Source organism: Methylobacterium haplocladii (assembly GCF_007992175.1).
Taxonomy (GTDB): Bacteria; Pseudomonadota; Alphaproteobacteria; order Rhizobiales; family Beijerinckiaceae; genus Methylobacterium; species Methylobacterium haplocladii.
Genome location: NZ_BJZT01000002.1, coordinates 1 through 56,376, shown reverse-complemented (window position 1 = coordinate 56,376; position 56,376 = coordinate 1). Strand labels below are relative to the sequence as shown.

The 56,376-nt window shown below is 67.5% G+C and carries 55 protein-coding genes and 1 tRNA gene (1 of these 56 only partly in view); 25 read left to right on the top strand and 31 right to left on the bottom strand.

Features of this window, described 5'->3' with window-relative positions; translation table 11 throughout:
- Together MHA02_RS00760 and MHA02_RS00755 are read left to right on the top strand one after the other, a co-directional pair.
- Positions 1–146, top strand: the 3' portion of a protein-coding gene (locus MHA02_RS00760) for a cisplatin damage response ATP-dependent DNA ligase (protein ID WP_147076063.1). 1,699 nt of this gene lie to the left of the window's left edge; 146 of the gene's 1,845 nt are visible here — the last part of the coding sequence; its start codon lies beyond the left edge, outside the window; its stop codon occupies positions 144–146.
- On the top strand, positions 143–613 hold the full coding sequence (locus tag MHA02_RS00755; protein ID WP_147076062.1) for a secondary thiamine-phosphate synthase enzyme YjbQ: 471 nt from the start codon (positions 143–145) through the stop codon (positions 611–613). The genes MHA02_RS00760 and MHA02_RS00755 overlap by 4 nt, the downstream gene beginning before the upstream one ends.
- 112 nt (positions 614–725) lie before the next feature.
- Here the strand turns inward: MHA02_RS00755 and queC are convergent, their stop codons facing one another.
- From queC to MHA02_RS00735, 4 genes are all read right to left on the bottom strand, one after another.
- On the bottom strand, positions 726–1,448 hold the full coding sequence (gene queC, locus MHA02_RS00750; protein WP_147076061.1) for a 7-cyano-7-deazaguanine synthase QueC: 723 nt from the start codon (positions 1,446–1,448) through the stop codon (positions 726–728).
- A complete protein-coding gene (gene queD / locus MHA02_RS00745; protein ID WP_147076143.1) occupies positions 1,435–1,791 on the bottom strand; it encodes a 6-carboxytetrahydropterin synthase QueD in 357 nt (118 codons plus the stop codon). Before queD ends, queC begins: the two co-directional genes overlap by 14 nt.
- Positions 1,792–1,870: 79 nt before the next feature.
- Positions 1,871–1,946 (bottom strand) — tRNA-Ala (locus MHA02_RS00740).
- A 170-nt stretch (positions 1,947–2,116) separates the two neighbouring features.
- Positions 2,117–2,494 (bottom strand): TIGR02300 family protein, encoded by a 378-nt coding sequence (locus MHA02_RS00735; RefSeq protein ID WP_147076060.1) that lies wholly within the window; start codon positions 2,492–2,494, stop codon positions 2,117–2,119.
- Between the two features lie 224 nt (positions 2,495–2,718).
- Between MHA02_RS00735 and aroA the strand changes: the two genes are divergently transcribed.
- The 3 genes from aroA to MHA02_RS22910 all read left to right on the top strand — a co-directional run bounded on the left by aroA (position 2,719) and on the right by MHA02_RS22910 (position 5,149).
- On the top strand, positions 2,719–4,068 hold the full coding sequence (gene aroA, locus MHA02_RS00730; RefSeq protein WP_147076059.1) for a 3-phosphoshikimate 1-carboxyvinyltransferase: 1,350 nt from the start codon (positions 2,719–2,721) through the stop codon (positions 4,066–4,068).
- A 4-nt stretch (positions 4,069–4,072) separates the two neighbouring features.
- Complete coding sequence (cmk, locus tag MHA02_RS00725; RefSeq protein WP_147076058.1) at positions 4,073–4,705, top strand: (d)CMP kinase; 633 nt, start codon at positions 4,073–4,075, stop codon at positions 4,703–4,705.
- Between the two features lie 213 nt (positions 4,706–4,918).
- Positions 4,919–5,149, top strand: a complete 231-nt coding sequence (locus MHA02_RS22910) for a DUF6894 family protein (protein ID WP_147076057.1) — start codon at positions 4,919–4,921, stop codon at positions 5,147–5,149.
- A 486-nt stretch (positions 5,150–5,635) separates the two neighbouring features.
- On the opposite strand, the gene MHA02_RS00715 is transcribed toward MHA02_RS22910, so the two are convergent.
- The 4 genes from MHA02_RS00715 to hrpB all read right to left on the bottom strand — a co-directional run bounded on the left by MHA02_RS00715 (position 5,636) and on the right by hrpB (position 10,201).
- A complete protein-coding gene (locus tag MHA02_RS00715) occupies positions 5,636–6,343 on the bottom strand; it encodes a Crp/Fnr family transcriptional regulator (protein ID WP_244612387.1) in 708 nt (235 codons plus the stop codon).
- A gap of 208 nt (positions 6,344–6,551) precedes the next feature.
- Positions 6,552–6,788: a hypothetical protein gene (locus tag MHA02_RS21940; RefSeq protein ID WP_170248950.1), complete on the bottom strand. Its 237-nt coding sequence runs from the start codon at positions 6,786–6,788 to the stop codon at positions 6,552–6,554.
- Positions 6,789–7,262: 474 nt separating this feature from the next.
- Positions 7,263–7,703 (bottom strand): DUF805 domain-containing protein, encoded by a 441-nt coding sequence (locus tag MHA02_RS00710; RefSeq protein ID WP_210245042.1) that lies wholly within the window; start codon positions 7,701–7,703, stop codon positions 7,263–7,265.
- Positions 7,704–7,705: 2 nt separating this feature from the next.
- Positions 7,706–10,201, bottom strand: coding sequence for an ATP-dependent helicase HrpB (hrpB, locus tag MHA02_RS00705; RefSeq protein WP_147076142.1), 2,496 nt, complete (start codon positions 10,199–10,201; stop codon positions 7,706–7,708).
- A 201-nt stretch (positions 10,202–10,402) separates the two neighbouring features.
- Here hrpB and MHA02_RS00700 point away from each other — a divergent pair, with 201 nt between their 5' ends.
- Positions 10,403–10,711 carry a hypothetical protein gene (locus tag MHA02_RS00700; RefSeq protein ID WP_147076054.1) on the top strand — a complete coding sequence of 103 codons (309 nt, stop codon included), beginning with the start codon at positions 10,403–10,405 and terminating at the stop codon, positions 10,709–10,711.
- Between the two features lie 80 nt (positions 10,712–10,791).
- On the opposite strand, the gene MHA02_RS00695 is transcribed toward MHA02_RS00700, so the two are convergent.
- Positions 10,792–13,086 carry an NADP-dependent malic enzyme gene (locus MHA02_RS00695; protein WP_147076053.1) on the bottom strand — a complete coding sequence of 765 codons (2,295 nt, stop codon included), beginning with the start codon at positions 13,084–13,086 and terminating at the stop codon, positions 10,792–10,794.
- A 167-nt stretch (positions 13,087–13,253) separates the two neighbouring features.
- Here MHA02_RS00695 and mutS point away from each other — a divergent pair, with 167 nt between their 5' ends.
- A complete protein-coding gene (mutS, locus tag MHA02_RS00690) occupies positions 13,254–16,013 on the top strand; it encodes a DNA mismatch repair protein MutS (RefSeq protein ID WP_147076052.1) in 2,760 nt (919 codons plus the stop codon).
- A gap of 10 nt (positions 16,014–16,023) precedes the next feature.
- Here mutS and MHA02_RS00685 read toward each other — a convergent pair whose 3' ends face one another.
- Positions 16,024–17,472, bottom strand: a complete 1,449-nt coding sequence (locus MHA02_RS00685; RefSeq protein WP_147076051.1) for a TAXI family TRAP transporter solute-binding subunit — start codon at positions 17,470–17,472, stop codon at positions 16,024–16,026.
- A 210-nt stretch (positions 17,473–17,682) separates the two neighbouring features.
- On the opposite strand from MHA02_RS00685, the gene MHA02_RS00680 reads away from it, so the two are divergent.
- Positions 17,683–19,110: an AmpG family muropeptide MFS transporter gene (locus MHA02_RS00680; RefSeq protein WP_147076050.1), complete on the top strand. Its 1,428-nt coding sequence runs from the start codon at positions 17,683–17,685 to the stop codon at positions 19,108–19,110.
- Positions 19,107–20,027 (top strand): EcsC family protein, encoded by a 921-nt coding sequence (locus tag MHA02_RS00675; protein ID WP_147076049.1) that lies wholly within the window; start codon positions 19,107–19,109, stop codon positions 20,025–20,027. Before MHA02_RS00680 ends, MHA02_RS00675 begins: the two co-directional genes overlap by 4 nt.
- A gap of 7 nt (positions 20,028–20,034) precedes the next feature.
- On the opposite strand, the gene MHA02_RS00670 is transcribed toward MHA02_RS00675, so the two are convergent.
- Positions 20,035–21,429, bottom strand: a complete 1,395-nt coding sequence (locus MHA02_RS00670; protein ID WP_147076048.1) for a leucyl aminopeptidase family protein — start codon at positions 21,427–21,429, stop codon at positions 20,035–20,037.
- A 125-nt stretch (positions 21,430–21,554) separates the two neighbouring features.
- Between MHA02_RS00670 and MHA02_RS00665 the strand changes: the two genes are divergently transcribed.
- Positions 21,555–22,352 carry a tetratricopeptide repeat protein gene (locus MHA02_RS00665; RefSeq protein WP_238180311.1) on the top strand — a complete coding sequence of 266 codons (798 nt, stop codon included), beginning with the start codon at positions 21,555–21,557 and terminating at the stop codon, positions 22,350–22,352.
- A gap of 13 nt (positions 22,353–22,365) precedes the next feature.
- On the opposite strand, the gene MHA02_RS00660 is transcribed toward MHA02_RS00665, so the two are convergent.
- From MHA02_RS00660 to MHA02_RS00620, 9 genes are all read right to left on the bottom strand, one after another.
- Entirely contained in the window at positions 22,366–23,334 is a 969-nt protein-coding gene (locus MHA02_RS00660; RefSeq protein ID WP_147076047.1) for a type II secretion system F family protein, read from the bottom strand.
- An 87-nt stretch (positions 23,335–23,421) separates the two neighbouring features.
- Complete coding sequence (locus MHA02_RS00655; RefSeq protein WP_147076046.1) at positions 23,422–24,390, bottom strand: type II secretion system F family protein; 969 nt, start codon at positions 24,388–24,390, stop codon at positions 23,422–23,424.
- Positions 24,387–25,841 (bottom strand): TadA family conjugal transfer-associated ATPase, encoded by a 1,455-nt coding sequence (locus MHA02_RS00650; protein WP_147076045.1) that lies wholly within the window; start codon positions 25,839–25,841, stop codon positions 24,387–24,389. The genes MHA02_RS00655 and MHA02_RS00650 overlap by 4 nt, the downstream gene beginning before the upstream one ends.
- A 186-nt stretch (positions 25,842–26,027) precedes the next feature.
- A complete protein-coding gene (locus tag MHA02_RS00645; RefSeq protein ID WP_147076044.1) occupies positions 26,028–27,281 on the bottom strand; it encodes a CpaE/TadZ family protein in 1,254 nt (417 codons plus the stop codon).
- Between the two features lie 139 nt (positions 27,282–27,420).
- Positions 27,421–28,167, bottom strand: coding sequence for a CpaD family pilus assembly protein (locus MHA02_RS00640; RefSeq protein ID WP_147076043.1), 747 nt, complete (start codon positions 28,165–28,167; stop codon positions 27,421–27,423).
- Between the two features lie 63 nt (positions 28,168–28,230).
- Positions 28,231–29,706, bottom strand: a complete 1,476-nt coding sequence (locus tag MHA02_RS00635; protein ID WP_147076042.1) for a type II and III secretion system protein family protein — start codon at positions 29,704–29,706, stop codon at positions 28,231–28,233.
- Between the two features lie 8 nt (positions 29,707–29,714).
- Entirely contained in the window at positions 29,715–30,506 is a 792-nt protein-coding gene (cpaB, locus tag MHA02_RS00630) for a Flp pilus assembly protein CpaB (protein WP_147076041.1), read from the bottom strand.
- A 265-nt stretch (positions 30,507–30,771) separates the two neighbouring features.
- Positions 30,772–31,278: an A24 family peptidase gene (locus tag MHA02_RS00625; protein WP_147076040.1), complete on the bottom strand. Its 507-nt coding sequence runs from the start codon at positions 31,276–31,278 to the stop codon at positions 30,772–30,774.
- 146 nt (positions 31,279–31,424) lie between these two features.
- The gene (locus MHA02_RS00620; RefSeq protein WP_147076039.1) at positions 31,425–31,595 is read right to left on the bottom strand and encodes a Flp family type IVb pilin; all 171 of its coding nucleotides are present in this window, start codon (positions 31,593–31,595) and stop codon (positions 31,425–31,427) included.
- Positions 31,596–32,037: 442 nt separating this feature from the next.
- Here MHA02_RS00620 and MHA02_RS00615 point away from each other — a divergent pair, with 442 nt between their 5' ends.
- A complete protein-coding gene (locus MHA02_RS00615; RefSeq protein ID WP_147076038.1) occupies positions 32,038–32,469 on the top strand; it encodes an Hsp20 family protein in 432 nt (143 codons plus the stop codon).
- Between the two features lie 104 nt (positions 32,470–32,573).
- Entirely contained in the window at positions 32,574–32,843 is a 270-nt protein-coding gene (locus tag MHA02_RS00610; protein ID WP_147076037.1) for a BQ00720 family protein, read from the top strand.
- Between the two features lie 42 nt (positions 32,844–32,885).
- Here the strand turns inward: MHA02_RS00610 and MHA02_RS00605 are convergent, their stop codons facing one another.
- Complete coding sequence (locus tag MHA02_RS00605) at positions 32,886–33,680, bottom strand: alpha/beta hydrolase (RefSeq protein WP_147076036.1); 795 nt, start codon at positions 33,678–33,680, stop codon at positions 32,886–32,888.
- 200 nt (positions 33,681–33,880) lie between these two features.
- On the opposite strand from MHA02_RS00605, the gene MHA02_RS00600 reads away from it, so the two are divergent.
- The 3 genes from MHA02_RS00600 to MHA02_RS00590 all read left to right on the top strand — a co-directional run bounded on the left by MHA02_RS00600 (position 33,881) and on the right by MHA02_RS00590 (position 36,762).
- Positions 33,881–35,101 carry a glycosyltransferase family 4 protein gene (locus tag MHA02_RS00600; RefSeq protein ID WP_147076035.1) on the top strand — a complete coding sequence of 407 codons (1,221 nt, stop codon included), beginning with the start codon at positions 33,881–33,883 and terminating at the stop codon, positions 35,099–35,101.
- Positions 35,102–35,306: 205 nt separating this feature from the next.
- A complete protein-coding gene (gene infC, locus MHA02_RS00595; RefSeq protein WP_238180310.1) occupies positions 35,307–35,828 on the top strand; it encodes a translation initiation factor IF-3 in 522 nt (173 codons plus the stop codon).
- A gap of 85 nt (positions 35,829–35,913) precedes the next feature.
- Positions 35,914–36,762, top strand: coding sequence for an FkbM family methyltransferase (locus MHA02_RS00590; RefSeq protein ID WP_147076033.1), 849 nt, complete (start codon positions 35,914–35,916; stop codon positions 36,760–36,762).
- 3 nt (positions 36,763–36,765) lie between these two features.
- Here the strand turns inward: MHA02_RS00590 and MHA02_RS00585 are convergent, their stop codons facing one another.
- A complete protein-coding gene (locus tag MHA02_RS00585; RefSeq protein ID WP_147076032.1) occupies positions 36,766–39,105 on the bottom strand; it encodes an amylo-alpha-1,6-glucosidase in 2,340 nt (779 codons plus the stop codon).
- 157 nt (positions 39,106–39,262) lie between these two features.
- On the bottom strand, positions 39,263–40,396 hold the full coding sequence (locus MHA02_RS00580; protein WP_147076140.1) for a glycosyltransferase family 4 protein: 1,134 nt from the start codon (positions 40,394–40,396) through the stop codon (positions 39,263–39,265).
- 455 nt (positions 40,397–40,851) lie between these two features.
- Between MHA02_RS00580 and rpmI the strand changes: the two genes are divergently transcribed.
- The 6 genes from rpmI (at position 40,852) to MHA02_RS00550 (ending at position 46,459) form a co-directional block, all read left to right on the top strand.
- On the top strand, positions 40,852–41,055 hold the full coding sequence (gene rpmI / locus MHA02_RS00575) for a 50S ribosomal protein L35 (protein ID WP_018044555.1): 204 nt from the start codon (positions 40,852–40,854) through the stop codon (positions 41,053–41,055).
- Between the two features lie 50 nt (positions 41,056–41,105).
- On the top strand, positions 41,106–41,483 hold the full coding sequence (rplT, locus tag MHA02_RS00570; protein WP_147076031.1) for a 50S ribosomal protein L20: 378 nt from the start codon (positions 41,106–41,108) through the stop codon (positions 41,481–41,483).
- 131 nt (positions 41,484–41,614) lie between these two features.
- Positions 41,615–42,697, top strand: a complete 1,083-nt coding sequence (gene pheS, locus MHA02_RS00565; RefSeq protein ID WP_147076030.1) for a phenylalanine--tRNA ligase subunit alpha — start codon at positions 41,615–41,617, stop codon at positions 42,695–42,697.
- 8 nt (positions 42,698–42,705) lie between these two features.
- Positions 42,706–43,155, top strand: a complete 450-nt coding sequence (locus MHA02_RS00560) for a hypothetical protein (protein ID WP_147076029.1) — start codon at positions 42,706–42,708, stop codon at positions 43,153–43,155.
- A complete protein-coding gene (pheT, locus tag MHA02_RS00555) occupies positions 43,152–45,572 on the top strand; it encodes a phenylalanine--tRNA ligase subunit beta (protein WP_147076028.1) in 2,421 nt (806 codons plus the stop codon). The genes MHA02_RS00560 and pheT overlap by 4 nt, the downstream gene beginning before the upstream one ends.
- Positions 45,573–45,583: 11 nt before the next feature.
- On the top strand, positions 45,584–46,459 hold the full coding sequence (locus MHA02_RS00550; protein WP_147076027.1) for a DUF1186 domain-containing protein: 876 nt from the start codon (positions 45,584–45,586) through the stop codon (positions 46,457–46,459).
- On the opposite strand, the gene MHA02_RS00545 is transcribed toward MHA02_RS00550, so the two are convergent.
- A complete protein-coding gene (locus tag MHA02_RS00545; protein ID WP_147076026.1) occupies positions 46,422–47,216 on the bottom strand; it encodes a HesA/MoeB/ThiF family protein in 795 nt (264 codons plus the stop codon). The genes MHA02_RS00550 and MHA02_RS00545 overlap by 38 nt on opposite strands.
- Before the next feature lie 134 nt (positions 47,217–47,350).
- Between MHA02_RS00545 and dapE the strand changes: the two genes are divergently transcribed.
- On the top strand, positions 47,351–48,526 hold the full coding sequence (dapE, locus tag MHA02_RS00540; protein ID WP_147076025.1) for a succinyl-diaminopimelate desuccinylase: 1,176 nt from the start codon (positions 47,351–47,353) through the stop codon (positions 48,524–48,526).
- Here the strand turns inward: dapE and truA are convergent.
- The 4 genes from truA to MHA02_RS00520 all read right to left on the bottom strand — a co-directional run bounded on the left by truA (position 48,502) and on the right by MHA02_RS00520 (position 51,196).
- Positions 48,502–49,269, bottom strand: coding sequence for a tRNA pseudouridine(38-40) synthase TruA (gene truA / locus MHA02_RS00535; RefSeq protein ID WP_147076024.1), 768 nt, complete (start codon positions 49,267–49,269; stop codon positions 48,502–48,504). The two genes, dapE and truA, sit on opposite strands and share 25 nt — an antisense overlap.
- Positions 49,269–50,198, bottom strand: coding sequence for a methionyl-tRNA formyltransferase (gene fmt, locus MHA02_RS00530; protein ID WP_147076023.1), 930 nt, complete (start codon positions 50,196–50,198; stop codon positions 49,269–49,271). Before fmt ends, truA begins: the two co-directional genes overlap by 1 nt.
- A 17-nt stretch (positions 50,199–50,215) precedes the next feature.
- Positions 50,216–50,731, bottom strand: coding sequence for a peptide deformylase (locus MHA02_RS00525; protein ID WP_147076022.1), 516 nt, complete (start codon positions 50,729–50,731; stop codon positions 50,216–50,218).
- A gap of 150 nt (positions 50,732–50,881) precedes the next feature.
- Positions 50,882–51,196, bottom strand: coding sequence for a hypothetical protein (locus tag MHA02_RS00520; RefSeq protein ID WP_238180309.1), 315 nt, complete (start codon positions 51,194–51,196; stop codon positions 50,882–50,884).
- Between the two features lie 187 nt (positions 51,197–51,383).
- Here MHA02_RS00520 and MHA02_RS00515 point away from each other — a divergent pair, with 187 nt between their 5' ends.
- Both MHA02_RS00515 and MHA02_RS00510 read left to right on the top strand, forming a co-directional pair.
- Entirely contained in the window at positions 51,384–52,466 is a 1,083-nt protein-coding gene (locus MHA02_RS00515; RefSeq protein WP_147076021.1) for an alpha/beta fold hydrolase, read from the top strand.
- A gap of 114 nt (positions 52,467–52,580) precedes the next feature.
- On the top strand, positions 52,581–52,850 hold the full coding sequence (locus tag MHA02_RS00510) for a hypothetical protein (RefSeq protein WP_147076020.1): 270 nt from the start codon (positions 52,581–52,583) through the stop codon (positions 52,848–52,850).
- Positions 52,851–52,892: 42 nt separating this feature from the next.
- Here the strand turns inward: MHA02_RS00510 and recR are convergent, their stop codons facing one another.
- A complete protein-coding gene (recR, locus tag MHA02_RS00505; RefSeq protein WP_147076019.1) occupies positions 52,893–53,498 on the bottom strand; it encodes a recombination mediator RecR in 606 nt (201 codons plus the stop codon).
- A gap of 334 nt (positions 53,499–53,832) precedes the next feature.
- Here recR and MHA02_RS00500 point away from each other — a divergent pair, with 334 nt between their 5' ends.
- Positions 53,833–55,449: a phosphoenolpyruvate carboxykinase gene (locus MHA02_RS00500; protein ID WP_147076018.1), complete on the top strand. Its 1,617-nt coding sequence runs from the start codon at positions 53,833–53,835 to the stop codon at positions 55,447–55,449.
- A 71-nt stretch (positions 55,450–55,520) separates the two neighbouring features.
- Here the strand turns inward: MHA02_RS00500 and MHA02_RS00495 are convergent, their stop codons facing one another.
- Complete coding sequence (locus MHA02_RS00495; RefSeq protein ID WP_147076017.1) at positions 55,521–55,754, bottom strand: hypothetical protein; 234 nt, start codon at positions 55,752–55,754, stop codon at positions 55,521–55,523.
- 96 nt (positions 55,755–55,850) lie between these two features.
- Positions 55,851–56,376, bottom strand: a 526-nt coding sequence (locus MHA02_RS22415; RefSeq protein WP_210245041.1) for a hypothetical protein, incomplete at its 5' end; no start/stop codon positions are given.

Sequence of the window (56,376 nt, the reverse complement as noted above, 5' to 3'; positions counted from 1 at the left end):
GCGTTGCCATGCGCTTCCCGCGGGTCAGCCGCATCCGCTGGGACAAGCCCCCCGCGGAGGCCGATCGGGTCGAGGCACTGGAGCGGATCCTGGAACGCGGCGAGCGCGGGATCGCGCCGGGCGCGACAGTGGAGACGGAGTCATGAGGCGGGCAGGCAGGATTGGCGCGGTCGAGGGCTTTGCGAGCGGCCCCGTGATCCGACAGGCGAGCGCCCGGCTGACCGTCTCTACGCCGGGTCAGGGTTTCACGGAGATCACCGGCGCGGTCGCCGCCTTCGTCCGCGAGAGCGGCCTGCAGTGCGGCCTCGTCACAGTGTTCTGCCGGCACACCTCAGCCTCGCTCACCATTCAGGAGAATGCCGACCCGGACGTTCAAACCGATCTACTTACGGCGCTCGACAGCCTCGCGCCACGCGACGCCGGATATGTCCATGGAATGGAAGGGCCGGACGATATGCCGGCACACATCCGGACGATGGTGACGGATTCCTGCTTGACCGTGCCGCTGATCGACGGGCGGCCTGCGCTCGGGACCTGGCAGGGGATCTATCTGATCGAGCACCGCGATCGAGCGCATCGGCGGGAGATCGTCTTGAGTGCAATCGGCGCGTGAGGCTCGATGGTCCTCGAGCGCAGCGAAGAAACAGAGGGATGCATCGTATCTGCAGAGATCGTTGGCCGAGGTGGCTTCGCTTTGCACACCAGGTCAGGCGAGAGAATTCGCTTCAGATGCCACTATGATTTGCATACCGCGCAAATCCCTTCGCCCGAAGCTCGCATGCCGGGCATGTCCCGCACCCATACCCCCAGTCGTGTCGCTCCCCGCGCTCGCCGAGGTAGCAGGTGTGGCTGCCCTCAACGACGAGATCGACCAACGCCTTGCCGCCCAGGTCTTCGGCAAGCGCCCAGGTCGCGGCCTTGTCGAGCCACATCAGGGGGGTGTGGAGGACGAAGCGGCGCTGCATGCCGAGGTTGAGTGCCACCTGCAGCGCCTTGATGGTGTCGTCGCGGCAATCCGGGTAGCCGGAATAGTCCGTCTCGCACATGCCGCCGACGATGTGGCGCAGGCCGCGGCGGTAGGCCAGGGCGGCGGCGAAGGTCAGGAAGACGAGGTTGCGGCCCGGCACGAAGGTGTTGGGCAGCCCGTCGGCCTCCATCGCGATTTCGGTCTCGCGTGTCAGCGCGGTGTCGGAGACTTCGCCGAGCGCTGCGAGGTCGATGGTGTGATCGCGGCCGAGCCGGCGCCACCAGGTCTGGTCGAGGCCAGTGAGCCCCTTGCGCAGCCGAGCCCGGCAATCGAGTTCGATGCGGTGGCGCTGTCCGTAATCGAAGCCGAGCGTCTCGACGCGGGGAAAGCGATCGAGCGCCCAGGCGAGGCAAGTGGTCGAATCCTGTCCGCCCGAGAACAGGACCAGCGCGCCGTCGTCGCCGTAGTCAGTCGCCGTCATACTCCGCCCACGATAGCGGCGTCTCCATCACTTTCACGGAGGAGAGGCCCGGCAACAATGGCTTCGTCCTATGCCAGATCCAGGCCGCGATGTGCTCGGCGGTCGGATTGTCCAGCCCTTCGATCTCGTTGAGGCAGTGATGGTCGAGCTGGTCGAGGATCGGCGCGAAGGCGCTCTCGACGTCGTAGAAGTCGATCACCCAGCCGCTCGTGTGGTCCACGGGACCCGAGACCTGCAGCTCGACGCGGTAGGAATGGCCGTGCATGCGGAAGCAGCGGTGCGTCTGCGGCACGTTCGGCAGGCGATGCGCCGCCTCGAAGGTGAAGGCCTGGGTGATCTTCATCATGTCTCGTCCAGCGCGCACGACCCTGTCGCGGCAACGCCTGGCATCCGACTTGAGCGACGAGCTTAGAGAAGGAAAATGGTGGAGCCTAACGGGATCGAACCGATGACCTCTTCCATGCCATGGAAGCGCTCTCCCAGCTGAGCTAAGGCCCCACTATTGCCGAGACGGTCTGGTACGGTCCGTCTCGGAAGATCGCCCGGCGGGAAGCCCGTCGGGGAGGGCGGTTCTATAAGCGGAGGGCCGGTCGGGACGCAAGTCCCTTTTCCGTTCCATCTGCTGCCTCACCGCCCTGTGTCTTCGAAGTGACAGGGGCGGCGAAGGGTCAGCTCTCCTCGTCGTTGTCGCCGTCGTTGTCGACGAGATCCGACACGTCGTCGTCATCCTCCTCTTCGAGGAAGGTGTCGTCGTCGGTGCTGTTCGAGCTCGAATCGTCGTCCTCGCTCTCGTCGCCGTCGACCTTGGCGTCGCTGTCCTCGCTCGCCTCGGCCTCGTCGAGGGAGACGACTTCCGGACGGCTCTCGTCCTCGTCCTCCTCGTCGTCATCCTTGCGGGAGACGATCGGCGCGGCCGCGCGGCCGCCGGCGGCCATCTGGAAGACCGTGCCGCATTTCGGGCAGGTCGCCGGATCGCGGGCGAGGTCGTAGAACTTCGCGCCGCAATTCATGCATTGGCGCTTGATACCGAGTTCCGGTCGGGCCACGGGCTGGAACCTCTGGAGGTCGTGTCGGGGGAGCGCGGCCCCGTTAGTCGGCTCTGCCAAGCATGTCAAATAGGCATGCGCCACGAACCCCGATCGCCGGCGATCGGCCCACCTGTCGGCGGGCGGCCGAGCGTGGATGACGCGGCCCCGGACCCATGGTAACCGGCGCGGACTTCGGGGCGCCGCGGCGGCCCGCATTCCCAGCCGAACCCCCGACGAAGCCCGTGTCGCACGCCACCGAGCCGCAGCCCGTCACCGCCTCGCCCGGAGCCCCGCTCCGCGGCGCGCTCCGGCCGCCCGGCGACAAGTCGATCTCGCACCGCGCGATGATCCTGGGATTGCTCTCGATCGGCGAAACCCGCATCGAGGGCCTGCTCGAAGGCGACGACGTCCTGAGCACGGCCTCGGCCGCGCGTCAGCTCGGCGCCAGCATGGAGCGCCTGGGTGACGGACGCTGGGTCGTTCGCGGCGTCGGCATCGGCGGCATGAGCGATCCTGCCGAGACGCTCGATTTCGGCAATGCCGGCACCGGCTCGCGGCTGATGATGGGGGTCGTCGGCGGCCAGCCGGTCACCGCGACCTTCGACGGCGATGCCTCGCTCCGCAAGCGCCCGATGCGCCGCATCCTCGATCCGCTCCTGAAGATGGGCACCGAGATCGTCGGCGAGGCCGAGGGCGGCCGCGTGCCCCTGACCTTGCGCGGCCCATCGGAGGCGATCCCGATCACCTACGAGACGCCGGTGGCTTCGGCGCAGATCAAGTCGGCAGTGCTGTTCGCCGGCCTTAACGCGCCAGGCGTCACCACCGTGATCGAGACGGCCGCCACCCGCGACCACACCGAGCGGATGCTGCGGCTGTTCGGCGCCGAGGTCGTGGTGACGCCGCACGGTCCCGAGGGCCACGGCCGCGCCATCGCCCTCACCGGCCAGCCGACCTTGCGCGGTACCGGCGTCGTCGTGCCGGCCGATCCGTCGTCGGCGGCCTTTCCGCTGGTGGCGGCGCTGATCGTACCGGGATCGGAGGTGACGATCGAGGGCGTGATGATGAACCCGCTGCGCATCGGTCTGATCACCACGCTGATCGAGATGGGCGGCGACATCGAGCGGCTGAACGAGCGCGAGGAGGGCGGCGAGACCGTCGCGGACCTCCGCGTCCGTGCGAGCCGGCTCAAGGGCGTCGGGGTGCCCGCCGAGCGGGCGCCGGCCATGATCGACGAGTATCCGGTGCTCGCCGTCGCCGCGGCCTTTGCCGAGGGCACGACGCGCATGAACGGCCTGCACGAGTTACGGGTGAAGGAATCCGACCGCCTCGCCGCCGTCGCCGATGGCCTCGGTGCGAACGGCATCGACTACGCGATCGAGGGCGACGACCTGATCGTGCACGGCAATGGCAGTGCGCCCCGCGGCGGCGGAACCGTGGCGACGCATCTCGACCACCGCATCGCCATGTCGTTCCTCGTGCTGGGCCTCGCCTCGCAGCATCCCGTCAGCGTGGATGACGGCGCGATGATCGCCACCAGCTTTCCGAGCTTCACGCTGAGCATGCGTGCCCTCGGCGCCACGATCTCGGGCTGAGCCGATGCCGCTCGTCATCGCCATCGACGGACCTGCCGCCTCCGGCAAGGGTACCCTCGCCAAGCGCCTTGCCCATCATTACGGGCTGCCGCATCTCGATACCGGACTTCTCTACCGCGCCGTCGCCCTGCTCATGCTCGATGCCGGTGTGAGCCTCGACGACACCGACCAGGCGGCCCGCACCGCCGGCCGCCTCGTGGCCGACCAGCTTGCGGACCCGCGCCTGCGCGAGCGCGCCATGGGCGAGGCTGCATCGCGAGTCTCCAGTGTGCCGGGGGTGCGCGCCGCCCTGCTTTCCTGGCAGCGGAAGTTCGCCGGCGGGGAAGCCGGGGCCGTGCTCGACGGTCGCGATATCGGTACCGTGATCTGTCCCGACGCCAGGGTGAAGCTGTTCATCACGGCCTCGCCCGAGGAGCGCGCCCGCCGCCGCCATCGCGAGCTCGCCGGGCGCGGCGAGGAGACGACCCTCGCCGCGATCCTGGCCGACATCCGCGCCCGCGACGCACGCGATTCTTCGCGGAGCGCCGCGCCGCTCAAGGCCGCTGAGGACGCCGTCCGGCTCGACACCACCGAGCTCGACGCCGAAGAAGCCTTCGCCGCCGCCCGTGCGGTGGTCGATCGCGCCCGCGAGCATTAGCAGCGTCCGCACGCGCCGAAATCAGCTTGAATCGTTTGCCGCCATTTGCCGGCATTGCCCATGATCGCTCTGCATGGCTATGACTGAAGAGCGGCGACCTGTCGAAGTTGCGCGCACTTCAGATTGCGGTAGTCTCGCTAAACTGTAGATGCGTTACTCTGTGCCGTATCAGAAACGCCGACACAGTTCAGCTGCGGCTTTTGGAGAGGCGGGGTGGCTCGGTATTATTTCGACCTCGACGATGGCTCGAACAGTCGAAACGAGATCGTGCATGAGGTTGCCGATCCAGATCTGCTCCGCAGTGAAGCCCTGCGGGTTGCGACGGAAGCCACGACGAAGGGAGGCGAAAACACTGGGGAGACAACCCTCGTCCTAACGGTGCGAAACGAAGATGGGCTCACCCGGCTGAAGGTTCGCCTGGTCTGTCAGGTGGAGGACCTCTAGGCACCACCCGTTGCCGGCTCGCCAGCTCGATCGCAATCATATCGAGCAGGACGCGCAGTCGAAACGACCCCTCTCGTTCACCCAGGTTGTCTCGCGCCCACGTGATATCACGCGCGATTCTCGTGAGGATTGGATCGTCGCCCTGTGTCATGAGGCCTGCCCGCAAACGGCCCGGAGCCCACGGGCGGGAGCGCATGTCTCTCAGTCGCCGACGCCCATAAAATCCCGGCCAGCGATTCCTATGTCGTATACCCGACACAACGGGGGCGCAACCTCGGATACCTTCCTTTCGCGCCTGAAGAGACGAGAGCGGCGCAAGATTATTTCGGACAACTGGCTGCCGCGGCTCAAAATACCGCGGCTGTTTGAGAGCGAGATGACAAGACCGTCATCGGCCGAGGTCAGCTCAGCAAGCGCAGTGTTTTTCACTCCGGCAGCTCGCGGCGCTGGTTGCCGCACGCCAACCCGATCGTGCCGTCCCAGAGATTATACCGTCGAGTCCCCGATCAATCGCGTGTATTCAGCCTCGGGCAGTCCATAGGAATCGCCGGCGGCCGCCTCGAGCCCGGGCCGGTCGAGCACCTCGATCCGGCCGCGCCGGGCACGGATGAGCTGGTTGCCTTCGATCATCTGAATCGCCACCGTGACGCTCGACCGCTGGACGCCGAGCATGATGCCGAGGAATTCGTGCGTCACCGCGAGCTCGCTTCCGCCCAGGCGGTCCTGGCACATCAGAAGCCAGCGGGCGAGCCGTGTGTCGAGCGTATGACTGAGGTTGGCGTAGGCCGTCTGTGCCGTCTGGATCATCAGCGTCTGGATGAAGCTCAGAAGGAGCTTTTCCAGGCTCTTGCTCGCCTCGGTGGCGGCCCGCAACGCCTCGACGCCGATGCTCAGGCCGTGGCCGGCAGCCTGCACGAAATGCGCGTCGGGCGTACGATCGCCGGCCAGTAGAACGGGTACGGCCCCGACCACGCCTTCGTTGCCGATCAGTCCGATTTCGGTCTGTCGTCCCGGTCGGCCCGTGACGATCGAAACGAATCCGCTCTCCGGGAAAACCAGTTGATCGATCGGCTCGTTCGGCGAGATCAGCGACTGCCGCAGATCGAGCTGGATCGGTACCAGATGGGGTTCGAGCCGCGCGAAATCCGAGGCTTCGCAATGCCGAAGGAGGCGGTTCCTGACAGGTGGCTGCACGGACACGTTGAGCTCTTTCCAACAAGAGAAAAAGCTCTCGCTGTCTCTCGGCCGCCCTCGCCCACCGGGGTCGCGAGCGGCAACCGGCTTTTTAGGATTTTCCTCGCCTGAGCAAGATAACCCGATGTCTCCGTCGGGTACCCGACAGATTTCCGGCCGAATTTCTGAAATTGCCGCGTAAGTCGATCAGGATATATCCTCCTTCGCGTCAGTTACAAGGAAGAATATTCATGTAAATGGAATCAATGTTGATGCAGTTTAAGGCCCATGCGATCCTTTTTTTTCGGCGTTCGTCAGGGCACTCTGGCAAGCTGCCGAGCGTTGTTTTGCGAACCCGCTGATAGCTGGATCGAACGGTTTCTTTCCGGCCCGTCTGCCGCTCGACGCTGTCGTGCGGAAAATAGGCGGGACGGTCGGAAGCAATTGGGGCGGACACGCTTTTCACGGGCTCTCGCCCGTTCCGAAATGGCTGTGGCCAATCCGTGCGACAGCAAGCCGAGTACCGGTCCGTAATCCACGTCGAGATCGGCATCAGGCCGAATGCGACGCGCGCCCCCCGGCGACGAACGCGTTCCACTGCTGGACCGCATGATCGACGAGGCCACCGGCACCGCTTCGCCAGACACTGTTCGGCCGAAGCCTTGTCCGTCGTCGGCGAACGCCAAACTGGGGTGATCGTCGTTCGCCTGGGCAGCTGCCCTCATGCTGTTTTCATTCCGGGTCCACGGCGCGGAGCCCGGACCAGAAGAGACACGCCGGACCCGGGTAACCCTCGGCTACACCTGGTGCTGATCTGCTGATCCCGTACGGAAACGACAATGAAAGGCGCAGCATTCGGTCCGCTGCTGTGCCGCGGCGTAATGCGCTGTTCTGGCGGCGCACACAGAGATAACGGCTCGAGCGGGAGACGGTCACCGCGTCATCGGCCCGGCGGCTCGGGCCCGTACCCGTTCGGTCCCGCTGTCCCGTGCCGGCCCAATGTCTCCATCAGGAACCAGGCCGAGGCGACCAGCGTCGCGACGGTATAGGCGACCACGGCGAGCGGATGGGCGTCGGCCTGCGTCTCGACGGGGACGAAGCTCAGCGCCGTGAGGATCAGGGGGATCGAAAGCCACCAGCCCGAGCGGCCGCGATCGTGTAGCCGGCGGATGGCTTGGGCGAGGCTCGCGAGCCAGATGCCGACGATCCCGCCGACAGCAGCCAACGCGGCTTCGCGCCAGCCTTGCGAACCGAGGACGATCGCCGCGCAGAACAGCGCCACCGACAGCAGCAGCAGCCTGACGACCACCCGTGCATAGACCCGCCGCGACAGTCGCCCACGCGGGTCGAACCAGGCTGCGACCCGCGCGAGGCGCTTCACCCTCACGTTCCCCTCGGCTTCGCCCGACGCGTCGGCGCTTCCGAGAGAGGGTCCTCGGGCCAGGGATGGCGGGGATAGCGGCCGCGCATGTCGGAGCGCACGGAGGCCCAGGAGCCGCGCCAGAAGCCGGGTAGGTCGCGGGTGATCTGGATCGGACGGTGAGCCGGGGAGAGCAGGTGGAGCACCACCGGCACCCGTCCGCCGCCGAGGCTCGGATGCCGATCGAGCCCGAACAGTTCCTGCACCCGCACCGCGAGAACGGGCTCCGGCCCGGCTTCGTAGTCGATCGGGATGCGCGAACCGGTGGGCACGTCGAGATGGGTCGGTGCTTCCGCCTCGAGCCGCGCCCGGAGGCTCCAGGGCAGCAGGCCATCAAGCGCCCGGCCGAGATCGTCCGCCGTCACCGTGCCGAGGCCGGTGCGGCCGACGATTGCCGGGGCGAGCCAAGTCTCCGTCGAACCGGCCAGCGCCTCGTCCGAGAGATCCGGCCATTCGCCGCCCTCCGCCTCGCGCAGGAACCGGACTCGCGCCCGCCACTGGGTCTGTGCCGGACTCCAGGGCAGCCGGTCGAGGCCGAGACCGGCGAGGCCGCGGGCCAGGATCTTTGCGGTCTCTTCATCGTCCGACACCGGCAGCGGGCGCTCGCCGAGGGTGACCGCGCCGAGCCGCCGGACGGCGCGAGCCCGCAATTGGCTCGAAGCGGTGTCGAAGACGACATCCGTGGTGCTCGTGATGGCCGCCCCGGCGAGGGTCTCGATCGCGACCGAACCGATCGCGGCAGCACCGAGGATCCGCCCCGACGCGGCGCTTCCGGCGAGGTCGGCCACGGTGATGAAGGTCTCGCGGGCCAGTGCGCTCGCCGGGTCGAGCCGCCCCGCACGGCCGTTCACCATCACGAAGGCCCCGTCCCGGCCCCGCGACCGCGCGATCCGATCGGGATACGCCAGCGCCAGAAGCGCTCCGGGCTCGGACAGCATCTCCGCGGTCAGGCCGGGGATGTCCGGCGCGATGACGGCCCGCTCGGCCTGCCGCGCCCAGCCCTCTGCCAGCCGCCGCATGTCGCCCGCCCGGCCGACGCGTTCGCGCGCGAACCGCTCCAGCCGTTCCGCCAGATCGGCACTGTCGCCGCCGAGCCCACGCTCGACCAGAACCGCCGCCAATTCGGAGGCTCGGCGTGCGGCGCCGACGCCCGCGGCAGTGACCACCATTCGGGCCAGGCGCGGCGGCAAAGGCAGCGCCCGCAGTGCAGCGCCCGTAGGGGTGATCCGTCCGTCCGCATCGAGCCCGCCGAGCCGGGTCAGCAGGGCCCGCGCTTCAGCGAGGGCAGCGGGCGGCGGGGCATCGAGAAACCGCAGCGTTCTTGGATCCCCGACGCCCCAGGCGGCGCAGTCGAGGAGGAGGCCGGAAAGATCGGCGGCGAGGATTTCGGAGCGCGCGAACGGCTCCAGCGCCCCCGTGGCCGCCTCGGCCCAGAGCCGCCAGCAGATGCCCGGCTCGGTGCGCCCCGCACGCCCGCGCCGCTGGTCGACCGAAGCACGGGAGGCGCGGGCGGTCACGAGGCGGGTCAGGCCGTTCCCAGGCTCGTAGACCGGCACCCGCGACAGGCCGGAATCCACGACAATGCGAACGCCTTCGATCGTGAGGGAGGACTCGGCGATCGAGGTCGCCAGCACGACCTTCCGTCGTCCGTCCGTCGCCGGCCTGACCGCTCGATCCTGCTCCGCCTGCGTCAGTGCACCGTAGAGGGGGGCGATCTCGGCGTCCGGCCCGACCCGACCCTCGAGACGTTCGGCCACGCGGCGGATTTCCGCCTGTCCCGGCAGGAAGGCGAGCACGGAGCCGGCATCCGCCCGCAGTGCCCGCAGGATCGCCTCGGCCATGGAGTCCTCGATCCGCGCATTGGCGTCTCGGTCGAGATGGCGCGTCTCGACCGGATGGGCACGGCCCTCGGACTCGACCACCGGCGCATCTCCGAGCAGCGCCGCGACGCGCGCGCCATCGAGCGTGGCCGACATCACCAGGATGCGCAGGTCCTCACGCAACCCGGCCTGCGCATCGAGGGCCAGGGCGAGGCCGAGATCGGAGTCGAGGGAGCGCTCGTGAAACTCGTCGAACAGCACCGCGCCGACGCCCGAGAGTTCCGGATCGTCGAGGATCATGCGCGAGAACACGCCTTCGGTGACGACTTCGATCCGGGTTCGAGCCGAGATCTTCGAACCGAGCCGAACGCGCAATCCCACCGTGTCTCCGACGCTCTCGCCGAGGGTCCCGGCCATTCTCTCGGCGGCGCCGCGGGCGGCCAACCGCCGCGGTTCGAGCAGAATGATCTTCTTGTTATCGAGCCATGGTTCGTCGAGGAGCGCCAGGGGCGCGCGGGTCGTCTTGCCCGCGCCGGGGGGCGCCACGAGCACCGCCGCGCTTCCCCCACGCAACGTCTCGATCAGGCGCGGCAGCACCGTGTCGATCGGAAGAGGCGCAGGTTCGAAGCGGATCGGCATCCCTGCGCAGGTGACCCAGGTCGCGGTGCGACGCAACGGTTAGCCGGCGCGAAAGATCGCGACCCGGTCGGCAACCGGAATTCCCGCGTGGTCTCAACCGGTTCCGAAGAGAAAACCGACGCGAGGCATGGAACGCAAACAGCGGTGTCGACTTGTTCGGTCGGCGCGCGATGGGCGCGTCGCTACCGAACGGAACCAACGATGCGCTTTGCCCAGACACTCGCGGCCGGTCTCATGCTCGGCGGCCTCGCCTTGGGGGCAAACTCCGCATCCGCTGCCCCCGCCATGCCGCAGCCGGGCGTTCTCGCCGGCGATCCGGTCGAGCAGGTGATGCACCGCCACCGCCATCATCACGGGCACCATCACTACGGACACGGCCGCACCACGAAGGCCGAGCGTATGCATCGCCGGGCGAACACGATGCGCCACGGCAACCCGAATTCGCGTAATCCCGAGCGTCCCGGTTACCAGCAGCAGCTTGGCAACACCACGAACGGCCCGCGCTACTGAGACCGTCGTTCCGAAGTCATTGCTCTGATCGATGAGAAGGCCCTTCCGGCGCGATGTCGGAGGGGCCTTCGTTTTTCGTCTCAGCCGCCGATATCGAAGGCCGCCAGCGCCGCCATGTTGACGAGGTCGGCATCGGTCGCGCCGAGGGGCACGATCTGCACCGCCCTGTCGAGGCCGACCAGGATCGGGCCGAGCACCATGGCCCCGCCGAGTTCCTGCAGCAGCTTCGTCGAGATCGAAGCGGAATGAAACGCCGGCATCACCAGGACGTTGGCCGGCTCCTTGAGGCGGCTGAACGGGTAGTAGCGCTGCATCAGTTCGCGATCGAGCGCCACGTCGGCGGCCATCTCGCCCTCGTAAGCGAAGTCGACGTTCCGTGCGTCGAGGATCCGGACGGCCTCCTGCACCTTCTCCATACGCTCACCTTTCGGATGGCCGAAGGTCGAGAACGAGAGCAGCGCCACCCGCGGCTCGGTGCCGAGCTTGCGCGCGGCTCCGGCGGCCTCGATAGCGATCTCCGCGATCTCCTGAGCGTTCGGCATCTCGGTGATGGCGGTGTCGGCCACCAGCACCGTGCGCCCGCGCGCCACGCAGATCGACAGGCCGATCACCCGATGACCCTGCTTCACGTCGATCACGCGACGGACATCGTCGAGTGCCAGCGAGTAGTTCCGGGTCGCACCCGTCACCAGAGCGTCGGCATCGCCCAACGCCACCATGGTCGCAGCGAAGAGGTTGCGGTCCTGGTTGATCAGGCGATGGCAGTCGCGCAGCAGGTAGCCCTGGCGCTGCATCCGCGCATAGAGATGCGCGGCATATGCGTCGTTGCGCTGGGACAGTGCGGCATTGCGGATCTCGATGTTCTCGCGCCTGTCGAGATCGAGGCCGGCGGCGGCCGCGTTCGCCTTCACCCGGTCCTCGCGGCCGACGAGGATCGCGGTGCCGAGCCCCTGGTTCGCGAAGGACACCGCGGCGCGGATGACCAGCTCCTCCTCGCCCTCGGCGAAGACGACGCGCTTGGGAAACGTCCGCACGCGCTCGAAGACCTGGTTCAGCACGCCGGCCACCGGATCGCGCCGGGCCGAGAGCCGGTCGCGGTAGGCAGCCATGTCGTCGATGGGCTTGCGGGCGACGCCGGTCTCCATCGCGGCCTTCGCCACGGCCGGCGGCACCGTATGGATGAGGCGCGGGTCGAACGGTACCGGAATGATGTAGTCGCGCCCGAACCGCGGTCGGCTGCCCTGGTAGGCGGCCGCGACCTCATCGGGCACATCCTCGCGGGCAAGCGCGGCGAGCGCTTCGACGGCCGCGATCTTCATCTCCATGTTGATCGCCGAGGCCCGCACGTCGAGCGCCCCGCGGAAGATGTAGGGGAAGCCCAGCACGTTGTTGACCTGGTTCGGATAATCCGACCGGCCGGTCGCCACGATGGCGTCGGTGCGGATCTGCCCGACCTCCTCGACGGTGATCTCGGGGTCGGGATTGGCCATGGCGAAGATGATCGGGTTCGGCGCCATCGAGGCGATCATTTCGGCGGAGAAGGCGCCCTTGACCGAGAGACCGAACACGATGTCGGCGCCCTCCATGGCCTCGGCTAGCGTGCGCTTGTCCGTCGGCGCGGCATGGGCCGACTTCCACTGGTTCATGCCCGATTGCCGGCCCTCGTAGACGACGCCCTTGGTGTCGCAGAGGATGACGTTGTCGTGGCCGAAGCCCATGGCCTTCAGCAATTCGATACAGGCGATGCCGGCGGCGCCCGCGCCGTTCACCACGAGCTTCGCCGATCCGATGTCGCGCCCCGTCAGGTGCAGCGCGTTGATGACGCCGGCGGCGGCGATGATCGCGGTGCCGTGCTGGTCGTCGTGGAAGACCGGGATGTCCATCAATTCGCGCAGGCGCGCCTCGATGATGAAGCACTCCGGCGCCTTGATGTCCTCGAGGTTGATCCCGCCGAAGGTCGGACCGAGGTAGCGCACCGCCGCGATGAATTCGTCGGCGTCCTCGGTGCCGACTTCGAGGTCGAAGGCGTCGATGTCGGCGAAGCGCTTGAACAGCACCGCCTTGCCTTCCATCACCGGCTTCGAAGCCAGCGCACCGCGGTTGCCGAGTCCGAGGATGGCGGTGCCGTTCGAGATCACGCCGACGAGGTTGCCCTTGGCGGTGTAGTCGTAGGCCTTCGCTGCATCCTCGGCGATCGCCAGCACCGGCACGGCGACGCCCGGCGAATAGGCCAGCGACAGGTCGCGCTGCGTCGCCATCGGCTTCGTCGCCACCACCTCCAGCTTTCCGGGCCGCGCGCCGGCATGGAAGCCGAGCGCCTCCTCGTCGGTGAAGGTCGGGCGCTTGCGGGGCTGGATGGGGCTCGTGTCGGTCACTGGCGTTTCCTCTTGTTGAAGCGGGGCTTAACGCGAGGCGACGCTGGCCTCAATCACCACTTTCAGCGATGCTGCCGAACATTCTCGCTGCCGGAAGCGAAGCCGTTTCCCCAGGCGAGCGGCGGCGCCTGCCTGATTCAGCCGATCGCTTCTGCTAAGCATCGCCCATGAGCCGTCCCGCCCTGCGATCCATTCCCCTCGACCAGCACGCGAAGGGTGCGGATGCCGTGACCAAGGAGCCGCCAAGCCTCGATCGGGTCGGCGCGACGCCGATGATGGCGCAGTACATCGAGATCAAGGCGGCGAACCCGGACTGCCTCCTGTTCTACCGGATGGGGGACTTCTTCGAGCTGTTCTTCGAGGATGCCGAGATCGCCTCGCGGGCGCTCGGGATCGTGCTGACCAAGCGCGGCAAGCACGGCGGCAACGAGATTCCGATGTGCGGCGTGCCGGTGGAGCGGTCCGACGATTACCTCAGCCGCCTGATCGCGCTGGGCCATCGCGTCGCCGTCTGCCAGCAGGTCGAGGACCCGGCGGAGGCGAAGAAGCGCGGGCCGAAATCCGTGGTCCGTCGCGAGGTCCAGCGCCTCGTCACGCCGGGCACCATCACCGAGGACCGGCTGCTCGACCCGGCACGCGCCAACCTGCTGCTGGCGGTGGGGCGCCGGAAGATTTCGGAACAGGCCCAGGCCTATGGGCTCGCCGCCATCGACATCTCCACCGGCCGCTTTTCCCTCAGTGAAGTCGCCGACGGCGAACTGGCGGCGGCCATCGCTCGGCACGAGCCCCGCGAAATCGTCCTCTCCGAAGCGATCCACTCCGATCCCGCCCTGGCACGACTGTGGCGCGACACTTCCGCTGCCGTCGTGCCGCTGGCCCAGGCCGAGTTGGAACCGGCTTCGGCCGAGCGGCGCATCCGCGAACAGTTCGGCGTTGCGACGCTCGACGGGTTCGGCGCCTTCAGCCGGGCCGAGATCGCCGCTGCCGGTGCGGCGCTCCTCTACATCGAGCGCACGCAGATCGGCGCCCGCGTCCCGCTCTCCGCCCCGACCCGCGAGGCGAGCGGCGCGACCCTGTCGATCGACGCCGCGACCCGCGCGAACCTCGAATTGACGCGGACGCTGTCCGGCGAGCGCAAGGGCAGCCTCCTCGACACCATCGACCGCACCGTCTCGGCCGGCGGCGCGCGCCTGCTGGCCGAGCACCTTGCCGGCCCGCTGACGGACCTCGAGGCGATCGTCCAGCGTCAGGCCGCCGTCGCCTACCTCACCGAGGAGGCGGCCTTGCGCGGCGCCTTGCGCGATGCGCTGGCCGGCGCGCCGGACCTCGCCAGGGCGCTGTCCCGGACGGGTCTCGGACGCGCCGGGCCGCGCGACCTTGCCGCGCTTCGAGACGGGCTCGACGCGGCCGCTCGGATCGCTGAGCGGCTCGCGTCGCTGCAGGGAGCCCCGCGGGCGCTCGCCGCGATCGGCGAGCGCCTCGCAGGCATCGATTCCGGGCTCGTCGCCGAACTCGCCGCGGCACTCGCCGACGACCTGCCGCTGAACCGGCGCGACGGCGGCTTCGTGCGGGCCGGCTACCGCGCCGACATCGACGAGTCGCGCGAGCTCGGCCGGGATTCCCGCAAGGTCATCGCCGCGCTCCAGGCCCGCTACGCCGAGGAATCCGGCTGCCGCACTCTGCGGATCAAGCACAACAACATGCTCGGCTTCTACATCGAGGTGCCGCAGGCCGTGGGCGAAGCCTGCCTCAAGGGTCTGATGCGCGACTTCGTGCATCGCCAGACCATGATCGACGCCATGCGCTTCACCAGCGTCGAACTGGGCGAGCTCGAATCGAAGATCTCCGGCGCCTCCGACCGGGTGCTCGCCATGGAAGGCGAGGTGTTCGAGGCGCTGGCTGCGCTCGTCATGGCGCAGGCGACGGTGATCGCCGACGTCGCCGAGGCGCTGGCCGCCCTCGACGTGGCCGCAAGCCATGCCGAACTGGCGGTCGAGCTCGACTGGACGCGTCCGGGGCTCGACGCGGGCGTCGCCTTCGCGATCGAAGGCGGCCGCCATCCGGTGGTCGAGGCGGCGCTGCGCCGCTCGGGCGAGCCGTTCATCGCCAACGATTGCGACCTGTCGGGGAAGGAAAGCGGACGCATCCGCCTCGTCACCGGCCCGAACATGGGCGGCAAATCGACCTTCCTGCGCCAGAACGCGCTGATCGTCGTGCTTGCCCAGATGGGCGCATTCGTACCGGCGCGCTCGGCGCATCTCGGCCTCGTCGACCGCCTCTTCTCCCGCGTCGGCGCGGCCGACGATCTGGCGCGCGGACACTCGACCTTCATGGTCGAGATGGTCGAGACGGCGGCGATCCTGAATCAGGCCACACGTCGCTCCCTCGTGGTGCTCGACGAGATCGGGCGCGGCACCGCCACCTTCGACGGCCTGTCGATCGCCTGGGCCTGCCTGGAGCACCTGCACGAGACAAACGGCTGCCGGTCGTTGTTCGCCACGCATTTCCACGAGCTCACCGCCCTCTCGCAGCGGCTGTCGCGGCTCGACAACGCGACGCTGCGGGTGACCGAGCACCGTGGCGACGTGGTTTTCCTGCACGAAGTCGTGCCGGGCGTCGCCGACAAATCCTACGGGCTGCAGGTCGCGCGCCTCGCCGGGCTGCCGAAGGGCGTCGTGGCTCGGGCCGGCGCCATCCTGAAGGGGCTCGAAGCGTCCGAGCGCGACCGTCCGACGCGCCGTAAGATCGACGACCTACCGCTTTTCGCGAGTCTCGCGGATGCACCACCGTCTGAGCCCGCACAGGCCGTCATGGTCGACGATACCGTCGGCGCGCTCGTCGACGAACTCGACCCTGACGCGATGACGCCGCGCGAGGCGCTCGACGCGCTCTACCGGCTGAAGAGGGAACGCGCCCGCAAGGCGTGAACGGCCGCCGTCACTCGGCACTGAACGCCGGCACGGCCGACAGCCTCGGGGCCGTCAGGGACGGCGCCGATGGGTCGAGCCCCGCGGCGCGGCGGCTTTCGGCAATGGTCGAACGGGCGGCGTCGATGGCGACGCTGACCATGTTCATGGTCTGGGGTTCGACCTCCCGCATCCGGGCATCGCGTACGATCTCAGCGGCGAGCCCGTCGATTTCCGTGCCGAGTTCGCCGAGAGCCTTCGGGTCACGCTCGCCGCGCGCGGCCTCGACGATTTCGAGGAGGCGGTCGAGCACCGTATCCGTGCGCTCGCGACGCAGGCGGGCGAAGCGCTGGCGCAGCCACGCCGTCGCCGATCCGAGACCGCCGGCGAGGAAGGCGAGCAGGTAGATCAGGTCGCCGTAGCGCTCCACGAAGCCGCGCTGCTCGCGCTCGTAATAGTCGATCGCGCCGGGATGGATCGGCAGCCGGGCGCTCGTCGCGGCTGCCGTCGTCTCGTATTCGGGGGCCTTCATGTAGTCGGCCGCCGGGGTGGTTTCCTGAAAAAGGGTGCGCAGTTCGAACAGGTGCTGCGTAACGTCCGCGGCGACGGTGCGCGCCAGCGAGGCCGACGCCATCAGGCGGTAGGACGCGCCGACCGTTTTCACGTCCTCGGCCGGCACCTTGGGGCGACCGCCAAAGAGTCCGGCCGGCACGGTCACGGCCTGGAGACGCGGAAAGCGCTCGATGATCGCCTGATCGTCGGAGGCCTCGACGAAGGCGACGCGGCCGTCCTTGCTGGTGGCCTGGACGGCGGCGACGAGGGCGAGGGCCTTCGGAGCGGACGGCGCGATGATCGCCACGACCGCATCGACGCGCTTCTCGGTCAAAGCCTGGGACACCGCATTCTCGTCGATCGAAACGAGGAGGACGCTGGTGCGCGCCGCCGCGCCCTCGGCCGGGGCGGTGACGAGCTGCAGCCCGTAATAGGCGAGCAGCGTCTGCAGCAGCGTGGAATCGGCGTCGCGATGGGCGGCGATGCCGAGGCGCTTGTGCGCGAGATCTGGAAAGCTCTTGATGCCCGAGGCGGCCGGCGAGACGATCAGCATGGCCTGATCGCGCAGGATCGCGAGGGTGAGGCCGTTACCGGGGAGCAGGACGTCCGGCCGGACGACGGCGAGATCGGCCGTCCCGTCCTTCAGAGCCGCCGCGCTGTCGCGCACGTCGTCGTACAACTTGATCTTGAGGCGGACGTTCTCGCGCCGGGCCTCCAGGCCGTCGGCATAGGCCTGGATCAACTCGGGCTCGGTGCCGTCGCGCGGCGCCACGGCGATGGTCAGCGTCGTCGCCTGAAAGAGGTAGAACGCGATGGCCGCCGCTACCATGAGGATGAGCGCAGCCGCGAGCAGAAGCGTTTCGCGCCGGACGAGCCATGAGGTGTGAACCTTCGTCGCCGCGTCGTCCTCCGTGCCGGTCCGGCTCATGGCCGCTTCTCGACGCTCCGTTCGCCCTCCACGCCGGCACGATGTCGGGTCCGAGGTTCGACTTCTCCTAGCACAGGGCAGCGGGATGCACCCTGGGTGCCTGGCTTGCCTCGGATGACGCTTTCGTCGGTCGGTGGCCCCGATCGCATTGCGGCGCAAGACTGCCACGATGTTTCCGGATAAGGCGCCTCAGCGCGAGGAGTTCGACCCATGGCCGCGATGACTGCAGGCGCGACCGAGCCCGAGAGCCGGAAATTTCGTTGGCGCGACGTTCTCGATGATGCGCGCATCATCCAGATGCTGGCGCTCGGCTTCTCATCGGGTCTGCCGCTTCTGCTGGTCCTCGGCACCTTCACTCTGCGGATGGCCGCCTCCGAGATCGACATCAAGACGATCGGCTTGTTCAGCTACGTCGCGCTGCCCTATTCGCTGAAATTCCTGTGGGCACCGACGATCGACCGGATCGACGTGCCGGTGCTGGCGGCCCGGCTCGGGCGACGGCGGGCCTGGATGGTCGTGACGCAGGTGGCGACCGCGCTCTGCCTCGTCCTGATGGCCTTCTCCGATCCGAAGGAACACCTCGCACTGCTCGGGCTCGGCGCGTTCCTCGTCGCCTTCTGCGCGGCGACGCAGGACGTCGTGATCGACGGCTGGCGCATCGAGGCAGCCGGCACCGACATGCAGGGCATCCTCGCGGCGACCTCCAACCTCGGCTACCGCTTCGGCCTGATCCTGGCCGGCGCCGGCGCGCTCTACGTCGCCGCCTATGGCGGCTGGACGCTGGCCTACCTGCTCATGGCCGCGGCGATGGGCGTGGGTCTCGTCGCGGCTCTGTTCGCGGGCCGATACGATCGGAAGCGAGAGCCGGGCGAAACGGGCGCCGTGTCGCCGCTCAAGCCCGCCAGCCGAGCGGACAAGATGCGCCGCGCGGTCTTCGAGCCCCTGACCGAACTGCATGGCAGGATGGGCAACGCGCTCTACGCCGTGCTGCTCCTGGTCGCTCTCTACCGGATGCCGGACTTCATCTCCGGCGTGATGGCGAACCCGCTCTACATCAAGCTCGGCTACGACCTGAAGGAGATCGCGACGATCGCGAAGCTGTTCAGCATCTGGGTCGGGATCGCCGGCGGCTTCGCCGGCGGCTGGGCGATCGCCCGATTCGGCATGTTTCCGGCCCTCGTCGCCGGCGCCTTCATCGCCGCCGCCTCACATCTCTCGCTGGCGTGGCTCTCGCTCGGCGCTCCCGAGATCTGGCGCCTCGCCATCGCGGTGTCGATCGAGAGCCTGTGCGGGTCCTTCGCCGGCATCGCGCTGATCACCTACATGTCGAGCCTGACGACTCCGGGCTACGCGGCGACGCAATACGCGCTGTTCTCGTCGCTCTACGCGCTGCCCGGCAAGCTCGTCGCGGGAACTTCGGGTTTCGTTGTGGCGGCCTATGGCTACCCAACCTTCTTCACGATGACCGCCGCCATCGGCATCCCCGTGGTCGCCCTGTGCTTTGCGGTGGGCCGCGTACCGCAGCGGCGCGCCGTTCCGGAGGGCGCCGTCGCCGTCGATGCGCCAGGGAACCCTTCGACGGGTCGTGAGCTTGGATCAACCGACATTCCGGCCGTAGCCGCGAGGGTGCAGACGTGAACGACATTTCCCTGGTCGGCGAGACCCTACCGGTCCCCGTCGAAACCCTCCGCTCCCTGAGCGACGCTGACCTGGCAGCGCTTCGCCGCGCCGTCTCCGTGCTGGAGAAGCCGAGCCTCGCCACGCGGCTGTCGGCAGCGGCCGGCGCGCCGCTCGACATGATTGGACGAGCCCTGCCGACGCCGGTCACCGACGTCGTCGCGCGTTCGGCCGAGGGTGCGATGCGCACGGCGCTTCGCGTCGCCCTGGCCACGCTGCCCGACAAGGCGGTCACTTCCGCGGTGACGGCCGTCGAGACGACCGCAGAGGACGCCGGCAACCGCTTGAGCCGCCTGTTCCAGTCGAGCGACACGAAGCACAAGGCGATGGCCGCGCTCTCCGGGGCAGTAGGCGGCGCGTTCGGTCTCGCGACGCTGGCGGTCGAGCTGCCGGTTTCGACGACCCTGATGCTGCGCTCGATCGCGGAAATCGCGCGGGAGGAAGGCGAGGATCTGAGCGATCCCGAGAACGCGCTCGCCTGTGTCCAGGTCTTCGCGCTGGGCGGCCGCAACGGGGCCGAGACCGCGCTCTCCGAGAGCGGCTATTTCGCCGTACGGGCGGCGCTCACGAAGACGATGGCGGAAGCTGCCAAATACGCCGCCAACCGGTCGGTGCTGGATTCCTCCGCGCCTGCGCTGATCCGCTTCGCCTCGCAGATCGCATCGCGGTTCGGCATCGTGGTCTCGCAGAAGGTGGCGGCCCAGGCCGTGCCGCTGATCGGCGCCTTCGGCGGCGCCGCGATCAACACCGCCTTCATGAATCACTTCCAGGCGATGGCCCGGGCGCATTTCACGGTCCGCCGCCTTGAGCGACGCTACGGCGAGACCACGGTCCGCGAGGCCTACGCCGCCGAGAAGGAAGCGCTCGGTCTCGCCTGACGAGCTCTCAAGCGGCCGGATACAGCGTCATCAGCAGGGTGTGGACGAGACGCGCGGTCTGCACTTCGCCCCCTTCGGGGCGTCCCGGTTTGGTCGACGGGTTCCAGCCGTAGAGATCGAAATGGACGTGCCGCTTCGTCTTCGGCGCGAAGCGACGCAGGAACAGTGCGGCCGTGATCGCTCCGGCGAACGGACCGCCCGAGACGTTGTTCAGATCCGCGATCTTGGAATCCAGCAGGCTCGCATAGGGCGCGTGCAGCGGCAGCCGCCAGACCGGATCGATCGCGTCGACGCCAGCCTTCTCGATCGCCGTCGAGAGCGCGTCGTCCTCGGTGAAGAATGCAGGAAGGTCAGGTCCCAGCGCCACGCGCGCCGCCCCCGTCAGGGTCGCGAAATCGACCAGCAGGTCCGGCTCTTCAGCATCCGCGAGGGCTAGGGCGTCGGCAAGGATCAGGCGTCCCTCCGCATCGGTGTTGCCGATCTCGACGGTCAGGCCCGAACGTGCCCGAATGACGTCTCCCGGGCGGAAGGCATTGCCGGCGATCGCATTCTCGACGGTGGGGACGATCAGGCGCAGCCGCAGATTCAGGCTCGATCCCATCACCATCTCTGCGGCGGCGAGCGCTGCGGCCGAGCCGCCCATGTCTTTCTTCATCAGCAACATGCCGCTCGACGGCTTGATATCGAGGCCGCCGGTGTCGAACACCACGCCCTTGCCGACGAGGGTGACGCGCGGTGCGTCGGGCTCGCCCCAGATCAGGTCGATGAGGCGAGGCGATCGGGGCGAGGCGGTGCCGACCGCGCGGACGAGGGGAAACTCTTTTGCGAGTTCTTCGCCGCACGTCACCGTGACCGCGGCACCGTACCGCTCGGCGAGCCTGCGCGCCGCCTCCTCGATTTCCGCCGGACCGAGGTCGTTCGATGGGGTGTTGACCAGGTCTCGCCCGGCGGCAACGGCGCGGGCGACACGCAGGATGCCCTCGGCATCGATGCCGTCCGGTGCGACGAGGCTCGGGATCGGTGCAGACGCGGCCTTGTAACGGTCGAAACGGTAGCTCGACAGCAGCCACGCCAGAGTGGCCTCGCCAAGGTCGATGCCGCTGTCCGCTTCGAAGCGATAGCGGCCGTCCGGCAGCAGCCCGACGAGGCGCCCGGCGATCAGACGATCGTGAGCGGCAGCCCCCGTGTCGCCGAGGCCGAACAGCACCCTGTCGAGTGAACCGTCGGCAGCGGGCAACAGGCAGATGCGGCCGGCTTTCGGCACGAACTGCGTCGCACCGGCGTAGGCACGCTGGATCGGCGGCAATGCGGCCTCGAAGGCCGGCCATTCGGCGGGCTCCAGGAAGCGAATCGGGATCGCAGTCGTTCCGGCCGGAGCCAAGTCGAGACGGTCTGTCGGCATCGGCGCTCGTTCGGTGCGGTCGGGGAGGGGGGCCGAGGGTCGGTTTACGGGCCGTTAGGGTTAACCGCCTATCACCGAAAGATCGGAACGGCGATGCCGTCGGCGACGGTGATGCGGAGCGTAACATGCGTGCGGCGGTCTCCTCGTCCGGCCGGGTCGGCCGGTCCCTCGGCACGGTGGCGCTCGTCGCCCTGCTCGCCGCGGGCTGCCAATCGCGGTCGCCGGAGACGACCGGATCGATTGGCGGATCTGCCGGGCCTCGCAGCGTGACGCGCAGCGAGGTCGATGCGCTCGGCGCCAGCTACACCTCCGACCCTTCCGACATTCGCGTCGCCCTGCGCTACGCCTCAGCCTTGCGCGCGACGAGTCAGCGGACCCAGGCCGTCGCCGTGCTGCAGCAGGCGGCTCTCCGAAATCCTAAGGACCGCTACGTGCTTGCCGCCTACGGCAAGAGCCTCGCCGATGCCGGACGTTTCTCGGAGGCCTCGGAAGTTCTTCAGAACGCCCATACGCCGGCCCAGCCCGACTGGCGTGTCCTTTCGGCGCAAGGGACGGTGGCCGACCAGCTCGGTGATCATGCCCGGGCCCAGGGCTTCTACGATGCAGCGCTCAAGATCGCGCCGAACGAGCCGTCGATCCTCTCCAATCTCGGGCTGTCCTACGTGCTGGCCCACCAGCTCGACCAGGGCGAGACCACCCTGCGCCTCGCGGCGGACCAGCCGCGGGCGGATGCTCGGGTCCGGCAGAACCTTGCGCTGGCCTTGGGGCTCAAGGGCCGCTTCGACGAGGCCGAGAGCGTGCTGCGCAGGGACCTCTCGCCCGACGAAGCGTCCGCGAACGTCGCCTCGCTGCGCGCGATGGCGGCCCGGCAGAGCGCGGGCCGCCGGCTTCCCAGCGCCCCCGTGGCTCCGCCGCGGGGCTGATCGTCCGCAGCAATCAGTTGTAATGGAAGATCTGAATAATCGCCGGCGTCAGAATGACGACGAACAGCACCGGCAGGAAGAACAGGATCATCGGCACCGTCAGTTTCGGCGGAAGCGCCGCGGCCTTCTTCTCCGCATCGTTGAGCCTCTGGTCCCGGCTCTCCTGGGACAGCACGCGTAGCGCCTGACCCACTGGCGTTCCGTAGCGTTCGGCCTGGATCAGCGCCGTGGTGATCGACTTCACAGTCTCCAGGCCGGTGCGGGTTGCCAGGTTCTCGTAGGCCATGCGCCGGTCCGGCAGGAAGGAGAGCTCGGCCACGGTCAGGGCGAGCTCTTCGGCGAGAACCACCGACTGCGTCGCGATCTCGATGCCGACGCGCCGGAAGGCGTTCTCCACGGCCATGCCGGACTCCACGCAGATCAGGGTGAGGTCGAGCGCATCCGGCCAGGCGCGCTTGATCTCCGCCTGTCGCTTGGCGGTGCGGTTCGACAGGTAGAGTTCCGGCAGCTTGATGCCGATGAAGAGCGCCAGGATGACCAGTCCGAACCGGACCATGAAAGGCTGGTCGAGCACTCCGAGCACGAACAGGTAGAAGGCGGCGAGCACCGCCGCCACGGCCGGGGACACGAGGCGGAAGAACAGGAACCCGGTTTCCGCGCCCTGGCCGCGATAGCCGGCCATGACGAGCTTCGCCTTGGCCGTATCGGTCCCGAGCCACGCGTTCAGCCGGAAGCGATCGACGATCCGCTTCATGTAGGCCTTCGGCTCGGAGCGGAGCGAGGATTTGCTCGTCAGCTTCTCGCGCTCGCGCTGGCGCAGGAGCTCGCGCTCGTCGCTGACGAGCTTCATGCGCCGGCCGAGCTTGTCGGGCTCCATGAAGGGCTGCACGAGCGTGAACACCGTGGCGGCCGCAGCGATGCCCGTCAGCACCATGGCGCCGATCTTCGGATCGACCAGGGTCTCGATGATTGAGCCGCTCATGGAGGGTAGATCCTCAGGCGCCGCGCGACGGGGTGGAAACCGGCGCCTCGTCGAACGGCGCGAACGACCGGAACCCCCCGGATTGGTTTAAATGTCGAAGGTGATCATCTTCTTCATCGAGAAGATCCCGAGCGACATCCAGAAGGCCGATACCAGCAGTGCGAACTTGCCCACCGTGGTCGTCCACAGGAGCGATACGTAGTCGGGGCTCGACAGGTAGGTCAGAATAGCCACGATGAACGGCAGAGCCGCGATGATGACGCCGGAGGCTTTCGCCTCCATGCTCATCGCCTGGACCTTGCCGACCATTTTCTTGCGCTCGCGCAGCACGCGCGAAAGGTTGCCGAGGGCCTCCGAGAGGTTGCCGCCCGATTTCGCCTGGATGCCGATCACGACGGCGAAGAAGTTCACGTCGGTCACCGGCACCCGGTCGTACATCCGCAGGATCGCGTCCGACATCGGGATGCCGACCGTCTGGGCTTCGACCACGATCCGAAACTCGCTGCGCAGCGGCTCTTCCGCCTCGCGCGAGATGATGCGCAGGCAGTCACCGACGGGAATGCCCGACCGGATGCCGCGGACGACCACGTCGATCGCGTTCGGCAATTCGGCGACGAACTTCTTCGTGCGCCGCGCCTGCAGAAAGGAGAGCATCCAGATCGGCAGTCCGAGGCCGCCGGCGAACAGGGCACCCAGCCCCGCAAACGGCTCACCGGTGACGAAGAATACGAGCAGCGCGAAGACGACGGCCATCACGGCTCCGACCACGAAGAATTTCTCTCGAGACCAGTCCAGTCCGGCCCGGGCGATCCGAACCTCCAGGCTGGCCTTCGTGGTGTTCTTCTTGGCGTCGATCTCCTTGAGGCTCTTGGCGACCTGATCGCGGCGGCTGAGTGCCGTTGCGCGGTCGACCGAAACCTTGGCCGTCCCGAGGGATTTCCGGCGCTGTTCCGCCCGACGCTCGTTGGATAGCAGGGGCATCAGGAGCACGTAGGCGATACCGCCGGCGGCCACGGCTGCAAGGCCGGCTGCGAGAGAGGCGCCTGCAAGGCTCATTCGGCCACTCCGTCCTTGGCGGCTGCAGCGTCGAGGGCCGCAGCCAGCGCAGTCTCCTCGCCGTAGTAGCGTGCCCGCTCCCAGAAGCGCGGCCGGCCGACGCCGGTGGAGCGGTGACGCCCGATCAGACGGCCGTTCGCGTCTTCGCCGAGGACATCGTAGACGAAGAGATCCTGCGTGATGATGATGTCGCCTTCCATCCCCATCACCTCGGTGATGTGGGTGATGCGGCGCGAACCGTCGCGCATGCGCATCGCCTGGACGATGATGTCGACGGATCCGGTGATCATCTCCCGCAGGGTCCGCGAGGGCAGCGTGAAGCCGCCCATGGTGATCATCGATTCGATACGCGAGAGGCATTCGCGCGGCGAGTTCGCGTGCAGGGTGCCCATCGAGCCGTCGTGGCCGGTGTTCATGGCCTGCAGCAGGTCGAACGCCTCGGGTCCGCGCACCTCGCCGACGATGATGCGTTCGGGCCGCATGCGCAGGCAGTTCTTCACGAGGTCGCGCATGGTGACCGTGCCCTGACCCTCGAGGTTCGGAGGCCGGGTTTCGAGGCGCACGACGTGGGGCTGCTGGAGCTGGAGCTCCGCCGCGTCCTCGCAGGTGATGATCCGCTCGTCGTGCTCGATGAAGGCTGTCAGGCAGTTGAGCAGCGTCGTCTTGCCGGATCCGGTGCCCCCTGAGATCACGACGTTGCAGCGGACTTTGCCGATGATCTGCAGGATCTGGGCGCCTTCCGGCGAGATCGCGCCGAACTTCACCAGTTGTTCGAGGGTGAGCTTGTCCTTCTTGAACTTACGGATGGTGAGGCAGGGGCCGTCGATGGCGAGCGGCGGCGCGATCACGTTGACGCGCGAGCCGTCGGGCAAGCGTGCGTCGCAGATCGGCGAGGCCTCGTCGACGCGCCGGCCGACCTGGCTGACGATGCGCTGGCAGATGTTCATCAACTGCGCGTTGTCGCGGAAGCGGACCGAGGTGAGCTGGATCTTGCCATTCACCTCGATGAAGGTCCGGTTCGCTCCGTTCACCATCACGTCGGCGATGTCGTCGCGGGCGAGCAGTGGTTCGAGCGGGCCGTAGCCGAGGACGTCGTTGCAGATGTCGTCGAGCAGTTCCTCCTGCTCGGCGATCGAGAGGACGATGTTCTTGAGGCCGATGATCTCCGAGACGATGTCGCGGATTTCCTCGCGGGCGCTCTCGCCGTCGAGGCGGGCGAGCTGGGTGAGGTCGATCGCCTCGATCAGCGCGCCGAAGATCATGCTCTTGGTGCGGTAGTAATCCTCGGATTTCTGCGGCGCTGCCGGCGCCACGGCCGGTTGCTGCCGGGCCGGCGCCTCGGGGCGCGGCCGAGCGGGCTCCTCCTGCACCAGGACGGGCGGCGCAGCATGCGCGGCCGGGCCGGGCAAGGTGGCCGGAGCCGCCGCTGAACCTGATCGTCTGCCGAACATCGCGCCTTGGGCCTTCCGATGTCTGAGCGGACGAGACGTCGGCTGGCCAACGCGTCCTCCGCTCAGTTTTTGCTTTACGGCGGTTTTTCGTCGGACAGCCGCGAGGCTGCCCTTCGAAACCCGCTTGGAGCCGCGCCCGATCGCATTGCCGCCGGGCGCGGCTCCAGCTCTTTCTCGTGTCGCGCTTCAGGACGCCTTGCGGCGCGAGAGCTTGGCGAACAGCGGCTGCAGCGGTTCGAGCATGTTGGGGCGGCTGCGACGCAGCTCCACACGACCGGTCACGGCCGCCGCGAGGCTGGCGAAGATTTCGGCGGGCTTCGCATTGGCCTGAACCTCGGCGATCATCTGGCCGTTGTTCGCCGCCGTGCCGAACAGGGCCGGATCGAACGGCAGGATGGCGCAGACCGGCATGTCGAGGGCCTTTGCGAATTCGGCCGCTGCGATCTCGGGGCGCTTGGCCATCCCGACGCCGTTGAGGACCACGCGGGCGCGGGCGTCGTTCGGCCGGCTTTGCGCCAGGACCGCGAGCAGGTTCTTGGTGTTGCGCAACGAGGCGAGATCGGGCTGGGCGACGATGAGGATCTCGTCGGCCCCGATCAGCATCCGCCGCGTCCAGGCCGACCAGCCCTGGGGCACGTCGAGAACCACGCATGGCACGGCCGCCCGCAGAAGATCCATCAGGGCGTCGAAGGAGGCCTCGGAGAGATCGACGGTGCGGTCGAGGGATGCGGGCGCCGAGAGCAGGCTGAGATTGTCGCTGCATTTCGACAGCAGGCGGTCGAGCAGGTTCGAATCGAGGCGTTCGGGCGCGAAGACCGCCTCCGCGATGCCCTGGGGCGGGTCCTGGTTGAAGTTGAGGCTGGCCGTGCCGAAGGCGATGGACAGGTCGGCGATCACCGTTGCGGTGCCGTGCTCGCGGGCGACGGTCCAGGCGAGGTTGTGCGCGATCGTCGAGGCTCCGACGCCGCCCCTGGCGCCGAAGACGGCGATCGTCCGGCCTACGGGCTTCGCCCCCGGTGCCGCGAACAGGTCCGAGATCGCGGTGATGAGGCCGAGCGGTTCCACCGGGGCCATCAGGTACTCGCTGACGCCGCGCTGGAGGAACTGACGATAGAGCATCACGTCGTTGACGTGGCCGATGATGATGACCTTGGTGCCCGGGTCGCAGACCTCGGCAAGGGAATCGAGGCATTCGAGCGGGCGCGATTTCGGCCCCTGGATCTCGATGACGATGACGTTCGGCGTCGGCGCCTGCCGGAAGGCTTCCACCGCGGCAGCGCCGCCGCCCATCTGAATGCGGACATGGGCCTTCTGCATGCGCCGGTCGCCGACCGCCGCCTCGATCAGGGCAGACGTTTCCGCGGTCTCGCAGAAGGCCTGGATCGTGATCCGGGGGACCGGGGCGATGATGCGCTCGTTGGACTCGTTCGGGTCCGGCATGTCTCGTTTCCGATTCGGGCGTTTGCGCGCGTGACGTGGCGGGCGACGCGGGACGAACCGACCGCCTGTGAGAACACCTTCCGCCGAATGGGAGACCGGCTCGGCAGGAGGGCGAGACGAAACGAGGACCTGGCGCAGGCTACTGGACCGCAGACTTCACCTCGGCCTTCCCATCCTGCCTCCAGGTGGTTGACGGATCGTTGCCTTGGCGCAGCTTGTCGATGACCTGGGACCGGCGGACGGTGTCGATCCGGCCTTCCGGGCGCCCGCGCACGAGATCGACGGGATCGGCGACCTGCGCGGCGATGTTGGAGCGTGTCGCGCAGCCGAGGTTCCAGGACGGTTCGTTGCGCAGGTTGAAGGCTGGGTCGCTGACGCCGAGATCCTGGGGCCACATCCCGCAGGCGCTGGCCACCTTGGCCTCCATGCGCTCGAAGCTCAGCCGCACCGGCGAGGCCAGCGCCGGGTCGCCCACGGCGTAGCCCGCCACGGCGACGGCAGCGCCCGAGACGCCGGCCTCGGCGCTCAGCCGGCGGATCGCCGCGGCGGTCCGCTCGACGGCGGTGCCGGTCGCCGGCAAGACGCCGCGCGGAACGTCGATGGCGAGCCGGCCGCGGCCGTAGCGGCGGAACTCGAGCAGGAAGGCCTCGACATCGGCCGTCTGGCGCGGATCGAGATGGCCGGGCCCCGTGGGAAACACGTCGAGCGAGCGGATGCCGTCGGCTAGGACGAACGGGTGCCGGGTGCGCACGTCGTAGGGGTAGATGGACCCGGTCGTGGCGACGCGGTCGCTGCGGCAAGCGCCCAGCGCGGCGGTGAGCGCCACCAGCGCGGCCAGCGCCAGGGGCGGTCGGGAGGTCGGCTTGGAGGAGGGGCGGAAGGCCATCGTTCGCGATCCTGATGCGGCCTGGGGCCGGCCATGGATGTCGGTGAGAGGTCGGTGTCCGGCTCAGTCGGCGATGAAGCCGACGCGGCCGCGATAGCCGCGTCCGAGCGGGTTGCCACCCGCAGCGCCGTAGATCCGGTTTACGCGGCCGAGCAGAACGCCCTGCAGGTCGGTGGCGTCGACGAAGCCGTCGTCGGGACGCGCGACCTGAGAGGGCTGCATGGCCTTGGCGATGTAGGGGGTGACCATGATCATCAGCTCCGTCTCCTGGCGCTGGTAGTCGCGCGAGCGGAACAGGGCGCCGAGGATCGGCAGGTTGATGAGCCCGGGCAGGCCGTTGATCGCCGCCTTGGACTTCTGCTGGATCAGGCCGGCGGTCATCATCGTGGCGCCGGAGGCGAGCTCGACCGTCGTCTCGGACTTGCGCACGGTCACGCCCGGCACCGCCGTGCTGGTGTTGCCGCTGACGAAGTTGAACGAGTTCTGCGGGTCGATCTCGGTGACGTTGGTGCCGACCCGGATCGAGATGCGGTTCTCCGACAGCACGATCGGCGTGAAGACCAGCGAGACGCCGTAGGGCTTGTACTGGATGCCGACTACGCAGTTGAGGCCGCCGACGCCACAGGTCTGGCTCGACGGCACGGGAATTTCACCGCCTGCGGTGAAGTTCGCCGATTCGCCGGACACGGCGGTCAGCGTGGGCTCCGCCAGGATGCGCGAGACGCCGGCCTGTTCGAAGGCGCGCAGGGTCGCGGTCAGGCTTCCACCGCCACCCGTGTTGACCGTTCCGGACAGGAGGTTCCCTCCCGGAAACTGGCCGCCGGAGAGGGCGAACGGCGTCGCGTTGACGAGGTTCAGGTTCGACCAGCCGCCGCTCAGGTTGACGCCGAACTGCTTGAGCACGACGCGCGCCACCTCGACCACGGTGACGCGCAGCATCACCTGATCCTTCTCGCGGATCGTGAGGTTGTTGATGACGGCGCCGCGGGTGCCGCCGCCGGCACCGCCGCCGCCGCTCGCACCGACGAAGCCGTTGGCGATGTCGACGGCCTGCTGCGCCTCCGAGGCCGAGGCGACGCTCCCGGTCAGGAGAAGGGAATCCCCCGCCGCGCGAACCTCGAAGCGGCCTCCGGGAATGCTCTGGTTCAGGGTCTGGCGTAGCACCGCGATGTCGCGCGCGACGGTGACGTCGAGGGCGGTGATCTGGCGGCCGTCGGCATCCATCACGAAGATCGAGGTCGCGCCGTTGGTGATGCCGATGATGAAGACCTTGCGGGTCGAGCGCACCACCGCATTCGCGACCGCCGGGTTGGCCACGAAGACCTCCTTGGCGTCGCGCGGGAGGTCGATGATCAGCGAACGGCCGATGCTGAGGTCGACCTTGCGCGACGTCGAGGATTCGTTCGCACCCACCGACAACACGGGGGCTTGGCCCAGTCGTGAACTCGACTGTGCCTCAGCGGGGCCGATGGCCGTCACGGCCAGGGCGAGGGCAAAAAGGGCGGGAGCGAGGAGGCGCATGCGGGCGATGGTCATCATGGCGCTCCTCAACGACGCGGCTGCTGCTGGGCGACGCCGAAGCGCACCACCGTGAGCCCCGTCTCGGCCGCGGGTTCGGCAGCGGCCGTCTCGGTGGACTTGCCCGTATCGAGGATGCTGCGCAGCACGAGCGAGATCGATCCGACCTTTTGGGCGAGCGTCACCGTTTCGGCCTGGGCCGGCGTCAGCGAGAGGGTCGCCGTTTCACCGGTGACAACGGTCTCGCCGTTGCGCTCCTGGACGACCTGGCCGACCGCCAGCACGCGGATATCGGTGAGCAGGGTCTGGGCGACCTGGGCATTCTGGTCGCCGGTGCCGCTGGTCGTGCTCTTGGAAATGCTGATGACGTCGACGTGGTCGTTGGGGAGAACGAACCCGCCGGCCGAGCTCGATCCGCCCTTGGCGATCTCGACGGCCACGGCGCGCATGCCCGAGGGCAGGATGGCCGACATGAAGCCGCTGCCGGCCTTCACCAGCTTCTCGGTGCGGATCGGCTCGTTGGCGAGAAACCCGGTGCGGATGATGGATCCGGCCGTGTCTTCGAGCGCCGTAGGGGCTGTGGCGCGTGTCAGATAGCCCGGCGTCAGCGCCTGGTCCGGCCAGGGCTGCCAGCGCAGGTCCTGCGCCTTGAGCGTCTGGCCCACGGGCAGGTCGGCCGCCGCAACGAGCACGTCAGTCATTGCCACGACCGGCGCGGGTGCCGAGACCGGCGGAGGCGCGTCCTCGCCGCTCATCAGATACGCCGCGCCAGCGCCCGCGACGAGCGCGACGGCGAGGACGGCGAGGCGGGCTGGATTCATCGGAGCCAATGTCCTGACGACGGCTCGAACGCCGTTCGTCCGTCAGGTTTGGACAGGATTCCTCAAATTAGGGTTAACCGGTTGTGATCAAGTCGATCCGACGCTGTCTCGAAGTCGATCGATCGTGAATCTGAACACAGCAGGATTGGCAAGACCTCGCAACGTCTCAACCTGTGATTGGTCGTCGCCCGACTGACGTCGGGACAGTCCTGAGATACGTTCGGAAAGTCGATGCTCTACCCACGGACGGTTCGCGCGATAGCGCTCAAACGCCGAGGAGGGCGGACCAGAGCAGGGTCTCGGGGACGATCGCGAGACCGGCTGCAGCCAGCGCGATGCCATACGGCACGCCGGTCTTGCGATCGTGAAGATGGACGGCGAAGGGGAGGCGGCCCAGCAGCGACGGTAGGGGATGCGACCGGGCGGCCAGCAAGCCGAGGGTCAGGCAGCCGCCGAGGATGGAGGCGACGAGCAGGTAGTCCAGCATGTTGCCGGCACCGAGCCAGAGTGTCGTCGCGGCGGCGAGCTTGGCATCGCCGCCGCCGATCAGCCCTCGGGCGAAGAGGGCGAAGGTCACGCACAACGTCAGCGCTGCGGCCCCGACATGCCAGCCGATCTCGGCCCAGCCCAGGCCCGACACCGTCGCGACCGCAGCGAAGCCGGCGATCAGCACGAGCGAGATCCAGTTCGGGATCGTCATCGTCAGGAGATCGCTCGAGGCGGCGTAGGCCATCAGGAACGGGAAGACGACGAGAAGCCCCGAGGCGCCCATGCCGTGTAACTCCAGCTGCCGGCGCGACCGCGTCGCCCGTGCTTCGAACGACTTGAAAGGACCGATCCGGAGAACGGCCCTTTCAAAAGTTGCAGAGCGAGAGAGGACCCCTAGCCCGCAGAAAGGCGCGAGTCCGTTCGCGTAGATCAGCTTGCGTTCAGCTTGTTCGAAACGAAGGTGAAGGTGTTGCTGAGCTTACCGCCCATCGTGGTCAGAGCCGTGATGATGGCGACGGCGATGAGCGATGCAATCAGGCCGTATTCGATGGCGGTCGCGCCGGACTCGTCGGCGGCGAAGCGCTTCATGATGGTCTTCATGGTGCAAATCCTGGTCTGGCAGCTTGCGCGATGTCTGTCGGAGATCTGTTGGTCGATCTTCGGCTTGGCCAATCTGCTGGACGGTCGTTGCGATAGCGTTAAACGGTTTGCCGAAACCGTTCAGCCCCATGTGGTTCGCCCGTGATGGTTGCGGAATGGTTAGCGAAACTGCTCGGATGCTTGCGTCGTGCAGCTGACATACGCGGCGGGAACCGCCGGAGGAGGCTCGGCACGGACGGCGGTCAGACCGTCTCGGGCCGTTCGCAGGCGGCTGGAATGACCCGGCTTGATCGTATCGGCTACGCTCTCCATATCCACGGAAGCGGCGAGACATCGCTGCCGGGAGCGCTGCCCCAAGCGGGCTTCCTGATCCACGAAGTGCCTATCCGGACGTGCCTTCCGCGGCGCCGTCCTGGGGCTTCGACGAGGTTGTCACGCGACGATGACACGGCCTTCTCCGTTCGGGCACCCGTTCCTTCTGGGCTTCGACGAGATCGAGCAGGCCCTCGACCGCGTGTCGAAGGCCGCGAACGACGGCTATCCGCCCTACAACATCGAGCGGGTCGCGCGCACCGAGTGCGAGCCGGAGCGCCTCCGCATCACTCTGGCCGTTGCCGGCTTCACCCGGGACCAGCTCGACGTGATGCTCGAGGAGAACCAACTGGTCGTGCGCGGCCGCCAGATCGACGACAAGACGCGGCAGTTCCTGCATCGCGGCATTGCCGCCCGGCAGTTCCAGCGCGCCTTTCTCCTCGCCGACGGCATGGAGGTGCTTGGCGCCGACTTGTCGAATGGACTTCTATCGATCGATCTCGCCCGGCCGGAGCCGGAGCGGGTCGTCCGCAAGATCGCGATCATCGCCAGGGACGCGTGATACGTCGCACCCGACGGGATGATCGTTTCACCGATCCGGAGTTGTCGCCGCACTGAGACGGGACCACATGCCGGAGAACGCTCTGCCACTTGGAGGGCCATTCCATGACCGATCTCGACACCACGTCCGACGTTGCACCGAAGTTCGACCCGGCCGAGTTCGCCTCTCTCGGCGAAGGCCAGATCGCCTATGTCCGGGCGATCCGATCGGACGAGGTACGCCAGCTGTTTCCGCAGGCGCCCGAACTAACGCCCGGGCTCGACCTGTTCGCCCTGCTGTCGGCAAGCGGCGAGCCGATCCTTCTTGCCGATTCCCATGATGTCGCCATCGCGAACGCGATGGCGCACGACCTCCACACCGTGAGCCTGCACTGACGGGCAGCGAGGCGGGGCCGGCGGGACCCGGCCTTCGCCGCGTCAGGCGATGGCCGCGACGCTGCGCAGGATCAGATCGATGTCCTGCGGCCGGGACAGGCGATGGTCGCCATCCTTGATCAGCGTGAGCAGCGTACCCGCCGCCGGAAGCCGTTCGACGGTCTTCAAGGCGTGAGCATAGGGCACGTCGGGGTCGTTCATCCCCTGCAGGATGTGAACCGGACAGCGCAGGTCGAGCGGTCCCGTCAGGAGCCGATTGCGCCGACCATCCTCGATCAGCGCCAGGCTGATCGGGTCGGGCTCGGGAGCGTAGTCCGTCTTGCGATACCAAACGCCGTTCCGCTCGATCTCGGTGCGGACCTCGGCCGGAAAGGCTTCCCACATCAGGTCGTGCGTGAAGTCGAGCGCTGGCGCGATCAGCACGATCCCTGCCGGGCTCGCACGCCCCTCGGCGAGCCGCTTGCGCACGGCGAGGCAGGTCACCCAACCACCCATCGAGGATCCGACAAGGACCGGGCGATCATCCGCGAAGCGTTCCAGAACCGCGAGCGCGTCCTCGACCCAGTTCGAGATCACGGCGTCCGCGAAGCGTCCCCCCGAGACGCCGTGTCCCGTATAGTCGAAGCGCACCAGCGGTCGCCCGTGCTGCAAGGCCCAGGCATCGAGCGCCAGGGCTTTGGTAGCGCGCATGTCCGATCGGAACCCGCCGAGCCAGACGATCGGCCGGCCCTTGCCGGAGCGGACACGGACCGCGATGTCGCGGCGTTGCGCGTCGTTGCCGACCGATATCGTCTGGACTGGCAGATCGTCGTGAAGAGCGTCGGCCTCCGATGTCATGTCTCGCTGTTCCTTTCGCCCGTTGGGCGTTCATCCACAGAGCTTTCGAGCTTCGTTTACGGAAACCTAAAGCGCGCGCGCAATCTTGAAGCCATGAGCGACATCGAAGCGGCCGATTGCCGCAAAGCCGGCCGATACGCGGCCGCGCCGCCGGCGACCGAACTTTGCAGCATCGCGGCCGGGCGGGCGGGGCGTTCGCGATGAGCGATGCGATCCGGTCGGCTTTTCCCAGCGAGGCGGTGCCCCTCGCGGGCCGGACCATCCTGCAGATCATCCCGGCCCTCGACGCCGGCGGAGCCGAGCGCACGACGGTCGACGTCGCCGAGGCCATCGCCGCCGCCGGTGGCCGCGCGCTCGTGGCGACTGAAGGCGGCCGGCTCGTCGGCGAATTGCAGGCCAAAGGCGGCGTCTGGCTGCCGTTTCCCGCCAACTCCAAGAACCCGGCGGCGATGGCGGTGAACGTGTTCAAGCTCGCCGGCCTGTGCAGGCGGGAAGGCGTCGGCCTGATCCACGCCCGTTCGCGGGCGCCGGCCTGGGTGGCGCTCGGCGCGGCCCGGCGGCTGAGGCTCCCGTTCGTGACGACCTACCACGGCAGCTATTCCGGGCTCAGCGGCGTGAAGGTGCTCTACAATTCGGTGATGGCGCGGGGCGACGTCGTCATCGCCAACTCACATTACACGGCCGACCTGATCCGCAATCGGCATCCCGACCAGGCGAAGAACCGTGTCCGGGTGATCCACCGGGGGACGGATCTGTCGACGTTCAATCCCGGTGCGGTCGCGGCCGGACGGGTCGAGGCGCTCCGCAGATCCTGGGGCGTGCCCGCGCACGAGCGCATCATCCTGCTCGCTGCGCGGCTCACCGCCTGGAAGGGGCAGCGCGTGCTGATCGAGGCGGCGGCCCTCCTGCGGGATCGTGGGCTGAAGGACATAGCAGTGGTACTGGCCGGCGATGCGCAGGGCCGCGCCGCGTACGAGCGCGAACTCGACGCGCTGGTGGCTGCGCGCGGCCTCGATGGCATCGTGCGCCGGGTCGGGCATTGCACCGACATGCCGGCGGCCTTCCGCGCGGCCTCCGTGGTCGCCGTTCCGTCCATCGAGCCGGAAGCATTCGGACGATCGGCCGTCGAAGCGCAGGCGCTCGGAACGCCTGTGGTCGTCACCGATATCGGGGCCGTGCCCGAGACGGTGCTGGCGCCACCGGATGTCGAGCCGTCCCGCCGTACGGGATGGCGGGTGCCCCCGAACGATCCCGCCGCTCTGGCTGCGGCCCTCGGCGAGTTGCTCGCCCTCGGGGCCAGCGCGCGGGATGCATTGGCGCTCCGGGCGCGGGCGCATGTCGAAACCCACTTCTCCCTGGAGACGATGGTCGCCGACACCCTCGACGTCTACGAGGGCCTGCTGCGACCGAGACCGGCCTAACGCATGGCGGTCGGCCGATCCGGCCGAGCACCGGCGCACGATGAACCGATCCGTGCTCGACGAGTTGACTTGGCGAGAGGTTTTGCCAAGGTGCTGCAAACCGGCCAAGCCGGTTCACATGGTGGCCGGAACCTGCCAAGGGGCGGATCCGCGCTGCCCGTCGCTGTTTTAGGAGAATAAAGCCATTCGTAGACCCATGAGAGCGATGCCGGCCCCGCAGAAGGACGGGCCGCGCGCGAACCGCGACATCCGGGGCGTCCGTGACGTTCAGCTCATCGACCAGGACGGGCAGAACAAGGGCGTCGTATCCTTCTTCGACGCGTTGGCCATGGCCGAGGAAGTCGGGCTCGACCTCGTCGAGATCGCGCCGAACTCCGTACCGCCCGTCTGCAAGTTCCTCGATTATGGACGCTTCCGCTTCCTCGAGCAGAAGAAGCAGAACGAGGCGCGCAAGCGTCAGAAGACGGTCGAGGTGAAGGAGATCAAACTCCGTCCCGGCATCGATAAGCACGACTACGACACCAAGATGAAGTCGGTGCACCGGTTCTTCGAAGAGGGCGACAAGGTGAAGGTCACCCTCCGCTTTCGCGGCCGTGAAATGGCTCACCAGGATATCGGCTTGCGCCTCCTGGAGCGGGTGAAGACCGAGACGGCCGAGATCGCCAAGGTCGAGAGCGAGCCGATGCTCGAAGGTCGCCAGATGATCATGATCCTGGCCCCGCGCTGATCCGATCGGACACGCGACCTCTCCACGTCACGCCGCCGCGACAGCGGTTTGGCGTGCGTTCCGTACGACCGGCGGTGTCTAAGCTTTGAACGATCCGTTTCTCTCGCGCCGGATACCGCTCTCCGGCCGGCGTCTCGTCATCGACGCCCCGGCCGGGGATTACGCGTTTTTGCGCTACAGGAGCGGACGCGGCTTCCGTAGCTACACGGCCCTGTGCCGTGCCCTGCTCTCACCGGACGCCGTCGTCATCGACATCGGGGCGAACATCGGGCTTACGAGCCTGATCGCGGCAGATGTGGCGCGTGGCGGTCGGGTTCTGGCGATCGAGGGCGCGCCCCGGAATTTCGCCGCGCTGGCGCGAAACCTTGGGGCCCACGCTCCAAAGATTGCAATTCCGATCCACTGCGCGGTGGGACCCGAGAAGGGCGAGGTCACCTTCGTCGACAACTCGGCATTCGGCCATGTCGTCTCCGCCGATTCCCTGGTTGCTACCACTGGTACGACGGTACCTCAGAAAACGATCGACGACATCGTCACCGAGCACGCTCTGTTGCGCGTCGACTTGATCAAGCTCGACATCGAAGGCTTCGAGCAGGATGCCTTGGCCGGTGCGCCAGTGACGCTCGCCCGCTTCGATCCGGTGGTCTTTCTCGAATTCAACGTGTTCTGCCAGATCGTGCTCTACGACCGGAACCCGCGCCGTTTTCTGGACTGGCTGCTCGCGACGTTTTCCGAACTCCATGTCTGGCGCGATGGGCGTCTGACCTCCGTGAGGGAGACCGGGGCCCTCGGTTTCCTCCAGTCGAACATGATCGATCGTCGCTGCAACGACGATCTCATTGCGACCACCTCGCCCGAGCGCATCGCGCGCCTTCGAACCGCCCTGCATCAGGGCGGCTTCCGAGGCGGGATTTGGGCCCGCCTGAGGCGTTGAGGTCTACTTCAACAGCGAGATCTGCACGTCGCCGACCCGTCGCTCCACCGCGACGGTGACGTCGTCGCCGTGGCGGTGGACGCGCAGGTCCACCCGCGAGGTGCCGAGCTTCAGGTTGTACAACGTGATGCCGTCGAGGAAGCGCGGCAGGATCGGGTTCCGCAGCCGGATCCGGTTCTTGTCGTGTTCGATCTCCAGCCCGAGGCAGGAGGCGAGCAGAGCGAACGGGGTCGCCGCTGCCCAGGCCTGGGGCGAGCAGGCGACCGGATAGTTGACGGGACCGCGCTGGCGCCGCCGCATGAAGCCGCAAAAGAGCTCCGGCAAGCGCTTCTGGTCCTGGTAGAGAGCCGTGTCGAACAGCCCCTCGAAGACGCGGGCCGCCTCCGCCTTCAGGCCGTAGCGGGCGAAGCCCAGCGCGATCATCGCGTTGTCGTGCGGCCAGATCGAGCCGTTATGATAGGACATCGGGTTGTAGCGCGCTTGACCTTTGGCGAGCGTGCGGATGCCCCAACCATTATAGCCGTCCGTGGAGAGCAGTTGGCTCGCCACTGCCTCTGCCCTCTCCGGCAGGGCGATGCCGGTGAACAACGCGTGGCCGGCATTCGACGAGCGCACGGCACATTGACGCTTCTCGCCGTCGAGCGCGATGGCGTAGGTGCCGATCTCCTCGCACCAGAATGCCTTGTCGAAGGCCTCACGCAGGTCTCGCGCCTGGGCCTTCAGCGCCTCGGCGCGGTCCTGCTGGCCCAGCAGGACCGCGAGCTTGGCGGCACCCTTCTTTGCGGCAAAGACGTAGCCCTGAACCTCGCAGAGAGCGATCGGTGCCTTCGCCATCGCGCCGTCGGCGTGGAAGATCGAATCGTGGCTGTCCTTCCAGCCCTGGTTCGCCAGGCCCTGCTCGGTCTCGCGAGCGTATTCGACGAAGCCGTCTCCGTCCCGGTCGCCGTACTGGTCGATCCAGTCGAGCGCGAGTTCGATCGCCGGCCAGATCGCCTTGATCGTCTCCAGGTCGCCGGTAACGGCGTAATACTCCCAGGCCAGCATCACGAAGAGCGGCGTGCCGTCGATGGTGCCGTAATAGTGGCGGAACGGCACCTCGCCGAGCATGGCCATCTCGCCGCGCCGGGTCTCGTGCAGCACCTTGCCGGGCTGTGCGTCGGCAGCCGGATCGACGGTCTTGGCCTGTGTCGCCGCGAGGAAGCGCAGCACGCCCTTGCCAAAGTTCGGGTCGATCCAGAGGGCCATCATCGCGGTGATGATGCCGTCGCGGCCGAAGACCGTGGAGTACCAGGGAATGCCGGCGAAGGGGTAGATTCCCTCCTGTGTCCGGCTCGCCAGCATGTAGAGGTCGGCGGTCGCTCGGCAGAGCGCTTCGTTGAACTGGTCGTTCGACGAGATGATCGTGGTGATACCCGCCGTGAGCTGGCGCTGATCGCGCCGGCTGTCGCGGTAGGCGCGGGCGAAGATGCGCCCTTCGGGCAGGCCCCGGATCGGCCGATCACCGCTGCTGCCGGAGGCGCGGGAGAGGGCCGCCGCCGAATCCTCGCCGGTGCGCTCCGCGCTCGGCGCGCTGGTGAAGGCACGATGGGAATCGCAGACGATGCGGATGAACAGCGAGGTGTGCGCGCCCGGCGCCATCGTCACCTCGAACTCGGCCCGGCCGGGCTCGATCCGGACGGGTTGCGGCCCGAAATGCACCGATGTGGTCCGCACGATCTCGTCGAGGCCGACGTAGCGGAACTGAACCTCGCTGGGGCTCGAGACCTGTACGGTGCGCTTGCCGAAGCGGGTTCGGTTGGTGCCCCGCACCTCGAACAGGTCGCGGTAATCCGCATCGAAGGTCACGTTGATCCGCAGCGTGCGGCGGCGTGTGTCGTAGTTCCGGAGCCCGATGCGGTCGTAGCAGCTGCCGCGGAACAGAAACTTGGTGCGCTCGATCGCGATCAACTCGCGCGGGAGCGAGGTCTCGTCCTGCGCGTCGATCCGGATGTCCGGCGTCGTCATGTCGACACTGAGCGCGCCGTTGTCGTCCTGCATCACGGAGGACAGGATCAGCGGGCGCTGATCCTCGACGGTGAAGGCGAGGCGCGAGAGATAGCGCGTATCCTGGAAATAGATGCCTTCGGGACCCGGAAAGACGCCGATATCGCCGTAGGTATCGAGGACCGCGAAGGCTTCGCCGTATTTCAGGGCGCGGAGCGGACGCTCCACCAACGAGGTCTGAGCCTCGATATGGTACTGCGGAAGCGCCTCGTCGGCATCCTGAAAGCCAAGGATCGGCTGGGTGGTCGTGTCGTCGGAAGAGATGACCTTGGCCTTCGCCGATGCCTCGTCCGCTGCCATACCGAATGCCCTCTGATGCGATTGTGCCGGAGTGTCCGCGCTGAAGCGCGAATCATAAAGGCCGCCGATGCGCGGTGAGCGAACCGGCGGCCAATGTTGGAGCTTCAGTTAGGGGCGAAGGCAGCGCCGACGAGGGGGGCGGCGCCGATCGCTTGCGTCAGGCCGGCAGGGCCGCGACGTTGATCGAAGGACGGGGCGATCCGTTCACTTCGCCGTATTGCGGGCTGAAGCTGCCGGCCGTCGGTAGATCGATCACGTTGCCGCGGCTGGCAAGAAGCTCTTCGTAGGCGGCGACGTACTTGTTCACCATGACCTCGGCGGTGAACTGGCTCTCGAAGTGCTGGCGCACGCCGGCCCGCGAAAGACTTTTCGCCTTGATGCAGGCCTCGACCGCCTCGTCCATCGTATCGACCACGAAGCCGCCGACGCCGTCCTTGATCACCTCGGGAACCGAGCCGTTGCGGAACGCGATCACGGGTGTACCGGCCGACATCGCCTCGATCATCACCAGGCCGAAGGGTTCTGGCCAATCGATCGGGAAGGCGAGGGCGAGAGCGTTGCCGAGGAAGTCCTTCTTCTGTTCCTCATTGATCTCGCCGATGTACTCGATCAGCGGATGGTGGATCATCGGCTCGATGACGTCGTCCCAATAATCCTGGTCGGCCTTGTCGACCTTGGCGGCGATCTTCAGCGGGAGGCCGGAGCGCTTGGCCATCTCGATGGCGCGGTCGGGACGCTTCTCGGGCGAGATGCGGCCGAGGAAGGCGAGGTAGCCGCCCTTCGACTCGGGGTAGTACGGGCAGTTCTCCTTCGGCAGGCCATGATGGATCGTGGCCAGCCAGTTGGAATCCTCCGGCATCGGCTCGCGCTGGTTGTCGGAAATCGACACGAGCGGCATGCCGGTAAAGGTCTTGTAGACCGGCATGAAGTCCGGAACGTCCAGGCGACCATGCATGGTCGTGAGGGTCTTGTGATAAAGATCCTCGAACATCGGATACTGCAGCAAATCGATGTGGAAATGGATGATGTCGAACTCGTGCGCCCGGCGGTGCACATGGTGCAGCATGGCAAGGTGACCCGCCGTGTGGTCGCGATAGCCGAGAAGGCGAAGACCTTCGGGATGACAGGCTGCCAGCTTCGCCGACGTCTCGGAATCGCCACTTGCGAATAGAGTCACGTCGTGGCCCTGACGAACCAACTCTTCAGTGATCCACGAAACGACGCGCTCGGTACCGCCGTAGAACTTGGGGGGGACCGCCTCTGCAAGCGGGGCAACCATGGCAATGCGCACGAACACGTCTCCTATGACCGAGGATGCTTTGTTGCAGAGAGTTTTTACTGAGTCGGCCTGAGCGCCACATGAACGAAACCGACGGCCAAGGTTTATGGTTCCGCTTGCCTCGACGCGCCACCGCGATTTGCCGGCGCCCCCGCTATGCCCGCTAGACACAGGTCGGGGCGTTCCGTCGGATCGCCGCCCTGCAAGAGCCCGGCCAAGATGCGACTGACTGCGATCATGGCCGTTCTCGTCGACGCGTCCGGCGCAGTTGGGCGGTGAAGACCGGGCCGTCGCCAGCCGGTCTTCCGGACACGTTGATAGCGGGCAAGCTTTCTGCCATAAGCCGCCCGCGTCGAACCGCCCGGCCGATAGGGCTGCCGTGGCGGTTTCCGTTGCTTTCAACAAGCATCATTCGCGCTGACATCCCCGGTCCACCGGCCGGAGGGGTTTTGCGCCAGGAGAGCGAAATGCCCAAGCTGAAGACCAAATCGGGCGCCAAAAAGCGCTTCAAGATCACCGGCACCGGCAAGGTGATGTACGCCCAGGCCGGCAAGCGCCACGGGATGATCAAGCGGACCACGAAGCAGATCCGCAACCTGCGCGGCACCACGACCCTGTTCGAGGGCGACGCCGCCAACGTGAAGAAGTACTTCCTGCCCAACAGCCGGTAAGTCTTCCTCACAAGCCGATTTTGCTCATTTCGTAATCCAGGAGATCTCCCATGGCCCGCGTCAAACGCGGCGTGACCAGTCACGCAAAGCACAAGAAAGTCCTCAAGGCCGCCAAAGGCTATTACGGCCGGCGCAAGAATACGATCCGGATCGCCAAGCAGGCGGTCGAGAAGGGCATGCAGTATGCCTACCGCGATCGTAAGAACAAGAAGCGCACGTTCCGCGCCCTCTGGATTCAGCGTCTCAACGCCGCCGTCCGCGAGCATGGCCTGACCTATTCGCGCTTCATCAACGCGCTCGCCAAGTCCGGCATCCAGGTCGACCGCAAGGCCCTGTCCGAGCTCGCCATTCACGAGCCGGCGAGCTTCGCCGCCATCGTCGAGAAGGCCAAGGCCGCTCTCCCGGCCGAGACTGCCAAGGCGGCCTGAGTCCAAGTCGAGCTTTCGAGCGGACAAGGCGCGGCGCTCAGGGCGCCGCGCCTTCTTTTTTCGCCGTGCTTGCGCGATGTCGCGCGAAGCGCGAAAGCAGCGCGCGTTCAGCGCCGCTCCCGGGACCAGCGATGACCGATCTCGACACCCTCGAACGCAGCCTGCTGGAGCAGATCGGCCAAGCCTCCGACGAGGCCGCGCTCGAGACCGTCCGTGTCTCGGCGCTCGGCAAGAAGGGCGCGGTCTCCGAACTCCTGAAGACGCTCGGCGCCATGACGCCGGAGGAGCGCAAGGAGCGCGGCCCCCTCATCAACGGCCTGCGCGACCGCGTCGCCGCCACCCTGGGCAGCCGTCGCGAGGCCCTGCAGGCCGCCGCCCTCGACGCCCGGCTCGCCTCCGAGCGGATCGACGTGACCCTGCCCCTGCGCGAGGCGCCGGAAGCGCGCGGCCGCATCCATCCGATCAGTCAGGTCATCGACGAGATCACGGCGATCTTCGCCGATATGGGTTTCTCCGTCGCCGAAGGCCCGGACGTCGAGACGGACGAGTTGAACTTCACCGCGCTGAACTTCCCCGAGGGCCACCCCGCGCGGGAGATGCACGACACGTTCTTCCTCGCGCCCGACCATCTCGGCCGGCGCAAGGTGCTGCGCACCCACACCTCGCCGGTCCAGATCCGGACGATGCGCGCGGTCGAGCCGCCGATCCGCGTGATCATCCCCGGCCGCACCTACCGGCACGATTCCGATCAGACGCACACCCCGATGTTCCATCAGGTCGAGGGCTTGGTGATCGATCGTCAGGCCAATATCGCCAATCTGAAATGGGTGCTGGAGACCTTTGCCCGCGCCTTCTTCGAGGTCGAGAGCGTCGGCATGCGCTTCCGGCCCTCGTTCTTCCCCTTCACCGAGCCCTCCGCCGAGGTCGACATCCAGTGCTCGCGAAAAGGCGGCGAGATCCGCTTCGGCGAGGGCACCGACTGGCTGGAGGTGCTCGGCTGCGGCATGGTCCACCCGAACGTCCTGAAGAACTGCGGCCTCGACCCCGACCAGTTCCAGGGCTTCGCCTTCGGCATGGGCATCGACCGCCTCGCCATGCTGAAATACGGCATGCCGGATCTTCGCCCGTTCTTCGAGGCCGACGTGCGGTGGCTGGAGCATTACGGCTTCCGGCCGCTGGATGTGCCGAGTTTAGTCGGGGGGCTGACAGCCTGATAGTGCCTATGCTCCAAGCGCATTACATTGTTCCTATAATCAGCGCGGTCCTCGGATTAGTAGGAGCCATTTTTGGCGTTCTACTAGCTCATCGCTTTACATCTGAACGAGATCGATCCCAGAAAAGAAGAGAAATACTTTTGAAAAATCTACTTGAGATCTGGAAAGATCTTGAAATTGGCAGCCGTGATGAGTTAGATATTTGTGACAAAAAGAGCAATTTAGAAAATGGCATATCGATGCTGCAGATTTTTGGCAGCCTAAAGCAGATTGAGAAAACCAACATTTTTGTGAACGAGATGGCCAGCGCGAATTTTGCTGACACAACGCCTATAATGGTTGAGTTAAGAAATGAGATCAGAAGTCAACTAGGTCTCGAACAAATTGATGGGCCTATCAATTGGCTGAGAATTAAGTTGATAGGCAATTCGAAAAGCCGTCCCGTGAGCGCATCATGAAATTCACCCTCTCCTGGCTCAAGGACCACCTCGACACCGAGGCGTCCCTCGAAACCATCGCCGATACGCTCACCCGCATCGGGCTCGAGGTCGAGGCGATCGAGGACAAGGCCGCGGCGCTGAAGCCGTACGTCGTCGCGAACGTCATCAGCGCCGAGCCGCACCCCAACGCCGACCGCCTGCGCGTCTGCATGGTGGATGCGGGTGACGGGGCACCGATCCAGGTCGTCTGTGGCGCGCCGAACGCGCGGGCAGGCATGAAGTCGGTCTTTGCGCCGGCCGGCACCTACGTGCCGGGCAAGAACATCACCCTGTCGGTGGGTACGATCCGCGGCGTCGAGAGCCGCGGCATGCTCTGCTCCGGCGCGGAGCTGGGCCTCGGCGACGACCACGACGGCATTCTCGACCTGCCGGCCGACGCGCCGGTCGGCCAGCCGTATCCGCTCTATGCCGGGCTCGACGATCCGGTCATCGAGATCAACCTGACGCCGAACCGCGCGGACTGCGCTTCGATCCACGGCATCGCCCGCGATCTCGCGGCGACCGGCATCGGCACCCTCAAGCGCGACGCCTTCCCGGCCTTGCGTGGGGAGGGCTCCTGCACGGTGCCAGTGGCGATCGAACTCGGCGACGATCCGGCCCTCTGCCCGGTCTTCGCGCTCCGCCTCGTGCGTGGCGTCACCAACGGCCCGTCCCCGGACTGGATGCAAGCGCGCCTGCGCGCCATCGGCCTGCGCCCGATCAACGCCCTCGTCGACATCACCAACTACATGACCTTCGACCGCGGCCGGCCGCTGCACGTCTTCGACGTCAAGAAGGTCGCTGGCGGCCTGACCGTCCGCCGCGCGGGCGAGGGCGAGGAGCTCAAGGCGCTCGACGGCCGGATCTACCGGCTCGACGGCGACACCGTCGTGATCGCCGACGACAACGGGGTCGAGTCCATCGGCGGCATCATCGGCGGAGAGGCCTCGGGCTGCGACGCGACGACGACCGACGTGCTGATCGAGTCGGCACTCTGGGATCCGAAGAACATCGCCCGCACCGGCCGCCGCCTCGGGGTGATCACCGATGCGCGCTACCGTTTCGAGCGCGGCGTCGATCCGGCCTTCGTGCTGCCGGGGCTCGATCTGGCGACGAAGCTGGTGGTGGACACCTGCGGCGGCACGCCGACCCAGGCGACGATCGCCGGCGAGATCCCCGACACCGACCGCGTCATCGACTTCCCCTGGACGGAGGTGCGGCGCCTCGCCGGCATCGAACTGTCTCGGGCCGAGATGAAGGTGACGCTGGAAACGCTCGGCTTCCACGTCGCCGGCACAGGCGACCGGGTGAAGGTGCTCACGCCCTCCTGGCGACAGGACGTCGAGGGTAAGGCCGATCTCGTCGAGGAAGTCATCCGCATCGCCGGGCTCGACCGCATCGAGCCGAAGCCCCTGCTGCGCGCCGACGTGAATGCGGTGGGTCCGAAGCTCACCGTCCTGCAGCGGCGCACCCGTAGCGCGAAGCGCGCACTAGCGAGTCGCGGACTGTTGGAAGCCGTGACGTGGTCCTTCGTCCGCCACGAGGACGCCTGCCTGTTCGGCGGCGGCGGCGCAAATCTCGCGCTGGCCAACCCGATCGCCGCCGATCTCTCCGACATGCGCCCGAGCCTCGTGCCTGGGCTGCTGCGCGCCGCCCAAACCAATGCCGACCGCGGATACGGCGACGTCGCGCTGTTCGAAGTCGGCCAGTGTTTCGAGACCGACCAGCCGGAGGGTCAGAGCATCCGCGCCGCCGCCGTCCGCCGTGGCAGCGCCCGCCACGAGGGCGATGGCCGTCATTGGAGCGGGACGGCGGCCGTCGTCGACGCCTTAGAGGCGAAGGCCGACGCGCTCGCGCTGCTGACGGCGCTCGGCATCCAGACCGGCGGCCTGCAGATCGTGGCCGGCGGTCCGGCCTGGCTGCATCCCGGCCGCTCCGGCACGCTGCAGTTCGGCCCCAAGAACCCGATCGGCTGGTTCGGCGAGATTCACCCGGCGGCGATGAAGGCGCTCGATCTCAAGGGCACCCTCGTCGCCTTCGAAATCACCCTCGATGCGCTGCCGCTGCCGAAATACAAGCCGACCAAGGTGAAGCCGGCGCTTGCCCTCTCCGGCCTGCAGCCGGTCTCGCGCGACTTCGCCTTCGTCGTCGGCCGCGACGTGGCGGCGGGCGACGTGATCCGCGCGGCCCAGGGTGCCGAGCGCAAGCTCATCACCGGCGTCGAGGTGTTCGACGTCTACGAAGGCGTCGGCATCCCGGAAGGCTCGAAGTCGATCGCCGTCGCCGTCAGGCTCCAGCCGGTCGAGCGCACGCTGACCGATGCCGAGATCGAAGCCGTGAGCGGTAAGATCGTCGCCGAGGTCGCAAAGAAGACCGGCGCGAGCCTGCGCGCATGAAGGAGAGGACCATGGACGAAGACCTCGTCACGCTTCTCTCGGAAGCGAAGCACCTTCCGAAGGATGCCCTTCGGCGCGCGGTCGAAACGCCGGACGCGGTGGCCGATGCGGTGCTGCACGTGCTCGACCTCGCGGCCGAGGACCCGGACGCCCCGAGCGACGAGGAGGCGAACCTCCTGTTCTGGGGCGTTCACGCCCTCGCGGCCGCCCGCGACACCCGTGTGTTCGCCCCGCTCCTGCGTCTGCTGCGGCAGGACGACGAAGTCCTCGAAGGCTTCCTCGGCGACGCCATCTCGGAGACGATCCCGCTCGCGCTCGCGAGCGCCTTCGATGGTGACGTCGCGGCGCTACACCGCTTCATCCTCGACAGCACCATCGACGACTTCGCACGCAATGCCGCCTTCGACGCGATCGGCTTCCTGACCCGCGCGGGTCGCCTCGACCGCGATGCGACGCGTGCTTTGCTGGAGCGCTTCGACGACGCGCAGGTCGCGGTCGAGGAGAGCCCGGGTTGGGTCGGCTGGGAACAGACGATCGCCTATCTCGGGCTGACCGAGCTGGTCCCCCGCGTCGAGGCCGCCCGCAAGGACGGCCGGATTACCGACGAATTCAGCGACTTGGCTTGGTTCCGGAAGGCAATTCGGCAGGTGACGAAGCAGCCGCCGGACTACGAAGCCTTCGCCGGTGAAGCCTTCGGCTACCTCGACGATCCGGTCGCTGCCCTGGCCTGGACGGCAGAGAGCGCCGGTCAGCCGATCAAGAACCCCTTCAAGGATGTCGGCCGTAACGATCCGTGTCCCTGCGGAAGCGGCAAGAAGTACAAGAAATGCTGCCTCGATGGACTGGCGCTCAAGGAGCCGCCGCCGCTCCTGCCCGGTCTCCACTGAGCGGATTGGCAGGATCCCAGGCGTAGCCGAGCGTCTCGAAGCGCATCGAACGCGCGTCGACCATCAGCAGGCGCCCGACCAGAGACTCGCCGAAGGGCACGATGGCGCGGATCACCTCCAGCGCCATCAGCGAGCCCATGACGCCTGCGAGTGCGCCGAGCACCCCGGCCTCCGCACAGGTCGGCACGGCGCCGGGCGGCGGCGGGTCTGGAAACAGGCAGCGATAGGTCGGGTTCGGCAGTCCGTCGGCGCCGGTCTCGTGCGGTCGAAGCGTCGTGAGGGAGCCGTCGAACTGCCCGAGGGCGGCCGTGACAAGCGGGCGCCGGACGTGAAAGCAGGCATCGGAGACGGCGTAGCGCGTCGCGAAGTTGTCGGAGCCATCCGCGACGACGTCGTACTCGGCGGCCAGCGCGGCGGCGCTCTCGGCATCAAGCCGGACCGCATGGGTCTCAATCCGAACATGCGGGTTCAGACGAGCCACGGCCTCGGCCGCGCTCTCCACCTTCGGCCGGCCGATATCCGGCGTCTCGTGGATCACCTGCCGCTGTAGATTCGAGAGCGACACCACGTCGTCGTCGGCGATGCCGATGGTGCCGACCCCGGCCGCAGCGACATACTGAATCAGGGGTGCCCCAAGCCCGCCGGCGCCGACCACGAGCACCCGCGCCGCCTTGAGCCGGTTCTGTCCCGGGCCACCGATCTCGCGCAGGACGAGATGGCGCGCATAGCGTTCGACTTCGTCGGAGGTGAGAGCCATGCCCGTGAGATAGGCGGCCGGGCCGCCGCGCGAAAGTTCGTCGACAGAGCGTCGCGGTGAATTCTTCGATCGCGATCGCTCGGGTCGGCCGCAGAGGATCGACGGCCGACAGGCGCCATGGCAAGCCAAGCGGAATGACGCACGACACTCCATCGCCGATCGCACTGGCGCAGTCGCTGATCCGTTGTCCCTCCGTAACGCCGGAGGAGGGCGGGGCGCTCGCGCTGCTCGAAAACGTGCTCGGTCAGGCCGGCTTCTCCGTCGAGCGTCCGGTGTTTTCCGAGCCCGGAATGCCGGACATCGAAAACCTCTACGCCCGCATCGGCACCGGCAGCCCCTGCCTTCTCTTCGCCGGACACACCGACGTGGTGCCCACCGGCGAGACCTCCGCCTGGACCCACGACCCGTTCTCGGGCGAGATCGCGGACGGACGGCTTTACGGCCGGGGTGCAGTCGACATGAAGGGCAGCATCGCCTGCAAGCTCGCGGCCACGTTGGCGTTTCTGCGCGAGCGGCCCGATTTCGGCGGCTCGATCGCCTTCCTGATCACCGGCGACGAAGAGGGGCCGGCCATCAATGGCACGGTGAAGCTGCTTGCCTGGGCACGCGACAGGGGCGAGCGCTTCGACCATTGCCTGCTCGGCGAGCCGACAAACCCGAGCCGCCTCGGCGAGATGATCAAGATCGGCCGCCGCGGATCGCTCACGGGAACCATCACGGTGCATGGCCGCCAGGGCCACGTCGCCTATCCGCACCGGGCCGAGAACCCGATCCCAGGCCTGCTGCGTCTGTGCTCCGGCTTGATCGTCGACCCGCTCGACGACGGCACCGCCCATTTCGATGCCTCGAACCTCGAATTCACGACGATCGACGTCGGCAATCCGGCCACCAACGTGATCCCGGCGAGCGCCAAGGCGGTGTTCAACATCCGCTTCAACGAGGGCTGGAGCGCCGAGAGTCTCGGCGCCGAGATCCGGCGCCGGCTCGACGCCTCAGCTGGCAACATCGTCCGCTTCAGCCTGGACCTTCAGCCCTCGAACGCGCCGGCCTTCCTCACACAGCCCGATGCCTTCGTCGATGTGGTGGCAGGCGCGATCGAGGCCGAGACCGGATTGAAGCCGACGCTCTCGACGACCGGGGGCACCTCGGATGCCCGCTTCATCAAGGACTGCTGCCCGGTGATCGAGTTCGGGCTCGTCGGGGAGACGATGCATCAGATCGACGAATGCGTGGCGGTCGCCGATCTGGAGCAGCTGACGGCGATCTACCGGCGCGTGCTCGATGCCTATTTTCCGTCTTCGTCCGCGTAATCGACGCCCACGAACGTCAACCCATGCGCCGGCGCCATCGGCCCGCAGCGGCTGCGGTCGCGCGAGGCGAGGATGTCGGCGACGTCGTCCGCGCTGAAGCGCCGACAGCCGGCCATCATGAGGGTGCCGACGATGAAACGCACCTGATGATGCAGGAACGACCGCGCCGATGTCTCGACCACGATCTCGTCGTGAAACCCCATTGTGCGCTGCGCGACGTCGAGCCGTTCGAGCGTCCGCACGGGGCTCGCCGCTTGGCACTCGGCCGCGCGAAAGGCCGAAAAGTCATGCCGGCCGAGAAGCCTGAGCGCCGCCGCCTGCATCAGATCCGGGTCGAGCTTCCAAGGCACGTGCCAGACATGGGCCCGGGTGATTCCCGGCGGGCTCCGCCGGTTGAGAATGCGGTAGCGATAGTGCCGGCGGATCGCGGTGCGCCGCGCATCGAAGCTGTCGCCGACGAGCTCGGCGCTGACGATCGAGACCGGATGCGGGCGAAGATGCGCGTTGGTGGCGTCGCGCACCGTGTCCGTGCGCCAGTCTCGGGCAAGGTCGAGGTGGGCGACCTGATGTGTGGCGTGGACGCCGGCATCGGTACGGCCGGCGCACGTGAGACGGGCGGTTTCGCCCGTGAATTTCCGGATTGCCGTCTCGATGACGCCCTGGACGGTCAAGCCTTCGGCCTGCCGTTGCCAGCCGTAAAACGGGGCGCCATCATACTCGATGACGAGCTTGTAGCGAGGCATCAGGCGAGGTGCGCCCCTGAGCCGAGCCGCGCCCCCCGCAGGAAGTCCCCGCCCGTCGCGACCCCGCCCTTGCCGGCCCGTCGCAGTTCGAGAAGCCGCACCGCGCCCTCGCCGCAGGCGACCGTGCAGGCTGCATCGAGCAAGGTGCCGGGCACGCCGGATCCTTCCGCCCGCTCTGCGCGCAGCACCTTGACCCGCTCCGGCCCCTTGCCGAGATCGGCTTCGAAGTAGGCACCCGGGAACGGCGACAGGCCGTTGATGTGGCGGGCGATTTCGGCGGCCGGTCGGTGCCAGTCGATGTGGCCTTCCTCGTTCGTGATCTTGTGCGCGTAGATGATTCCATCGTCCGTCTGAGGCGTGAAGGCGAGGTTGCCCTCGGCCAGGGCCGCAAGCGCCCGGCTCATCAAGTCGGCGCCGAGCGGCATCAGCGTGTCGTGGAGCGCGCCGGCGGTCATGCCCTCGGTGATCGGGACGCGCTCTTCGAGCGCGACCGGTCCGGTGTCCAAGCCCTTCTCCATCCGCATGATGCCGACACCACTCTCGGCATCACCCGCCATGATGGCGCGCTGGATCGGCGCGGCGCCGCGCCAGCGCGGCAGGAGCGATCCGTGCAGGTTGAGGCAGCCGTGACGCGGTGCGTCGAGAACACTCTGAGGGAGCAGCAGGCCGTATGCGACCACGACGGCGACGTCCGCCGCATGCCCGGAAAACACCTCCGTCGCCGCGTCGGTTTTCAGGCTGGCAGGGCTGAGCACCTCGAGCCCCAGGGCGTTCGCCAGCGTGTGCACCGGGGAGAGTTTGACGCCCATGCCGCGGCCGGCCCTGGCGGGTGCCCGGGTGTACACGGCGACGACCTGGTGCCCGTCGGCGACGATCCGCGCGAGGGTGGGCACGGAAAAGTCCGGCGTGCCCATGAAAACAACGCGCATCGTGGAAAAACCTAGCTTCAGGCCGCGTCGCGCTTGGCGGCCTTGGCGAACTTCTTGATGACCCGGTCGCGCTTGAGCTTCGACAGGTGGTCGATGAACAGCACGCCGTTGAGGTGATCGATCTCGTGCTGCAGGCAGGTGGCGAGCAGGCCGTCGGCCTCTTTCTCCACCGTCTCGCCCTTCAGGTCCATGTAGCGCACGCGCACCCGGTCCGGCCTCTCGACCTCGCCATAGTATTCGGGAATCGAGAGGCAGCCCTCGTCGTAGATCCGCATCTCGTCCGAGGACCAGACGATCTCGGGATTGATGAAGACCGTCGGGTCGCGCGCCTCTTCTTCCTTGTTGGTGTCGATCGTCACCACGCGCTTCGCCACCCCGATCTGGATCGCGGCGAGGCCGACGCCGGGAGCGTCGTACATCGTCTCGAGCATGTCCTTCGCCAGCGTCTCGATCTCGGGCGTAATCGCCGCGACGGGCTCGGAAGTCTGGCGCAGAATGGGATCGGGCAGGATCACCAGGGGTCGGATCGTCATGGGCAGGGCGGGCTCGATTGCAGCGCCCCGAGGGCGCGCCGGACAAGCCTTTCGCATAGGGGGCGGCCTGCGGACGGTCAAATCCCGAACGAAGCCTCGCGGCGGCGACCGGAACGAGCCCGATCCACCGCCGCGACGGATGCGGTGCGTTCAGTAGGCCGGGCCGCCCGAGGTCGCGCCGTAACTCGGCACCGACCGCGCGTTCTGTTCGGCATTGCCCATCTTGGCGGAGTCATCGACGTGGCTGCGCGAGGCCGCGCGCGTGGAGGCGGCATCGGCCGCCCGATCCGTCCATTCGATGCCAGCCGGAGCGGTGTAGCTTCGCGCGATGGCCGAGGAGGCCGGTACACCCAGGCCGAGGACGAGAGCAGCGGCGATGGAGGCGAAACGAACGGTCATGACATGATCCTTTTCAGCGAACGCGGCCTGCGGGGAGCGACCGCTGCCAGTGAGTTCGCCGGCCATCGCCGGATCGGGGTGCGATGACGCACAACGGAAGAATGTGGTGGTCTCCCTTGCTCGACGATCGTCGGGGTGCGGGCTCCCACGCCACACTGCCGCACACGCTCGCCATGAAACCGGCACGCACGATGCTGATACTCGCATCCACGGCCCGCATCGGCGATCCGCAACTGCAGCCCTAGGCCCATCCGTGTTCCCATTCGGTACTCGCCGCAGCGCCAAGCGGGCCGTCCGTCGGGGCGCTGCGCAGCTCACGAAACTCCTGACGGCGACGGCCAAGCCGCCCCGGACGGCCGTGAGGACGAAGCCCAAGGTCGGCGCGCCCAAGACCGGCTCGGCCGTCCGTGCTCGGAAGACGGAGGCATCCCGCAAAGCGCCGGGCCGCTTCGTCGAGATCGACCAGCTGCGCGTGCATTGCATCGTCCGGGGCAGGGGACGGCCGGTGGTGCTTCTGCACGGCAACGGCACCATGGCCGAGGATTTCGTCATCTGCGGCCTGATCGAGCGACTTGCGACCCGGTACCGGGTCATCGCCATCGACAGGCCCGGCTTCGGCCATACGGCGCGCCCCCGCGCGCGGGTCTGGACGGCTGTCGAGCAGGCCCAACTGATGCATCGCGTGCTGGCGGCGTTGAAGGTCGAGCGGCCTCTCGTCGTCGGGCATTCCTGGGGGACGCTGGTGGCGCTGGCGCTCGCTGCCGGCGGCTTGCGCGAGCTGCGCGGGCTCGTCCTGCTCTCCGGCTACTACTACCCGAGCCGCCGCGCCGACGTGACCATGTCGAAGACGCTGGCCATGCCGGGTATCGGCGATGCCGCGCGCGCCATGATGAACCCAGCCATGGGCCGCCTCGTCGCCGCGCAGGCCTTCCGGCAGGTGTTTCGCCCGCAGGCGGTGCCGCCGCGCTTCGAGGCCGAGTTTCCGGTGGAGATCGCCATGGGTCCCACGCAGATGCGAGCCTCGACGGAAGACGCCTCGACCATGAACACGGCGGCGAGCGGCCTGCAGCACACCTATCCGCGGCTGGATCTGCCGGTAGCGATCCTCACGGGCGATGCCGATGCGGTGGTCGATATCGACGAGCAGTCGCGCCGGCTCCACGGCGAAATCGCTGGTAGCACGCTGAAGATTCTGCCCGGGCTCGGCCACATGATCCACTATGCAGCGCTCGGCCCGATCGATCGCGCCATCGACGGGCTTATGGCGCCGGGCGGCAGAAGCCAGAAGGCACCGCGTGTTGCGTCGCGTGTCGGCGCGGTCCTAGGCCGCCCCTGACGTCCGCCGCGCCGGGGCGCTGATGCGTCACGGGCGGCCCTGCCTGAAACGGGTTGCCGCGAAGCCGGATCGAGCTCAGCCTGTGCGCATCCTTCGACCATGCGGGCGCGCCTGATGAGCACTCTCCAGTGGTTCCCCCTCCTGGCCTTCCTCGGCCCGATGCCGGCACGGCGTCCGGATCCGCCGAAGGCCACGCCCGATCACGGCTGGGTCGCAGGCTTCCTGATGCTGGCCACCGTGTTCACGATGGTGGCGCCGATGATCGCGGTCTGGGGATTCTACCGCCCCGAGGCGACGATCCGGGCCGCGTGCGAGGCTTCCGGGGGGCATCTGGTTTATCGTTCGATCGCAGGGGATGGGCCGGTGCGATGCCGGAAGGTGTGAGGTGACGTCGCGGCCGTACCAATTGCACTCTGCGATCCGCTCCTAAAACGCCGTCCGGCTCCGGATCGCCGCCGAGAGGGTGCCTTCGTCGAGATAGTCCAGCTCGCCGCCGACCGGGACGCCATGGGCGAGGCGGGTGATGGTGAGGTTGAAGGGGCGGAGTGCGTCGGTGACGTAGTGGGCGGTGGTCTGGCCGTCGACGGTGGCGTTGAGGGCGAGGATGATCTCCTTCACCGCGGGGTCGCTCGCACGCTCCACCAGCGTGTTGATGTTCAGATGCTCAGGGCGCACGCCGTCGAGGGCCGACAGCACGCCGCCCAGCACGTGGTAGCGGGCGCTGACGGCGCCCGAACGCTCCAGCGCCCAGAGGTCCGACACGTCCTCTACCAGCACGAGGGTCGAGGGATCGCGGGTCGCGTCGCAGCAGATCGTGCAGGGCTCGCTGGTATCGACGTTGCCGCAGGACGAGCAGACGACGATGCGCTCGGCGGCCACCCGCATCGCCTCGGCCAGCGGCCCGAGTAGGGTGTCGCGCTTCTTGATGAGCTGCAAAGCCGCGCGCCGAGCCGAGCGCGGGCCGAGGCCCGGCATCCGCGCGAGGAGCTGGATCAGGCGCTCGATCTCCGGGCCGGCGACGGATTGGGGCATGGGAGAGGGGACTTCGGGGCTGAACATGCGATGGCGCGGCTCCGCGCCATACCGTCGGGTCGGCACGGGCGCAAAGCCGCCGGCTCTTAGATAGGTGTACGCCGCGCCCGGACAGACGCCTGCGCCACTGCCGCGACGCCGCGCCGATCTGTGCAAAAAAATTGTCGATGGGTCTAAAGTTTTATTGACGGCAAACAATCTCGCTTCCAAGCCGGAAGGATCACGGGGCGGTGAACCTGCGCGCGGCGGACCTGAACGACCGCGCGGACGCTCCGGACGCGACGAGACCCAGGCCGGAAGGCGGCCGCGATCAGGGGCCCGAGGAGAGACGACCTTGAACAACATCGGCAATTTCAATGCGGGCCATGGCGCGGAAGCGATCGGCCTGCGCAACCTCGAAGCGGTCCACTGGAACCTTGAGGCACCACGCCTCTACGAAGAATCCCTCAAGCGCGGCGAGGCCGAACTCGCCCGCGGGGGCGCTCTCGTGGCGCAGACCGGCAGTCATACCGGCCGTTCGCCCAAGGACAAGTACGTCGTGCGCGACGCCTCCACCGAGAACGAGGTCTGGTGGGAGAACAACGGCTCGATCACGCCCGACCAGTTCGGGACGCTGTACCAGGACTTCCTGGCTCATGCCGAAGGCCGTGAGCTGTTCGCACAGGACCTGTTCGGCGGGGCCGATCCGGCGCACCGGATCAAGGCGCGGGTCTTCACCGAGTTTGCTTGGCACTCGCTGTTCATCCGCAACCTGTTGATCCGGCCGGAGCGGGAAGCCCTCGCCGAGTACGTGCCGGAGATGACGATCATCGACCTGCCGAGCTTCAAGGCCGATCCGGCCCGGCATGGCTGCCGCTCCAAGACCGTCATCGCCATCGATTTCTCAAAGAAGCTCGTCCTGATCGGCGGCACTGCCTACGCCGGCGAGATGAAGAAGTCCGTCTTCACCTTCCTGAACTACATGCTGCCCGATGCCGGCGTGATGCCCATGCACTGCTCGGCCAATGCCGCGCTGGATGAAGCTGGGGACTCGGCTCTGTTCTTCGGGCTCTCGGGCACCGGCAAGACCACGCTCTCGAACGACTCCTCGCGACAGCTCATCGGCGACGACGAGCACGGTTGGTCGAACAACGGGATCTTCAACTTCGAGGGCGGCTGCTACGCCAAGACCATCCGGCTCTCTCGCAACGCCGAGCCCGAGATCTGGGCCACCACCGAGCGCTTCGGGACGGTGATGGAGAACGTCGTGATCGATCCGCTTTCCCGCGTGCCGGATTTCGACGACGCCTCGCGTACCGAGAACACCCGCTGCGCATATCCCCTCGACTTCATCGCCAATGCCAGCGCCACAGGCCGGGCCGCGCATCCGAAGAACATCGTGATGCTGACCTGCGACGCCTTCGGCGTGATGCCGCCGATCGCCAAGCTGACGGGCGCGGAGGCGATGTATCACTTCCTCTCCGGCTACACCGCGAAGGTGGCGGGCACCGAGCGCGGGCTGACGGGACCGGAGGCGACCTTCTCGACCTGCTTCGGCGCGCCGTTCATGCCGCGCCACCCGAGCGTCTACGGCAACCTGCTGCGCGAGCTGATCGCCAAGCATCACGTCGACTGCTGGCTGGTGAATACCGGCTGGACCGGCGGCGGCGTCGGCACGGGCCGGCGGATGCCGATCCGCGTGACGCGGCGCCTGCAGGCTGCGGCGCTCGACGGCTCGCTGTCGAAGGCGGTCTTCCGGCGGGATCCGTATTTCGGCTTCGCGGTGCCGGATTTCGTGCCGGGCGTCGAGCCGCACGTGCTGTCTCCGGTGAAGACCTGGCAGAACAAGGCGGCCTTCTCGGAGACTGCGACCCGGCTCGTCGCGATGTTCCGGGAGAACTTCAAGCGCTTCGAGGATCACGTCGACGCCGACGTGCGGGCGGCGGAGCCGGTCGCTTCGATCGCGGCGTAGTCTCGAAGCGCCGAACGGCGGCAGCGAAGGAAGGGGAACCCCCGCTGCCGCCGTCGGCATCGTGGCGAGGTTTACTTGCCGAGGCCGACCGAGCCGGTCACGCCGCCGAGAACGCCGCCGACCGCACCCAGCACGGTGCCGAGCAGACCGCTCACGAGGCCGCCGACCTGATCGATCGTTCCGGATACAGCGCCGAGTTCCTGGCTGAGATCCACGGTAGCACCGACGCCGACGCCGAGGCCGCCACCGACTGCATCCAGCTCCGAAGCGTTGAGCTCGCGGATGGTCTCGATGTTCTGCGACATAAATATTCTCCTGAAATGACAGGCTACAGGCAAGATCTTCCAGCGAGAAGATCCGGCCTTTAACCTCATCACGATGCGCTGGTTACGCATCGCCCATTAACGTGACCATTCATCGGGGAGCGGATCAACCCGGATCGGCGCCACGCTTATGGCAGGAACAAGCGATCTGATCTTTCGAAGACCCTTCGCAACCGCCGCATCAGTCGCCGCATCCACCCGAAAGCGTTGAACTTTTTGAGATCGTTGCGGCGCAGCATCGGTATGCCGCGATGTGCGAACCTGAGAGATCGAGGGCTTCCAAGCTCCGTCGATAAGCCCCTCAGAAAATGGGATTTTTTCGGCTACATGCGGCAGGACGCCGCACCTGTTGGCGCGGGATATCTGCAACGGCTGCTTATCTGCCGTTACCCTCGCGTCACCATCCCCGCCAAGCTCCCATAACATTTGATAGAATCCGGCTGGCTGCGTCGGTTCCTTCTGGTTGTTGGCGTGGCACTCAATTGTGCGCATCCGATCGGCCGGGTGGTCGAAATACGGCGAAAAAGAGGCATGGTGGCCTCGGTTCGGCCCGTTCCGGCGAGCGCCGACGCCGCGAGGGTCGCAAGGACCCTCGCGGCGGGCC

Coding starts and splice junctions, on each gene's coding strand:
- MHA02_RS00680 (WP_147076050.1), top strand. CDS start 17,683: ATGGCCGCGATGACTGCAGGCGCGACCGAGCCCGAGAGCCGGAAATTT.
- MHA02_RS00650 (WP_147076045.1), bottom strand. CDS start 25,841: ATGTTCGGCAGACGATCAGGTTCAGCGGCGGCTCCGGCCACCTTGCCC.
- pheT (WP_147076028.1), top strand. CDS start 43,152: ATGAAATTCACCCTCTCCTGGCTCAAGGACCACCTCGACACCGAGGCG.
- MHA02_RS00670 (WP_147076048.1), bottom strand. CDS start 21,429: ATGCCGACAGACCGTCTCGACTTGGCTCCGGCCGGAACGACTGCGATC.
- MHA02_RS00640 (WP_147076043.1), bottom strand. CDS start 28,167: ATGGCCTTCCGCCCCTCCTCCAAGCCGACCTCCCGACCGCCCCTGGCG.
- MHA02_RS00510 (WP_147076020.1), top strand. CDS start 52,581: ATGAGCACTCTCCAGTGGTTCCCCCTCCTGGCCTTCCTCGGCCCGATG.
- MHA02_RS00655 (WP_147076046.1), bottom strand. CDS start 24,390: ATGAGCCTTGCAGGCGCCTCTCTCGCAGCCGGCCTTGCAGCCGTGGCC.
- MHA02_RS00545 (WP_147076026.1), bottom strand. CDS start 47,216: ATGGCTCTCACCTCCGACGAAGTCGAACGCTATGCGCGCCATCTCGTC.
- MHA02_RS00605 (WP_147076036.1), bottom strand. CDS start 33,680: ATGACATCGGAGGCCGACGCTCTTCACGACGATCTGCCAGTCCAGACG.
- MHA02_RS00620 (WP_147076039.1), bottom strand. CDS start 31,595: ATGAAGACCATCATGAAGCGCTTCGCCGCCGACGAGTCCGGCGCGACC.
- rpmI (WP_018044555.1), top strand. CDS start 40,852: ATGCCCAAGCTGAAGACCAAATCGGGCGCCAAAAAGCGCTTCAAGATC.
- hrpB (WP_147076142.1), bottom strand. CDS start 10,201: ATGCCGATCCGCTTCGAACCTGCGCCTCTTCCGATCGACACGGTGCTG.
- MHA02_RS00610 (WP_147076037.1), top strand. CDS start 32,574: ATGACCGATCTCGACACCACGTCCGACGTTGCACCGAAGTTCGACCCG.
- MHA02_RS00645 (WP_147076044.1), bottom strand. CDS start 27,281: ATGCCGGACCCGAACGAGTCCAACGAGCGCATCATCGCCCCGGTCCCC.
- MHA02_RS00665 (WP_238180311.1), top strand. CDS start 21,555: ATGCGTGCGGCGGTCTCCTCGTCCGGCCGGGTCGGCCGGTCCCTCGGC.
- MHA02_RS00700 (WP_147076054.1), top strand. CDS start 10,403: ATGCGCTTTGCCCAGACACTCGCGGCCGGTCTCATGCTCGGCGGCCTC.
- cmk (WP_147076058.1), top strand. CDS start 4,073: ATGCCGCTCGTCATCGCCATCGACGGACCTGCCGCCTCCGGCAAGGGT.
- infC (WP_238180310.1), top strand. CDS start 35,307: ATGCCGGCCCCGCAGAAGGACGGGCCGCGCGCGAACCGCGACATCCGG.
- queC (WP_147076061.1), bottom strand. CDS start 1,448: ATGACGGCGACTGACTACGGCGACGACGGCGCGCTGGTCCTGTTCTCG.
- MHA02_RS00560 (WP_147076029.1), top strand. CDS start 42,706: ATGCTCCAAGCGCATTACATTGTTCCTATAATCAGCGCGGTCCTCGGA.
- MHA02_RS00755 (WP_147076062.1), top strand. CDS start 143: ATGAGGCGGGCAGGCAGGATTGGCGCGGTCGAGGGCTTTGCGAGCGGC.
- cpaB (WP_147076041.1), bottom strand. CDS start 30,506: ATGAATCCAGCCCGCCTCGCCGTCCTCGCCGTCGCGCTCGTCGCGGGC.
- MHA02_RS00495 (WP_147076017.1), bottom strand. CDS start 55,754: ATGTCGCAGAACATCGAGACCATCCGCGAGCTCAACGCTTCGGAGCTG.
- rplT (WP_147076031.1), top strand. CDS start 41,106: ATGGCCCGCGTCAAACGCGGCGTGACCAGTCACGCAAAGCACAAGAAA.
- MHA02_RS00660 (WP_147076047.1), bottom strand. CDS start 23,334: ATGAGCGGCTCAATCATCGAGACCCTGGTCGATCCGAAGATCGGCGCC.
- MHA02_RS00550 (WP_147076027.1), top strand. CDS start 45,584: ATGGACGAAGACCTCGTCACGCTTCTCTCGGAAGCGAAGCACCTTCCG.
- truA (WP_147076024.1), bottom strand. CDS start 49,269: ATGCCTCGCTACAAGCTCGTCATCGAGTATGATGGCGCCCCGTTTTAC.
- fmt (WP_147076023.1), bottom strand. CDS start 50,198: ATGCGCGTTGTTTTCATGGGCACGCCGGACTTTTCCGTGCCCACCCTC.
- MHA02_RS00520 (WP_238180309.1), bottom strand. CDS start 51,196: ATGGCCGGCGAACTCACTGGCAGCGGTCGCTCCCCGCAGGCCGCGTTC.
- MHA02_RS00525 (WP_147076022.1), bottom strand. CDS start 50,731: ATGACGATCCGACCCCTGGTGATCCTGCCCGATCCCATTCTGCGCCAG.
- MHA02_RS00585 (WP_147076032.1), bottom strand. CDS start 39,105: ATGGCAGCGGACGAGGCATCGGCGAAGGCCAAGGTCATCTCTTCCGAC.
- mutS (WP_147076052.1), top strand. CDS start 13,254: ATGAGCCGTCCCGCCCTGCGATCCATTCCCCTCGACCAGCACGCGAAG.
- MHA02_RS00685 (WP_147076051.1), bottom strand. CDS start 17,472: ATGAGCCGGACCGGCACGGAGGACGACGCGGCGACGAAGGTTCACACC.
- MHA02_RS00600 (WP_147076035.1), top strand. CDS start 33,881: ATGAGCGATGCGATCCGGTCGGCTTTTCCCAGCGAGGCGGTGCCCCTC.
- dapE (WP_147076025.1), top strand. CDS start 47,351: ATGACGCACGACACTCCATCGCCGATCGCACTGGCGCAGTCGCTGATC.
- MHA02_RS00625 (WP_147076040.1), bottom strand. CDS start 31,278: ATGGGCGCCTCGGGGCTTCTCGTCGTCTTCCCGTTCCTGATGGCCTAC.
- queD (WP_147076143.1), bottom strand. CDS start 1,791: ATGAAGATCACCCAGGCCTTCACCTTCGAGGCGGCGCATCGCCTGCCG.
- MHA02_RS00615 (WP_147076038.1), top strand. CDS start 32,038: ATGACACGGCCTTCTCCGTTCGGGCACCCGTTCCTTCTGGGCTTCGAC.
- pheS (WP_147076030.1), top strand. CDS start 41,615: ATGACCGATCTCGACACCCTCGAACGCAGCCTGCTGGAGCAGATCGGC.
- MHA02_RS00635 (WP_147076042.1), bottom strand. CDS start 29,706: ATGATGACCATCGCCCGCATGCGCCTCCTCGCTCCCGCCCTTTTTGCC.
- recR (WP_147076019.1), bottom strand. CDS start 53,498: ATGCCCCAATCCGTCGCCGGCCCGGAGATCGAGCGCCTGATCCAGCTC.